Genomic DNA, 43,994 nt, shown 5'->3' on the forward strand with positions numbered 1-43,994 from the left:
CTTCAAGGTGGCTACGCACGTACTCGGCATCCACTGTCACGCTTTGACCGGCGCGCTCGCTGGCTTCGTACGAGACGTCTTCCATCAAACGCTCCATCAGTGTATGCAGACGACGAGCACCGATGTTTTCGGTTTTCTCGTTCACGCGCCAAGCGGCAGAAGCGAGCTCATCGATACCACTTTCTTCAAACGCTAGATCAATCTCTTCGGTTTTCAGCAAGGCTGTATATTGCTGGGTGAGCGAGGCGTTTGGTTCAGTGAGGATACGCTTAAAGTCATGGGTTGATAGGGCTTCAAGCTCAACACGGATTGGCAGACGGCCTTGCAGCTCTGGGATCAGATCAGACGGACGTGACACTTGGAATGCGCCTGAGGCGATAAACAAGATATGATCAGTTTTGATCATGCCGTGTTTGGTCGAGACCGTACTGCCTTCCACTAACGGCAATAGATCACGTTGCACCCCTTCGCGCGATACGTCACCGCCGCTGGTGTTACCGGATTTACAAATCTTATCGATTTCATCAATAAAGACGATGCCATTGTTTTCCACCGCATGAATGGCTTGCTCTTTGATGTCATCATGATTGACCAGCTTGGCTGCTTCCTCTTCGGTCAACACCTTCATCGCGTCTTTGATTTTCATCTTGCGCTTTTTGGTGGTGTTGCCTGCCAAGTTTTGGAACATGCCTTGTAGCTGGTTGGTCATTTCTTCCATGCCGGGAGGCGACATAATCTCAACGCCCATTTGTGGAGCGGCAACGTCGACTTCTACTTCTTTATCGTCGAGTTTGCCTTCACGCAGCTTTTTGCGGAAGTTTTGACGGGTTGAAGAGTCTTCCTGACTGGCTTCATTTTGCCCCCAAGCGTCACGGGCTGGTGGCAGTAAGATATCGAGGATGCGCTCTTCCGCTTGCTCTTCAGCACGGAATTTCACTTTCTCCATCGCTTGCTGTTGGGTCATGTTCATCGCCACATCCGCGAGATCGCGAATAATGGTTTCCACCTCTTTACCCACATAACCGACTTCGGTGAACTTGGTCGCTTCGACTTTTATGAAAGGCGCATTGGCAAGGCGCGCCAGACGGCGAGCAATCTCGGTTTTACCCACACCCGTCGGGCCAATCATAAGGATGTTTTTCGGCGTGACTTCCGCACGCAGATCTTCTGGCAGCTGCATACGGCGCCAGCGGTTACGCAGTGCGATCGCCACCGCACGTTTGGCTTTATCTTGGCCGATAATATGGCGGTCAAGCTCATGCACAATTTCGCGTGGAGTCATTTCAGACATGACAAATCCTGTTATTTACTCTCGAGTTCTTCGATGGTGTGATGCTGGTTGGTGAACACACAAATATCACCAGCGATCGCGAGGGCTTTTTCGGCAATTTCTCGGGCGCCCAGCTCTGTATTTTCGAGCATGGCGACAGCGGCGGCTTGCGCAAAGTTGCCACCCGAGCCAATCGCAATGAGATCACGCTCAGGCTCGACCACATCGCCGTTACCAGTGATGATCAGTGACGCGGTTTCATCCGCCACCGCCAACAAGGCTTCGAGCCGGCGTAGGGCGCGATCGGTACGCCATTCTTTGGCGAGTTCAACCGCCGCTTTGGTGAGATGGCCTTGATGCAATTCGAGTTTGCGTTCAAAGCGCTCAAATAGGGTGAAGGCATCCGCCGTACCGCCAGCAAAACCAGCTAATACTTGGCCGTTATATAAACGGCGAACTTTGCGTGCATTGCCTTTCATGACAGTGTTACCAAGGGAGACTTGGCCATCGCCAGCAATGACCACTTTACCTTCGCGGCGAACGGAGACGATTGTAGTCACGGGAACCTCTTTGTTTGTTTCTGGTGCACCAGATGGGTGATTACCTTAAGAGTTTGGGCCGCGGACGAGGGTTTTCAAGGGGAGTGGTAATATTTCCTCGCGCTGTCTTGCCACCGATGCCTTACCGGTCCGACTAAAAAACGGACCGGTAGAGCAGGACAAACGGATTATTCCCAATACCAGATGGCGCAGGGTTCGATACCCGCACGACGTAGCATGTTGCGATCTCGCTCAGCCTGGCGTTTACGTGGGTAAGGGCCGAGCACCACACGGTACCAAGCGCCTTTTTCGCCTTGGCTGACTTTGATTTGGCTTTCAAGACCTTGAAAAGCAATCATCGCTTTACGCTCACTGGCTTGTTCGCGGCTGCGGTACGCGCCACATTGCATCAGGTAAGGACGGGTTGATTGAGGAATTTCTTTCGCTTCAACCTCCACCTTTTTGCTTTCCAGCTCTTCGATGTAGCTCCATTTTTCTTTGGGCTTTTCAGGCAAGGTGCTTTTCGGCTGCGGCTTCGCCGGCGCAGTGGGTTGCTGAGGTTGCGCTGGCGCCGGCGTATCGGTTTGGCTCAAAAGGTATAAGCCATAGCCAAACGCGCCCAAGAGCGCGATCGCAAGCAGTGCCCATTTTAGCGGGAAACCTTTACGAGCCGGTGGTTGGCGACGGGAGTTTTTTTTGCGTGGCGCTTTGCCACGTTTGACGTAATCACGAGTTGCCACAGCAAATAATCAAATCAAGAAGCCAGTAAAGCGCTCATGTTACTGGCTTCAACCCGTGCTGACTAGTCTTACTATCGAGACGGGGGCGCGACACTCTCACGGATCACCAATTTGGCATCCAGTAAGCGAGAGCCAGCGTTCACATCTCGTCCGCGTAAGATACTGAGTAACATCAGCATTGCTTGACGACCAATGTCATAGCGAGGCTGTGATACCGTGGTAAGCGGTGGATCACAGTACTCAGCGAATTGAATGTCATCAAAGCCGACAATAGAAATATCTTGCGGCACACGCATGCCCAAGCGTTTTGCCTGCTGCATGGCACCCACTGCCATCACATCACAATGACAGAATACGGCGGTAGGGGGTTCAGGCAGGGATAACAGGCTTGTCATGGCGCGAGCACCAGACGCAAAACTGAAATCCCCAGTCACACTGTAGGCGGGGTTAACCGTGATCCCAGCCCGGCGCAGTGCTTGCTGGTAGCCTTGGGTGCGGAACTGTGTCAGTGCCGTATGGGTTGCGCCAGTAATGTTGGCAATACGGGTATGCCCCACTTGGGTAAGGTAGTTGACTGCCTCGAACGCCGCGGTGAGGTTATCGATATGCACGGTGGGCAACTCAAGCTCTGGCGCATATTCACAGGCCATCACCAAAGGGGGAAGATTCTTTTGCTCTGGCTTGCTGACATCAAATGGGACATCCGTGCCCAAGAGCAGCATGCCGTCGGCTTGCTTGGTAAAGACTAAATTCACAAAGGAGTTTTCACGGTTTTGCTGCTGGGCGCTGTCGCCAAGCAAGACCAAGTAGCCGTGTTCCATCGCCGCTTCTTCGATACCGCGAATGATCTCACTAAAGTAGGGATCGCAGATATCCGGAATGATCGCGACAATGGTCTTAGACTCATTGCGGCGAAGATTGCGCGCGAGTGAATTGGGGGAGTAGCCAGCTTCAACCACGGCCTGTTCGACCTTCTTACGCGTGGATGCAGACACCTTTTCAGGGTTCATCAGTGCGCGCGAGACCGTGGCAGTAGATACACCGGCAATGTGGGCAACGTCCTTCATTGTCGCCATAATGACAGTCCTCTTGTTGTCTGGGTTAGTCAGATCAGTAAGTTATTCACTCCTCTGACCTGTCTAGGATGCGTCAATTTGCGAAGGTATTCTACCTAGGCTTGGCCCATATAAATACGAACAAGCTAACACTTATTGCAAAGAAACCGTGATCTACGTCGCTTTAATGCAAGGGAATGTTAAGAAAGGTCTTGCGGCTCAACATCTAATGACCATCTAACTTTGCGCGACAAGGGCAATTGTTGGATGACGGGCAAGGCAACGGTGAGCCATTGTTGCATCACTTTTCGTGACGGTGCCTGGATCAGCAGTTGCCAGCGATAACGCCCTGCGCGTCGCGCCATCGGCGCAGGCATCGGCCCCATAATGTGTACCTCATCATGTTGAATGGGTGAGGCGGCCAAGGTTTGTCGGACTTGCTGTAAAAATTGCTGCACGCTGTTGTCCTCATGCCCTTCGGCACGAAACAGGCTTAAGAAGGTATAAGGAGGCAGCCACGCTTGGCGACGTTCTGCCAATGCAGAGTCAGCAAACGCCTGATAACCCTTGTGGATCAGCGCTTGAATGAGATTGTGCTCAGGGTGGTGGGTTTGCAAAATCACCGTACCGGGTTTACTGGCGCGGCCAGCTCGCCCGGCAACTTGTACCATCAACTGCGCGAGACGCTCTGGGGCGCGGAAGTCATTACTGAACAAGGCGCCATCCACATCGACAAGCGCCACTAAGGTGACATTGGGAAAGTGATGACCTTTCGCAAGCATTTGGGTACCGAGTAGGATTTGATACTCACCTTTTTCGATGCCGGCGAGATAGCTCTCTAGGCTGCCTTTGCGTCGGGTATTGTCGCGATCGATACGGACCGTATTGTAGTCGGGAAACAGTTCGCCCAGCTGGGCTTCGAGTTGCTCGGTCCCCACGCCCACACTGATCAGCTGTGTCGAACCACAATCCCCACATTGGGGCGGCACGCGTTTTTGATGCCCGCAATGGTGGCAGCGTAACTCTTGATGCTGTTGGTGGAGGGTGTAGTAGGCATCACAGCGTTGACAACTGGCGAGCCAGCCACATTCGTGACACATCATTGCAGGCGCATAACCACGGCGGTTTAAAAACAACATCACCTGATTTCCCCGCTGAAGGTGCTGACGCATTTCGGCAATTAAGGGTGCCGATAAGCCCGCCTCAAGATGGTGGCCTTTGATGTCGAGCACCCCTTGGCGGGCGGTGACTGCATTGCCCGGACGTTGGGTCAAGCGTAAGTATTGGTATTTTCCCGTTTGTGCATTGTGCAGCGTTTCCAGCGACGGTGTCGCCGAACCGAGCACCACAGGTATCTTTTCCTCATGACCGCGCATTACCGCCAGATCGCGTGCATGGTAGCGAAAGCTGTCTTGCTGCTTATATGAGGGGTCGTGCTCTTCATCAATAATGATGATGCCAAGGTTCGCCATCGGGGTGAAAAGTGCTGAGCGAGTTCCAATCACAATTGCAGCGTGATTGTCGCGAGCCGCCAGCCACGCGTTCAGTCGCTCGGTATCATTAAGTCCCGAATGCATCACGGTAACTGGGACGTTAAAGCGACGTTCGAATCGGCGGATGGTTTGCGGGGTGAGACCAATTTCTGGCACCAAAATTAACGCCTGCTCGCCGCGGGATAATACCGGCTCTAAGACGTTTAAATACACTTCGGTTTTGCCTGAGCCAGTAATACCTTCTAAAAGTACACAGGCAAAGCCATCGCTGGCGTTGATGGTAGCAACGGCCATGGCTTGCTCATGATTCAGTGATGGCTTGTCTTCACTGATGGCAAAGTGCCGTGCCCAAGCTTTGCTTTCAAGCGGTGGGGTATAAGGCGCGATCCAACCCTTATCGACCAAGGCGTTAATCACAGCGGGGGTAATGTCTTGCTCCACGAGGTCGGCATGTGGGGCCGGGCCGTGGGTGAGCAGGGTTAACACACGCGCTTGCTTTGGCGCGCGGGTAAGCCCGGTTACCGGTTGATTCTGTCCGGCTTCGGTCAGTTGCCACCATTTTTGCTGCTTAAGCGCTGCGGGTCGACCTTTACGCAGCAGCGTTGGCATCACTGCGCCCATCGCATCGCCAAGTGGATGATGATAAAAGCGGCTTGCCCATTGCAAAAGGTGATAAACGGCGGGAGTCCAAAGTGGCGCGTCATCCAATACTTCAGTGATTGTCTTGACTTGATGGGCGGCAACACTGGGGCTGGTGGTGATGGCAGTAACAATACCGACCTTGTGCTGGCGACCAAAAGGCACCTTCACACGGGCTCCCACCACAGGGACGTGTTCGGTAATCCGGTAATCAAATGTTTTCGCCAGCGGGACCGGTAAGGCCACTTGTGCAAACTGTTCCATCACAACATCTTATCGGCTAACAAGATGCTCAGTGTAACGGCTTGACTCAGGGAGGCAAAGCCTTGTCGTGGGATACAAGTAAAAGGGAGATTGCACAAAAAAGTTGCGAAATCGAGGTCGCTTGATTAGAATTGCGCGCCTTAGAAAATGTTTGTTAACGACGTGTGGTGCCCGGCTTAGGATCGGGAGAGCGACACGGCCTTTAATATGAGGTTATCCCTATGAAAGCTGGTATCCATCCAGAGTACAAAGCTGTCAATGCTAAGTGTTCTTGCGGCAACGAATTCGCGTTCAACACCACTCTTGGTAAAGACATCAACCTAGACGTGTGTGACAAATGTCACCCATTCTACACTGGTAAGCAACGTATCGTTGACACCGGTGGCCGTGTTGACCGCTTTAAGAAGCGTTTCGGTGCCCTTAGCAGCAAAAAATAAGCCGCTAACAGCCGAATGCGAAAAAGGGGTGCGAAAGCGCCCCTTTTTTGATCCCGTCGTCACCTTTTTAACGTCGAGAGGTCGGAGGTTAACGTTCGGGACCGTTTTGGACTGGTGGACCTTTAGCCACTGCGTTAACATCTTCTATCTTGCTTGAATCTACCTTGTGGTTTGAGTATAGCGTTGCTGATATCAGCAGCCTTCCCAGCTGATATTGGTGCATCCCTTCACGATAATAACTAGGAACACTACATGTCGGACGATAAACGCCAGCAAGCGCTGGATTATCATGCATACCCTACTCCCGGAAAAATCTCTGTTGAATTGAGCAAGCCTGCTGACTCGGCGGCGGATCTGGCGTTGGCATACAGCCCAGGCGTTGCAGAGCCGGTCCGTGAAATCGCTCAGAACCCAGACGCTGTGTATCAATACACCGCAAAGGGCAACATGGTTGCGGTGATCTCAAACGGTACCGCCATTTTGGGATTGGGTAACTTAGGGCCAATGGCCTCAAAGCCCGTCATGGAAGGTAAAGCTTTATTGTTCAAGCGTTTTGCTGGCTTGGACTCGATCGACATTGAAGTCAAACACCGTACTATCGATGAATTCGTGGATACCGTCGCGAACATCGCGGATACCTTTGGCGGTATCAACCTAGAAGACATCAAAGCGCCGGATTGCTTTGAAATTGAAAAGCAGCTGATTGAACGTTGTGAAGTGCCTGTTTTTCACGATGATCAGCACGGTACCGCGATTGTTACCGCAGCGGGTATGCTGAATGCTCTTGAGCTGCAAGGCAAAGATATTGGTGAAGCCACCATTGTGTGCCTCGGTGCTGGTGCCGCGGCCGTTGCCTGTATGGAGCTATTGATCAAATGCGGCGCGCAACGCGAAAAAATCTACATGCTGGATCGAAAAGGCGTGATCCACACCCGTCGCGACGACATCAATAAGTACAAGCAATTGTTTGCTAACAATACCGACAAACGTACCCTCGAAGATGTGATTGAGGGCGCTGATTTGTTTGTGGGTGTGTCAGGGCCAGACTTACTCTCGCCAGAGGCATTAAAACTGATGGCCGATAAGCCGGTTGTTTTTGCCTGCTCGAACCCAGATCCTGAAATTAATCCAGAGGTCGCGCATCAAGTCCGTGATGATTTGATCATGGGGACAGGGCGCTCGGATTATCCAAACCAAGTCAACAACGTACTCTGCTTCCCGTTTATTTTCCGTGGCGCGTTGGATGTGCGTGCCAGTGAAATTAATGATGCAATGAAACTGGCGGCCGTCGAGGCGATCCGTGGTTTGGCGAAAGAGCCTGTCCCACAGTCGGTATTGGACGCGGCAGGTGTTGATGCGCTGCATTTTGGCCCAGACTACATTATTCCTAAGCCAATGGATGCACGCTTATTGCCACGCGTGGCTCGCGCGGTGGCACTTGCAGCGGTTGAAACTGGCGTCGCCCGTATCGAGATGCCAGACAACTATATGCTCGACAAGGCATAATGCGTGAGCGTTAGGAAAAACGTGCTCTCATAAAACCTGAAAAGGTTGTGCCGAGCACCTATGATGACAGAAAACCCGCCAATCGGCGGGTTTTTTTAGTATTCGCTATCGTCGAACTCGATACCTAATTCTTTCATGATCTGACGCGCTTCAGCAGGAATGCTGTCAGGCTTGTCTTTGCGAATATCGTCATCGGTTGGCAATGGCTGGCCGGTATAAGCATGCAAAAATGCTTCACACAGCAGCTCACTGTTGGTCGCGTGACGCAGGTTATTAACCTGACGGCGTGTCCGCTCGTCAGTGAGAATTTTTAAAACTTTAAGTGGGATAGAAACGGTGATTTTTTTCACCTGCTCCTTTTTCTTACCATGCTCGGCATACGGATTAATGTAATCGCCGTTCCACTGCGCCATGTCTCACCTATCTTGATTATTGAATACCCAGAATGATGCTGCGGAGATTCTAGCTATATTAACCGCCACATGCAAAGCTGTATAGACGTCTAGAAGTGTTGACGTCTCAAAAAGTGCAGGGTAAGGTGAGGATAACAACGCTGGCTCGCGCACCACATCGCAAGGATGAACCATGACCCGAAAAAAAACTGACACCATCGCTGTAAGAACTGGCATTGGCACCGACACGCAACATCATGCGGTGGTCCCCCCTTTATATCTCTCGACCAATTATCGCTTTCCTGCGTTTGGGGATGTGCCCACCTATGACTATGCACGCGGAGGGAATCCGACCCGCGCGCAGTTAGAGCAAGCATTGACTGATCTAGAAGGGGGCGCAGGTGCGGTGGTAACCAACTGTGGGATGGCCGCGATTAATTTGGTGTTATCGCTATTGAATGCGGGTGACAAAATTGTGGCCCCACATGACTGTTATGGTGGCACGTACCGGTTGCTTGAGTCCCGAGCCAAGCAGGGAATTTGGCAGGTTAAATTTGTCGTCCAATCCGATCCAGACGCCTTGGCGAGTGCCTTGGCAGAATCACCGACGTTGGTGCTGGTGGAAACCCCATCGAACCCCCTGCTGCGCGTGGTCGATATTGCCGATATTTGCCAACAAGCGCATCAAGTTGGTGCTTGGGTGGTGGTTGACAACACTTTTTTATCTCCCGCCTTACAGCAACCACTTGCGCTAGGGGCCGACATGGTGGTGCATTCGACCACCAAATTTATTAATGGGCATTCTGATATTGTCGGTGGCGCGGTCATTGCAGCAACCAGTGAACTTGCCGAAACCTTAGCGTGGTGGGGCAACTGTATAGGAGCCACGGGCAACGCGTTTGACAGTTATATGACATTGCGAGGGTTGCGTACCTTAGGCGCACGGGTTAAACAACACCAGCAAAACACGCAAGCGGTACTCGCCTATTTGCAAACGGTTCCTGCTGTGCGCCAACTCTATTATCCGGGACTCACGACCCATCCGGGTCACGAAATTGCTGCCCGTCAGCAATCAGGCTTTGGTAGTATGCTGAGCTTGGAATTGGATACCGACAGTGACGGGGTGGCGCGTTTTATCGCAGGCCTTTCGCTATTTGCTTTAGCAGAGTCGTTAGGCGGTGTAGAAAGCTTGGTCACACACCCAGGCTCCATGACACATCGGGCGATGAGTGATGCGGCGCAAGCGGAAGCGGGTATCGCACCGACCTTGCTGCGCTTTTCAATCGGATTGGAAGATGCGGATGATCTCATCGCTGATTTGGCCCACGCTTTTGCGGCATTGGCCGCGTAACCTGAACAACGTTACGGCGCTGTTCCTTGCTTTACCCTGATATTTGGTTAGACAAAGAGAGACCTTGTCATGCATGCGCAATCGACGGAGACGTCCCCTGAAGCACAACGACAACTTCATAAATTTGGCGGCAGCAGCTTAGCGTCGCCCGCCTGCTATCGTCGGGTTGTCGATGTATTGACCGCCCACGCGGGCCGCCAAGATTTGATTGTGGTCTCCGCGGCAGGCAAAACCACCAACCAATTAATTGCTTATCTGGCTCAGCTCAACAAAGACGGTCGCCTCGCCCATGAAACGCTACAGACCTTGCGTGGCTTTCAGCAAGATTTAATTGAAAATCTTATTGATGGGGAAGACAAGCAGCGCCTTGTCGATGCCTTGTATGCTGACATCGCCACGATTGCGACCTTGGGTGAGGGCTCGCTGACTGACGCAGATAAGGCGCGTATTCAAGGGTTTGGCGAGGTATGGTCGGCCCGCTTACTGGCGAGCTTGCTCAGCCAGCACCAGCAACCCGCTGTGATGTTGGACTCACGTCTGTGTCTACGTGCAGAGCGAGCAGCGCAGCCAGAAGTTGATCGGGGAGCGTCTTGGCCATTGCTGAACAACCAGTTATCCCAATATGCCCACACCCAAGTGGTGATCACGGGCTTTATGGCACAAAACCAAGCGGGAGAAACCGTGCTGCTTGGCCGCAATGGCTCCGACTACTCGGCAACCATTTTAGGTGCCTTGGCCGGGGTGAGTCGGGTGACGATTTGGAGTGACGTGGCTGGGGTGTACAGTGCCGACCCGCGTCATGTCGATAATGCCTGTTTGTTACCTTTGATTCGATTGGATGAGGCGGCTGAGCTGGCACGTCTTGCTGCCCCTGTGCTCCATAGCCGCACCTTACAGCCGGTGGCGCAAAGTGCCACCGATCTTACCTTACGCTGTACGCATGCACCTGACAGTGGCTCAACCCGTATCGAACGTGTGCTCGCCTCTGGGCGTGGCGCAAAGATTATTACGGCGCTAGATGATGTCTGTCTGTTGCAGTTTGATGTCGCACGCGGCCTCGACTTTCAGGCGTTTAAGCAGGAGCTAAGCCGCACCCTGACTCAGCTCAAGCTGCAACCTCTGGCTGTCGATTACCGTGATGACCAGCATCGCATTCAATTGGCATTCAGTGCAGAAGTGATCGATACCGTGATGGCACAGATTCAGGATGCGGGTCTGTCTGCGGAATTGCGTTTGCGTGAGGGCTTTAGCATGGTGGCGGCAGTGGGGGCCGGTGTCGTCAATAACCCCGTCCATTGCCACGGCTTTTACCAACAGCTGAAAGCACACCCTGTCGAGTTTATGAGTGAGTCGGCGTCTGGGCTTAGCTTGGTTGCGATTTTGCGTCAAATGCAGACCCAAGCCTTGGTGGCGGGGATGCACGATGCGCTGTTTCAGGCTCAGCGCCGCATCGGTTTGGTGTTGGTGGGAAAAGGTAACATTGGTACCCGCTGGCTCAGCCTCTTTGCCGAGCAAAAAACAGCGTTGGAGAAGCGCCATGGTAAAGGGGTCTCATTGATCTCTGTGGTGGATAGTCGCAACCAATGGTTGGATTTTGCCGGTATCGATCCTAGCCGTGTATTAGACGGATTCGATGACAAAAGCGAGCCGTATTTTGATGACGAATGGCTTACCCGCCTGCTCAATCATCCCTATGACGATGTGATTGTGCTGGACGTCACTGCCAGTGCATCACTCGCATACTTGTATCCGCGCCTTGCCGAACATGGCTTTCATTTGATCTCGGCGAATAAAGAAGCGGGGGCGGCACCGGCAGAGCAATATCATGCTATTCAGCAGGCCTTTGCCAAAACTGGACGGCATTGGCTCTACAACGCGACCGTCGGGGCGGGATTACCCATTAACTACGCGGTACAAGATTTACAGGAAAGTGGCGATCAGATCCTAGCCTTATCTGGCATTTTCTCCGGCACACTCTCGTGGCTATTTTTACAATTTAGCGGCGAGGTTCCGTTTAGTGTGTTGCTTGAGCAGGCTTGGCAGCAAGGGTTAACCGAGCCTGATCCGCGTGAAGATCTCTCCGGCGCGGATGTGGTGCGCAAGCTGGTGATATTAGCGCGTGAGGCCGGTATGGCGTTAGAGCCGGAACAAGTGAAAGTGGAGTCGTTAGTGCCAGAGGCGCTGCAAGCGCTTTCTTTGGACGGTTTTTTAGATAATGCCAGCCAAATGGATGAGGTGCTGCATGAACGCTTAATGAAAGCACAACGCGACCGCTCGGTGCTACGTTATGTGGCACGTTTAGACGGCCAAGGTAAAGCGCAAGTCAGCTTAGAACCCCTGCCGATTGAGCACCCGCTGGCGCATCTACTGCCGTGTGACAATGTCTTTGCGATTGAGAGCCAATGGTATCGCGAAAATCCATTAGTCATTCGTGGTCCCGGCGCGGGGCGTGATGTCACCGCAGGCGCGATTCAATCCGATCTTAACCGTTTGATTGGACGTCTCCACTAGCTAGCGCATTTGTATTCCACGTTGACTAGGCTGCTCAATGATACGTTGAGCAGCCTTTTTTCTGCCACGCATCGACGGCTTTTCCACCATACTGATCCCGACGGCCTGATTCATAACGTTATGAGTTTTTTTCATTAATGTATCGTTGACATTCTCGCCGGATAACGCCAATCTTTAGACATATGGACGTCTAAACGTATAAACCAAAACGCACATCATCGCACACACCATATTGGTTGCAGGGAGAGGGTATGAGCTACACGCACGCTGGCCACATTGATGCACTGAATCAGAACATTGCTGACCTAAATGGCGACATTAACGTCTCATTTGAGTTTTTTCCGCCGAGTACCCCAACCATGGAGGAGACACTTTGGAACTCCGTGCATCGCTTAAAAGCGCTCAAACCTAAATTTATGTCAGTGACCTACGGCGCCAATTCAGGCGAGCGCGATCGCACCCACGACATTGTGAAAAGTATTCATGAACAAACGGGTATCGCCGCGGCGCCACATTTGACCTGCATTGACGCCAGTGAAGACGAGCTGCGTCATATTGCCCGCGACTATTGGCAAAACGGCATTCGCGACATTGTGGCGCTACGCGGGGATTTACCCTCGCCAGAGAAAAAGCCCGATATGTATGCGGTTGATTTGGTGCGCTTGCTCAAAGAAGAGCATGATTTTGATATTTCGGTCGCCGCTTATCCCGAAGTGCACCCAGAAGCGAAAAGCGCCCAAGCGGATTTAATTAACCTCAAGCGCAAAGTGGACGCGGGAGCCAGCCGGGCGATTACCCAGTTTTTCTTCGATGTCGAAAGCTATTTGCGCTTTCGTGATCGTTGTGTGGCGACGGGCATTGATGTCGAAATTGTGCCGGGTATTTTGCCGGTCTCCAACTTTAAGCAGGCGTCGCGCTTTGCCAAGATGACCAATGTGCGCGTGCCGCAATGGATGCACAAACAATATCAAGGTCTAGAGGATGATCCTGTTACGCGTCAGATGGTTGGGGCCTCGATTGCGATCGACATGGTGCGTGTCCTCAGTCGGGAAGGGGTGAAAGATTTCCATTTCTACACCTTGAATCGTGCCGAGCTCACCTATGCCTTATGTCATACCTTGGGCGTGCGTCCGCTTGCCGCTGTCTCATAAAAAAACGCCCACAATGGGGCGTTTTGAGGTTGCGTGTTGTGTGGTGTGCAATTTATGCCGAGCAAGGTTCGTGAGGCGCTAGCATAGTCAATTCGTCGCGTACCTCCTGTGCCCAAGCCAGCCAAGCGCGGCGTTGATGAATGGTACGACGCAAGGCTAAACGCAGCAGGCGCTGCTGATTGGTAAGCGGGCTGGCTTGACCAAATTCGCGTTGCTCAATCATGGCGTAATGGTTGAGGAGTTGCTGCGATTCGGCAATTAACTGATTAACATGACCTAGCATGGGGGATGGGTCGAGCACCTCACAGCTCAACAGACGTGCGACATACTCATCCCGTTCGGGGGCAAGTTTTGGCTCACTGAGTAGCCAAGTTTGCAACATGTCAGTGCCGATTGGCGTAATGGCATAGACCTTGCGATCGGGCTTACCCATCTGTGGCTCCAAGCGGCAGCTCACCGCCCCTTTTTCTGCGAGCTTGGTAAGCTCGCGATACACTTGCTGATGGCTGGCTTTCCATACATAGCTAATGCTAGTGGAAAACGCCTTGGTAATATCGTAACCCGTGGCCTCGCAGTTGCTTAGCACCGTCAGTATTACATGGGGTAGTGACATCTCTTCTATCCACAATTAGTCGTACAACAATAGGTCGCCCGGAATGCGATAACCTTCTTTGGGTTATTTCGCCAAACTCAAGGCCTGCTCAAGGTCGGCAATGATGTCATCAATATGCTCAATGCCGACACAAAGACGGATCATTTCTGGTGTGACGCCGGCCGCGGCCTGCTCCTGCTCGTTTAACTGACGATGAGTGGTCGAAGCAGGATGACACGCGAGCGACTTGGCATCGCCAATGTTCACCAGACGTTTAAATAAATTCAGTGCATCGTAAAAGCGCACACCCTCATCAAAGCCACCTTTCAAGCCAAACGACAACAGTGACGCGGGCAATCCACCACGGATCAGCGTTTGGGCGCGCGAATAATGCGGATGCGTTTCAAGGCCGGCATAGTTCACCCACGCCACGGCAGGGTGATTGGCTAGGTAATCGGCCACGGCTTTGGCGTTCTCGCAATGGCGCTCCATACGCAGGCTCAAGGTTTCTAACCCTTGCATCAACATAAAAGCGTTCATCGGCGAGAGTGCCGCGCCACTGTTACGTAGCGGCACCGTACGTGCGCGGGCAATAAATGCGGCTGGGCCAAATGTCTCACTATAAACCACGCCGTGATAGGCAGGCTCCGGTTGTGAGAATTGCGGGAATCGGGCTTGATGTGCTACCCAGTCAAAGGTGCCGCCATCGACAATCATACCGCCAAGGGTGGTGCCATGACCGCCAATGTACTTGGTGAGTGAGTGCACCACGATATCGGCCCCATGCTCAATCGGTTTACACAAAACCGGTGTGGCCACGGTATTGTCGACCACCAACGGAACCCCATGCGCATGGGCAACCTTGGCTAAGCCTTCAATGTCGGCGATATTGCCGGCCGGGTTGCCAATCGACTCGCAATAGACCGCTTTGGTGTTGTCATCAATCAGCGCCTCAATCGCACTGGCGTCGTCACTCGCGGCAAAACGCACCTCGATGCCTTGCTCGGGGAGCATGTGGGCAAACAAGGTATAGGTGCCACCGTAAAGCTGTGGTGTGGCGACGATGTTATCACCGGCTTTGGCGAGGGTTTGAATCGCATAGGTGATGGCCGCCGCACCGGCACTGACACACAGTCCCGCAATACCGCCTTCTAATGCCGCCACCCGTTGCTCCAACACGTCGTTGGTCGGGTTCATTATCCGTGAGTAGATATTGCCCGGCACATCAAGATTAAACAGGTCAGCACCATGTTGCGCATTGTCAAACTCGTAAGCGACGGTTTGATAGATGGGCGTTGCCACCGATTTGGTGGTGGGGTCGGTCTGGTAGCCGTGATGAATCGAGAGGGTTTCGTCTTTCATGGCAATTCCTTTGCGTTGTTGGGTCGCGTCAGTGCGGCCTTCAATAGTAATAATATTATCAATGCAACAGCAAGCATTAGCTGTGGCTTTGCATAAAAAAGTCTATGGTCAGTCTTTCCTCTGCGTCGTCTTTGTGCAAAAACAAAAAAGCCGCACCCTAGGGTACGGCTCTACTATCAAGGATTAACCGGTATTGCGCAGCCCCGCGGCAATTCCCGCAATGGAAATCATCAAGGCATCGTCGAGTGACTGATCGCCTTGTTCCGATTGCCGTGTACGGTATAAAAGCTCGGCTTGCAGCATATTGAGCGGCTCGACATAAATATTACGTAAGCGAATCGCTTCAGCGCCCCACGGGTTTTGCTCCATCAGGTTATCGCTATTTTCTACTGCCAGCACAACCTGAATATCTTGGCGTAATTGCTCACGTAAGGATTCACCTAGCGGCCAGAGGCTTTCATCGACCAAGCGCTGATCATAGTACTTGGCAATGTCTAGGTTGGTTTTGGTAAACACCATTTCCAGCATGCCGAGACGGGTAGAGAAAAACGGCCATTCGCGACACATTTCTTCCAGTTGAGCTTTATGGCCTTTTGCAATAGCGTGATCGATAGCCTGTCCCGCCCCCAGCCAAGCCGGCAGCAATAAACGGTTTTGACTCCAGGCGAAAATCCAAGGAATCGCGCGCAAGCTTTCCACACCACCGTTGGGGTTGCGTTTGGACGGGCGTGACCCCAGCGGCAGTTTGCCTAATTCAAGCTCCGGGGTGGTGGAGCGGAAGTAAGGGACAAACTGCTCATGGCCACGCACCACATCACGGTAGGCTTGGCAGGAGATGTCACTTAAGGTATCCATCAGCTGACGCCATTCCTGCTTAGGCTCCGGCGGTGGCAGCAAGTTCGCTTCCAAAATGGCGCTGGTGTACAGGTTTAAGCTGTTGACGGCGACGTCAGGCAGACCCAATTTAAAGCGGATCATCTCGCCTTGTTCGGTCACCCGCAAACCGCCTTTTAAGCTGCGCGGAGGTTGTGAGAGCAAAGCTGCATGCGCGGGTGCACCACCGCGACCTACGGTGCCGCCACGACCGTGGAAAAGGGTGAGATTAACCCCTTGCTCATCACATAAATTGACCAGTGCTTCCATGGCGCGATATTGCGCCCAACCGGCGGCCATCACCCCAGCGTCTTTGGCCGAATCCGAGTAACCGATCATCACCATTTGGAAGTTCTGGGTAAAGCCTCGATACCAATCAATGGCCAGTAGCTCACCAATCACTGCTTCGGCATTGTTCAAATCGTCCAAGGTTTCGAATAGCGGACACACGTCCATGCGGAATGGACAACCGGCCTCTTGCAGCAATAGGTGGACAGCCAGCACGTCGGAAGCGGTGCGAGCCATCGAAATGACATAGGCGCCCAAGGATTCACGCGGCTGCTCGGCAATCACTCGGCAAGTGTCGATCACTTCTTGTACCTCAGGCGAGGGTGACCAATCACGTGGCAACAACGGACGCTTAGACGCCAGCTCGCGAGTCAGGAAGGCTTGCTTGTCTTGCTCGCTCCATTGGGCGTAATCGCCCATCCCCAAATAACGGGTTACTTCTGAGAGCACATCGGCATGGCGGGTACTTTCTTGGCGAATATCGAGCTTGATCAGGTGCACGCCAAAGCATTGCACGCAGCGAAGTAGGTCAAGCAACTTGCCGTCAGCAATAATGCCCATGCCACATTGATGGAGCGATTGGTAACACGCCAGTAAAGGCTGCCACAATTGCTGGGTGTCGGTCAGGATCCCTTGTGAGGAGGCGCGTTCGCCTTTCAGTTTGGCGTCCAAATAGCTCAAAGTGTGGGTTAGCTGACTGCGCAAGGTTTTGAGGATGGCGCGATACGGTTCGTGTGCCTCGCCGGCCATCTCACGCACAGTGTCATCACACTGGGTCATCGACAGCTCACTGATCAAATCTTGCACATCGCGCAAATACAAATCCGCTGCTTTCCAGCGTGATAACAGCATCACTTCGCGGGTAACGTCGCTGGTAACATAGGGGTTACCGTCGCGGTCGCCGCCCATCCACGAGGAAATTTGTACCGGTTTGGCATCAATGGGCAAGTTAATGTCGAGGTGGCTTTCAAGCTGCTGATCAAATTGGCGTAAAAACGCGGGCACTGCTTGCCACAGTGAATTTTCAATCACCGCAAAGCCCCACTTGGCTTCGTCAAGCGGGGTTGGTCGCTCTTGGCGAATCACGTCGGTGTGCCATGCTTGTGCAATCAACTGCTCAAGACGTTTCTCCGTTTTGGCACGCTCTGCCGCCCCCAAATGTTCACTGAGCTCTAACTTCGATAAGCACTTATTAATCTGCACCAGGTTATGAATGGTGGTACGGCGTGCGATTTCGGTTGGGTGAGCGGTCAGGACTAACTCAATTTTTAAATCGGCGATCGCTTGTTGCGCGTCATTGGCATTAATCTCACCTTGGCTGACACGGCGGAGTAAATCGTCGATAGCATCCGGGCTGCACTCCAGCGCGTCGCATTGACGCGAGACGGTGTGATATTGCTCGGCGATATTAGTCAGATTCAAAAATTGGCTAAAGGCGCGGGCGACCGGAAGCAGTTGGTCAGCCGGCAAGTTTTGCAGCACGGTTTTCAGCTTAGCATGATCATCCTGATTGCCAGCGGCAGCCGATTTTGAGAGCTGACGAATTTCCTCAACTTTTTCTAAGAGTGCTGGACCATGGGCATCTTGGATGGTGTTACCCAGCAGACGGCCAAGCATACTGACATTGCTTTTTAAGGCAGAGTACTTTTCGTTCATAGCGTATCCATTCTGTAACAAAGTTACATCCTACTGTGACTGTAAAGAACCAATCTAGCGAATATTGCGCGATCGGGTCAACTTAACCGCAAATTAGCGCGAAAACTGGCCGCCGGATTTGATGCTTATCATAGAGCTACCCCAAAAGCTGAAAAAAAGTTTCAGCTTTCAGGTTTGCCATCCTCCCGAGGGCTTCTCCGCGCCCGCTGTATCGCGACTTTCTCGTGAATGGCAGTAGTGTTATTTGCATGGTTAGATGGAATTATTGCTCTAATATGAATGAATAGACATTAAAAGTGATTTTTTACGCTTTTTGGGGTTGACGGCCAAACGGGAATGCGATAAAAAATAACCATTCACTATTTATGAATAAAAATATTTTTTGAGAGTTGACCATGATGCCACTCGCAGACAAACACAACGCCCTTTCTGCTCGACGACGCTAGCCTGCTTTGCGTGGCTATCGGCTACGCCCTCGATACTCTGCTGCCCCGCAGCACGCCTTAAACACCTATAAAGAGAGACACCCATGACACTTAACACCATTATTGTCGGTGCCAGTGGCTACACAGGAGCCGAGCTTGTCGCCCTTGTCCATCGCCATCCGCAATTGCACTTGGCTGGTTTATATGTCTCGGCAGGCAGTGAAGACGCTAATCGTCCTGTGAGCGCGTTGCACGGTCAACTGCGTGGCGTGGTGGATATGCCACTGATGCCGCTGTCCTCGCCACAGGATGTCGCTAAGCAAGCTGATGTGGTGTTTTTAGCCACTGCGCACGCGGTCAGTCATGAATTGGCGCCGATTTTCCTTGCCCAGGGTTGCGTGGTGTTTGATTTATCGGGGGCGTATCGGGTCAATCAAGCCGATTTTTATCCTACCAATTACGGCTTTTCGCATCAGTCACCGACATGGCTTGAGCAAGCCGTGTATGGCTTGGCGGAGTGGCAACAGGAAGCATTATCGGCAGCGCAGCTGGTCGCCGTGCCGGGATGTTACCCCACCGCCAGTCAGTTAGCGCTCAAACCCGTGCTGGATGCAGGCTTGTTGGATAAACAAATGTGGCCGGTGATCAATGCCACCAGCGGCGTGACGGGCGCGGGGCGCAAAGCGAGCCTGACCAACAGTTTTTGCGAAGTGAGCTTGCATGCCTACGGGGTGTTTTCTCATCGTCATCAGCCAGAGATTGCCGCACACCTTGATACGCCGGTGATTTTCACCCCGCACCTTGGCAGCTACAAACGCGGCATTCTTGCCACCATTACCGCCAAATTAGCGCTAGGTGTTAGTGAGGCGGAGGTGAGGCAGGCACTGACCCAGGCTTACCAAGATGCGCCGCTGGTACGGGTGCTCCCAGCCGGCGAGGTGGCCAAGCTACAAGCGGTGCAATACACCGGCTTTTGCGACATAGGCTATCAGGCCGCGCATGGGCATCTGATCCTCACCAGTGCGATTGATAACTTACTGAAAGGCGCGGCCAGCCAAGCCGTGCAGTGTTTAAACCTTAAGTTTGGCTTTGCCGAAACCACAGCGATTGTCTAGGAGAAACGGATGGAAACGCCATTAGTGATTAAATTAGGCGGCGCGGCACTGAGCTGCAGCGAGACCCTCGCCAAGGTTTTCGGCGCGATGAACACTTATCGCAGTGAGGCTGAGCGTCCACTAGTGCTGGTGCACGGTGGCGGCTACTTGGTTGATGATCTGCTGAAAAAACTCGCCCTCACCAGTGTGAAAAAACAAGGCTTACGGGTCACACCAGTCGACCAGATTGACTATGTCACCGGTGCCTTAGCCGGGACGGCGAATAAGCTGCTACTCGCCGAAGCGCGTAAGGCGAAGATTAAAAGCTGTGGTTTGAGCTTGGCCGATGGCGGCTTGTGTCAGGTCAGCCAGCTGGACCCTGAGCTAGGTGCAGTGGGGGAAGCCAGCGCCGGTGATCCTAGCCTGTTGCAGGCGGTATTGGCCGCGGATTGTGTCCCCATTATTAGCTCGATTGGCATCAGTGACCAAGGTGAGCTGATGAACGTCAATGCCGACCAAGCGGCGGTAGCGGTGGCAACCACTCTCGGGGCGGAGCTGGTGTTGCTGTCGGATGTCAGCGGCGTATTAGACGGCAAAGGGCACTTGCTGCCTTGCCTCACCGAGTTAGATGCGCAGCACTTGATGGAAAAAGGCGTGATCACCGATGGCATGGTGGTCAAGGTCAACGCGGCGTTTGCCGCCGCCCGCGAACTGGGTAAACCGGTGGAGATTGCCACCTGGCGTTACCCAGAAAAACTCACTCAATTATTCGATGGCCAGCAAATCGGCACTCGGTTTAGCGCCAGTTAATAAGACGTATAACGACGCGACGAAACCGTCGAACCGTCACATCAGGATTTAAGGAGAGCAAGATGAGCAAGGTAAATAAAGTTGTACTGGCCTATTCGGGTGGATTGGATACCTCGGCCATCATTCCATGGCTAAAAGAGAACTATGACTGTGAGGTCGTGGCCTTTGTTGCCGACGTCGGTCAAGGCGAACAAGAGCTCGAAGGCATTGAGCAAAAAGCGCTCGCCTCTGGGGCATCACAGTGTTTTATCGCCGATCTGAAACACGAAATGGTGGCGGAGTATATTTACCCCAGCCTGAAAACCGGTGCGGTGTATGAGGGCAAATACCTTCTAGGTACCTCGATGGCGCGTCCGATCATTGCCAAAGCGCAGGTCGAGTGCGCCCTTGAGGTTGGAGCGGATGCACTTTGCCACGGCTGTACCGGCAAGGGGAACGATCAGGTTCGTTTTGAGAGCACCTTCTCTGCGCTGGCGCCGCAACTGAAAGTGATTGCGCCGTGGCGGGAGTGGGATCTCACCAGTCGTGAGGCCTTGCTCGATTACTTGGCCGCCCGTGATATTCCCTGCACGGCGAGCCTTGAGAAAATTTATTCACGTGATGCCAATGCTTGGCACGTCTCAACCGAAGGCGGTGTACTGGAAGATACTTGGACTGCGGCTAACCAAGATTGCTGGGTATGGACAGTGGCGCCGGAAGAGGCACCCAATACGCCCGAGTTTGTTACCTTAGGGGTGCAAAGCGGGGAAGTGGTCTCAGTCGATGGTGAGTCCATGTCGCCTTATGACGTGCTGACGCTGCTGAACGACAAAGGTGCCGCCCACGGGGTAGGACGGATTGATATTGTTGAGAACCGTTTGGTGGGAATGAAATCCCGCGGCTGCTATGAAACCCCGGGGGGCACCATCATTATGGAAGCGCTACGTGGTGTTGAGCAATTGGTGCTGGATAAAGAGAGTTATCAGTTCCGTGAGGAGCTCGGTTTAAAAGCGTCTCACCTGATTTATGATGGGCGTTGGTTTACCCCGCTTTGCCAGTCTATTCTTGCCGCGGCCAATTCTCTTGCCGCGCCGGTAACGGGCGAGGTGGTGATCAAACTCTATAAAGGCCAAGCGACAGTGGTCCAAAAGCGTTCAACCAATAGTTTGTACTCGGAAGACTTTGCCACCTTTGGTGATGACGATGTCTACGATCACAGCCATGCCGAAGGCTTTATCCGTTTGTATTCGCTGTCGAGCCGGATTCGGACGCTGAACAAACAAAAACAATCCTAATTAAAAAAGCATCGTGAGCAGTAAGGAGAGACAGCATGGCATTATGGGGCGGACGCTTTAGTCAAGCAGCAGACAAACGGTTTCAAGCGTTTAATGATTCACTGCGCTTTGACTATCGCCTAGCAGAGCAAGACATTGTGGGCTCCATTGCTTGGTCCAAAGCCTTGCGTTCAGTGGGCGTGCTGAGTGATGACGAGCAACAGCAATTGGAGCTCGCGCTCAATGAGCTCAAGTTGTCGGTGATGGAAAACCCGAAGCAAATCTTAAGCTCAGAGGCCGAGGATATTCACAGCTGGGTTGAGCAGCAACTGATCGATAAAGTCGGGGATTTGGGCAAAAAGCTTCACACCGGACGCTCACGCAACGATCAGGTTGCCACGGATCTCAAACTCTGGTGTCGCCAGCAAGGCCAGCAAATCTTACTGTCTCTCGACAAGCTTCAGCAGCAGCTGGTGGATGTGGCCAGTCAGCACCATGATACCGTGCTGCCCGGCTACACCCACTTGCAGCGTGCTCAGCCAGTGACCTTTGCCCATTGGTGTTTGGCTTATCTGGAGATGTTTGAGCGCGACACCACCCGCTTACAAGATGCGCTTAATCGTCTGGATACCTGCCCGTTAGGATCCGGCGCGCTAGCAGGCACCGCGTACCCGATTGACCGCGATGCCTTGGCACAACAACTGGGCTTTGAGCGGGCCACCCGTAATAGCCTTGACTCAGTCTCGGACCGTGATCATGTGATGGAAATGCTGTCTGCGGCGTCAATTTCGATGTTGCATTTATCACGGATGGCTGAAGATATGATCTTCTATAACTCGGGCGAGTCTGGGTTTATCGAGCTAGCCGATACGGTGACATCAGGCTCCTCGCTGATGCCACAAAAGAAAAATCCCGATGCGCTAGAGCTTATCCGCGGCAAAACCGGCCGCGTCTATGGCACCTTGTCGGCGATGATGATGACGGTCAAAGCCTTGCCACTGGCTTATAACAAGGATATGCAAGAAGACAAGGAAGGGCTCTTCGATGCGATGGATACGTGGCACGATTGCTTAGATATGGCCGCGTTGTGTTTTGAAGGTATCACCATTCACAAAGACAAAACCTTGCAGGCGGCGCAGCAAGGTCATGCCAATGCCACCGAGTTGGCCGATTATTTGGTGAGCAAAGGGATCCCGTTCCGTGAAGCGCACCATATTGTGGGCGTGGCGGTGGTGTCTGCCATCGAGCAAGGTTGTGCATTGGAAGCACTGCCGCTTGCCACCTTGCAGCAATTCTCACCGGTCATTGAAGACGATGTGTATGCCATGCTCACGATTGAATCCTGCTTGGCTCAACGTCGTGCACTCGGTGGGGTCGCGCCCGAGCAGGTTAGCTTTGCTATTCAAGAAGCACAAAAGCGTTTGGATAAGCGCTTTACCCCCAAAGTCACGGTGCGCTCGGCAAGGCTCACCGACCTCGATACCATCGAAGGCATGGTGGTGTATTGGGCGAAGTTGGGGGAGAACTTACCTCGAGACCGCCATGAATTGGTGCGCAATATTGGCCTGTTTGCGGTCTCCGAGCATCAAGGGGATTTGACTGGCTGCGGCTCGCTGTATATTTACGACTCAGGGCTGGCAGAAATTCGCTCTTTAGGGGTCGAAGCAGGCTGGCAGCGCCAAGGTCACGGTACCGCATTGATGATGCACTTGATTAAAAAAGCCAAGCAAATGGCGATCGAGCAAGTCTTTGTCCTCACCCGGGTGCCCGAGTTTTTCACCCAATTAGGCTTTACCCCAGTGTCGAAATCGCAACTGCCTGAGAAAGTGATGAAAGATTGTGAAATCTGTCCGCGCTTTCACGCTTGTGACGAAGTGGCTCTGACCTATAACATTGCTGGGCCGGCGACAATCTCAACCTTCTCTGCATTGGAGTAGGGTGACACTGTCTATCGCGTGACGGCGTCCGTGTCGTTATTGCGTCTCCCTAAGGCTGCGAGTGGATTAAGCCGCAGCCTTTTCACCTGCCTCTGTCATAAAAACTTCATCAAATTGAGTGGCTTACAAACTGTTACATTGTACGGTTTGTCACAGAAGCGTCACGCGCAATGACCATCATGCCCGCGTTTTCTCGTTAATGATGGAGATTTTGTGGTGAAAACAACCGTGACGGCCGCAGTGGCCTCAGCCTTATTAGCGGCAACTGCACAGGCGGCAGTGCCTCAACAAAACGATGTATGGTACCAAGACGCACAAGCCGCCTTGGCGGCCGCTAAAGCGAACCCACCAATTACGGGCAAAGCCAAAAACGTGATCCTCTTTGTCGGTGATGGCATGAGTGTGGGGACAATCACAGCGGCGCGGATTTATCAGGGCCAGCAGCAAGGACAAACCGGTGAGGAAAACCGCCTTGGCATGGAAAGCCTGCCGCATGTTGCACTAGCAAAAACCTATAACACTGACATGCAAACGCCAGACTCGGCTGGGACCGCGACGGCGATGGTCACCGGGGTGAAAACCAAAGCCGGGGTTATTAGTGTTGACGATAATGTCCAGCGTGGTTTTTGCAGTACCGCCAAGGGTAACGAAGCGAAAACTTTATTTGAAATGGCGGGCGAGAAGGGCAAGGCGCTGGGCTTGATCTCAACCGCTCGTTTAACCCATGCCACCCCAGCTACCACCTACGCCCACAGTGCGGATCGCAATTGGGAAAACGATAGCAAGTTACCCAACATTGCTAAAAACCAAGGCTGTACCGATATCGCTAGCCAATTTGTCGACTTTGATGCTGGTGAGGGATTTCAGGTGGCTTTCGGTGGCGGACGGCGTGAATTTATTCCTGCCGATAGCGTCGATCCTGAGGGCAAAAAGGGCAAGCGTAAAGATGGACGCAACCTGATTGAGGCATGGCAAACCCGTCACCCTGATGGTCAATACATTTTCGATAAATCCGGTTTTGATGCCATCGATCCGGCGACCACCTCACGCGTGTTTGGTTTGTTTGAAAGCAGCCACATGAAATACGAAGCGGATCGCCGTGAAAGCCAAGATGAGCCATCATTGGCGGACATGACCAGCAAGGCGATCGATATGCTTAGCCGCAACAAAGACGGCTATGTGATGATGGTGGAAGCTGGACGTATCGACCATGCTCACCATGCGGGCAACGCTGCGCGAGCGTTAGAAGATACGTTGGCTTTCGATGATGCCATTAAAGTGGCCTTAGCGAAAACCAACCCAGAAGATACCCTGATCATTGTCACCGCCGACCATGCCCACACTATGGTGATGAACGGCTATGCGGAGCGGGGCAATCCGATTCTCGGTTTGTCACGTCAAAAAGGGCGCTTGAATCAGGATGATTTTGGTAAAACCTATACCACCATCACCTATGGCAACGGCCCGGGTGCGGTCAAAGGTGAGCGTGAAAATTTACAAGAAGGGCAGGTGCGTGAGCTGGATTACAAACAGCAATCCTTGATTAAGCTCGGTTCGGAAACCCACTCCGGTGAAGATGTGGCCATCATGGCTCGTGGGCCGATGGCGTGGTTATTCCAAGGTGCCGTGGAGCAAAACTACATTTTCCACGTGATCAACGAAGCCACGGATCTGGCCGATTAATCGTCTGGTATGTCTGACGACCCGCGCTCTGGCGCGGGTTTTTTATTGCGCCGAAACGGGTAAATCACCACATGCAGCGTGAGTAGCACACTGGCACTACCGGCGGCGAATAACAAGGCAATCGACTCCACTTGCCGTGGCGTGTCGGCATAGCCCCACCACCAAAGTGGCCAAAGTAGCGCGCACATGGCGGCCAGTTGTTTCATACAACGGGTACAGCGTCCCAGTTTTTGTTGCCAAATCGCGGACTGACAGTATTTGCAAGCCATGCGGTGTCTCTTGGTCGGTAGTAGCGATAACTTATTGTGGCGCAGTGGGCCGCCGGATACAAAAAAGCCCTCCAATCAGGAGGGCAAAAAGGTAAGCAAGTGCTTGGGGAAGCAACAGGCAGTGCCTGTAAAGCGCCGAAAATCGGCGAAAAGGGCAGTGGATTAGCAGCCCGGGCCACAGTCCATACAGTGTTTGATCATTTCAGGGCCGAGTTTGAGCTTGGCATTTACATCCCGCAGCGCGGTACGTACCCCTTCTTCAATCACTGGGTGATAGAAGGGCATATCCAACATTTGCGAAATGGTCATTTGATTTTGATGTGCCCATGCCAACAAGTGGGCCAAGTGCTCAGCATTCGGACCAATCATTTCAGCGCCAAGAAAGCGGCCAGTGCCTTGTTCGGCATACACGTGTAACAAACCTTTGTTTCGCAGCATCACCCGTGAGCGGCCTTGGTTTTCAAACGACACCACGCCGGTTTCAAAGCAGCCGCAGGGACCGAGACGGTCGGTAATTGCTTTGTAGCTTTCGCCCACCATCGCAATTTGCGGGTCGGAGAAGACCGCAGAGAGTTTGCTGCGGCGCAATCCGGCACGGATATCTTTACCGCGGCCTGCGTTGTCACCGGCAATGCGCGCTTGGTCAGCCGCTTCGTGCAGCAACGGAATTTGGTTACTGGCATCACCGGCAATAAAAATGTGCGGTGCCGTGGTTTGCAGGGTGTAACTATCGGCAACCGGCACCCCGCGGGCATCCACTTTGATGCTGGTCGCGTCAAGGTTTAGCTTGTCGACATTGGGGCGACGACCGGTGGCGGCAACCACATAGTCGACCCAGCGCAGTTGGCTCTCGCCCTCTTTATCACGATAACGGATTTGCACCTTATCGCCTTCACGCACCATCTCTTCCACCTTGGCATCGGCGTCGAGATAAAACTCCTCACTGAAGGTTTTATCCGCATATGCCATGATCTCTGGGTCGGTCAGCGGGCCCACTTGGCCGCCGACGCCAAACATAATCATCTCGACCCCGAGGCGGTGCAGCGCTTGTCCTAGCTCTAGGCCAATTACACCCGGGCCAAATACCGCAACCGAGTCAGGTAGATCGTCCCATTCGAAAATATCATCATTGACCACTAAACGATCGCCAAGGTGATCCCAAGCGGACGGCCAGCTTGGACGAGAGCCTGTCGCGATCACGATGCGATCAGCATGGATGGTGGTGTGATCATCAACCATTAAGGTGTGATCATCTACAAAGCGCGCATAGCCGTCGATTTTGTCTTGAGCGGGAATGTCATCGACACTTTCCAGTACAAAGCCGACAAAACGGTCACGCTCGCGTTTCACCCGATCCATCACCTCACGGCCATTAATTTCCGTGGTGCCGCCGGGATACACACCGAAGCCGGGCGCTTTGTCGATATGATGCGCCGCTTCAGCCGCCGCAATTAACAGTTTGGAAGGCATGCAGCCAACCCGCGCGCACGTGGTGCCATAGGGGCCGCCTTCAATCATCACCACGTTATCCGTATGCGCTTTGGCTGCGCGATAAGCACCGAGTCCGGCGGTTCCGCCACCAATCACAGCCACATCAACCGTTAATGTTTTCATTGCTTTCTCCTGGGAAAATAACGGGCGGCAAGGGAGCCGCCCAAACAGCGGATTACTGATTCAGATAGGTGTCGAGCTCTTCACTGCCACCGATATGACGGCCACCGATAAATACTTGTGGCACGGTGGCGCGACCGCTCACTGCACGCAAAGAAACCGTGGTGGCGTCTTTGCCAAGAATAATTTCCTCAAACTGAAGGCCTGCGTCGATCAGGGCTTGTTTGGCCTTGGCACAGAATGGACAGCCTGGTTTGCTAAACACGGTGATCGAATCTTGCAGTTTGTGCTCAGGAGCGATGAAGCCCAGCATGGTGTCGGCATCAGACACTTTGAACGGGTCGCCCGGCTCGTTGGGTTCGATAAACATTTTCTCGACCATGCCGTTTTTCACCAGCATGCTGTAACGCCATGAGCGTTTGCCAAAGCCAAGATCGTTTTTGTCGACCAGCATTCCCATACCATCAGTGAACTCGCCGTTGCCGTCAGGCAGGACATGAATGTTGTCAGCGTCTTGGTCGGCTTTCCAGGCGTTCATCACAAAGGTGTCGTTGACGGACACACAGACAATGTCATCAACGCCGTACTGTTGGAACACCGGATATAGCTCGTTATAGCGCGGCAGGTGCGAGGATGAGCAGGTCGGTGTAAACGCACCCGGCAGGCTGAATACAATCACGGTTTTATTGGCAAAAATGTCATCGGTGGTAACGTCTTTCCATTGGTCGCCTTCGCGAGTACGGAAGGTAACTTGTGGTACTGGTTGGCCTTCTTTTGATGCAAACATGGTTTCCCCTTTTGATTTGGTCGTTAACTGTCAACGGCATGTGTCTGACTCGCCGTGTCTTGATGGATGTAGTATCGCGAAAGAAGATTGATAGCTCTAATCGCTTGATGCTATGGTTTTGATAGTTTTCTCCTATAGAAAAGACAGCAATGAATATTCGTGATTTGGAATACTTGGTGGCGCTGGCCGAACACCGCCACTTTCGCAAAGCGGCCGAAGCGTGTTTTGTTAGCCAACCCACCTTGAGCGGACAGATTCGTAAGCTGGAAGATGAGCTGGGCGTGAGTTTGTTAGAACGCACCAGTCGTCGTGTGTTGTTCACCGATGCGGGTATGAGGTTAGTACAGCAGGCACGTAACGTGTTGCGAGAAGTCACAATTTTGACCGAATTGGCCAGTGAACAAGGGGAAAGTATGACGGGTCCCCTACATATTGGCCTGATCCCGACCGTCGGCCCTTATCTGTTGCCGAAGATCATTCCCATGTTGCGCGACCGTTTTCCAGAATTGGAGCTGTTTATTCACGAGGGTCAGACCCAGCAGTTGGTACAGCAATTGGAAGAAGGCAAACTCGATTGCATCATTTTGGCTTCTGTGGAAGAAACCCAGCATTTGAAAGAACTGCCATTGTATGAAGAGCCAATGCTATTGGCGGTCAGTGAGGCGCATAAGCTTGCGGGATGTGCTGAGGTGGCGTTAGATGTCCTGCAAGGAGAGACCTTGTTAATGCTGGGCGATGGTCATTGCTTACGTGACCAAGCGATGGGATTTTGTTTTAAAGTGGGCGCGCGCGAGGATCAGCGTTTTCGTGCCACCAGTTTAGAAACACTCCGCAATATGGTCGCGGCGGGCAGTGGTATCACCTTACTCCCTCGCTTATCCGTCCCTGCACAGCGACGCGATGGCGTGGCCTATATTCCCACCACGTCGCCAACACCGACACGGCAGATCACCTTAGATTATCGGCCCGGTTCACCATTACGAGGGCGCTATGAACAATTGGCTGAAGTGATCCGTGAGCATATGGTCGCGGTCATGGACACGCCGTTAAGTGCTGAACCTACCGCATTAAACGCAGGATAAAAAGAACCCCCAATACTGGATATCCAACATTGGGGGTCAGTTCAATCGTTACGGATACTGTCGTTTAAAACAATGATTCGGTCTCCGTTTCATAGATGGTGCCGCTAGGCTGGGATGAGACGTATTCGGTTGGCTCTGTCCCTTTAATAAAGTACTCGAACATCGAGGTGTGGTCGGTTTTACGGGTGAGCAAACCGGTTTCACGATCAATGCGTACCTTCACGATACCCGGTGGCACCACCTTACTTTGTTCTGGCACATCCGCGAGGGCTTTTTGCATAAAGTCTATCCATGCGGGCCCAGCGGTTTTGGCGCCAGACTCGGCCCCACGAATTGGTTGCTGCTCGTCATTCAAGTTGCTGTTGCGGGTTGTGCGCCCTAATTCACGTGAGTGGTCATCAAAGCCCACCCATACCGTGGTGACGATACCCGGGCCATAACCTGTGTACCAAGTGTCTTTAGAGTCGTTGGTGGTCCCGGTTTTACCGCCGATATCCCGTCTTTTCAGCGCTTGCGCGCGCCAGCCGGTGCCATTCCAACCGGTGCCATAGCGCCAGTCGCCGCCGCCCCAAATATTGCTCTGCATCATTTCGCGCACCAAGAACGCATTGTGCTTGTCAATAACTTGTCTGGCGGGCCGTGGCGATTCTTCGCTGTTATCGGTCAGCAAATTCTGCTCGTTGAAGGGGTCTGCTTTCTCCATCGGCTTTTCGCAGTCATCGCAAATCACCGATGGGTTAGCACGGTAAATTTCCTCACCGAAGGGCGTTTCTACCCGATCGATGATGAAAGGCTCCATAAAGTAACCACCATTGGCAAACACGCTAAACCCTTGTGCCATTTCAACCGGCGTTAAGCTGCCTGCGCCGAGTGCAATGGCTTCGGCGCGAGGGAGATCATCACGTTTAAAGCCAAAGCGAGTCAGATAATCTAAGGTATCGTCCAAGCCAACACGACGGAGGACACGCACAGCCATCACGTTTTTCGATTGTGCCAGTCCAATGCGAGCACGCAGTGGCCCTTCATAACGTGGCGGCGAGTTTTTCGGACGCCATGCCACGCCTTGACTGCGATCCCAGCGGTTGATGGGCGCGTCATTAATCAAGGTGGCAAGGGTCATGCCTTCATGGATGGCCGCCGAATAGATAAAGGGTTTGATGCTTGAACCCACTTGGCGCACCGATTGGGTAGCGCGATTAAATTTGCTATGCACAAAGTTAAAGCCACCCACCAAGGCTTTGATCGCCCCTGTGGTGGGGGACATGGATACTAAGGCGGTATTGGCGTTAGGCACTTGCGCCAAGTGCCATTGATCGTCAACGCGACGAATCCACACCTGCTCACCGCTTTGTAAAATATCACTGGCGTGTTTGGGCGCGGGGCCTTGACGATTATCGGTAATGTAAGGGCGCGCCCAGTCCATCCCCGCCCAACCAAGTGTAATTTCTTGGCCATTAGGACCAATCACTAAGGCGGATTGGTCACTCACTTCGGTCACGATGGCAGGCTCTAGTTGGCCATAGCTAGGCTGCTTGGCAAGATAATCGACAATACGCTGGTGTTGCCAACGGTCGCTTGCGGCTTGCCATAAGGTGGCGACTGGACCGCGGAAGCCGTGGCGACGATCGTAAGCAAGGATGTTATCCATCGCCGCATCATTGGCCGCGCGTTGCATATCGGAGTCCACACTGGTGTATATGCGAATGCCCGATGTGTAAGCATCGTCGCCAAAGTGTTCTACCGCCCATGCACGCGCCATTTCTGCGACATAAGGCGCATCGAGCTCAATTTCAGCACCGTGATAACGCGCGACAATCGGCTCATTTTTCGCTTGGCTATACTCGGCCTGCGAAATGTAGCCTTCTTTGAGCATGCGAGCCAGCACCACGTTACGGCGCTCAGTAGCACGAGACAGGGAGTACAACGGGTTCATGGTGGATGGCGCTTTAGGGAGGCCGACAATCACCGCCATTTCACTTAAGGTCAGCTCGTCTAGTGTCTTACCAAAGTACACTTGTGCCGCGGCACCAACGCCATAGGCGCGGTAGCCGAGAAAAACCTTGTTAAAGTACAGCTCAAGGATTTCGTCTTTATTCAACAATTGCTCGATATGCACGGCGATAAAAATCTCTTTTATCTTGCGCATGATCCGCTTTTCGTTGGAAAGGAAGAAATTTCGCGCTAACTGTTGGGTGATAGTACTGGCCCCTTGCTTCGCACTGCCTGACATGGCTACTACCACGGCGGCGCGAACGATACCAATCGGGTCGATCCCCGGGTGTTGATAGAAGCGACTGTCTTCAGTGGCGATCAGCGCATCAATCATTTGCGGAGGGATGTCTTCCAGTTTAACGGGAATGCGTCGCTTCTCACCAAATTGGGAGATCAGCTTGCCGTCAGCACTGTAAACCTGCATTGGGGTTTGTAGCTCGACATCTTTCAGTGTCGCCACATCGGGGAGGTCGGGTTTTACGTACAGGTAAAAACCGAAAATTGTAGTGACTCCCAGCACTGTGCAAACCAGTGCAAAGATAAGCAGACGCTTTATGAACTTCACCTGAGATTTCCCGTTCTGTTGCAATTGAGCCGTTCAATAACCATACGTCAGTAGTATAAAGGCACCAGCAATAAAAATAACCCGCCGTGAAGGGCAGTTTTCTAAATGCTGACCTCACGCTGACGTTGGGAGCCTAACACGAAATGGTTCGAAATTCGGCAGTTTTAGGTATCGATATTGGCCGAGATACCATTCACGCCATTGCGGTTCGTGCACATCGACAAGGCATTCAGGTCGCAGGGCATCATGAGGTGCACTATCGCGCGACTGACGATCTTTTGACCCCGATGACCGAGATAAAAAAACGATTACTCGCGTGTTTACCTTGGTATCAGCGCTTGCGCGTTCCTGTGGTGGTAGGCGTGGATGAAGATGCGGTGATCACCAAGCAAATTACGGCACCGCTTATTGACGATGAGATTGAGCAAGAAGCCTTGATTGGCCAAAAGCTGAGTGCTGCCCTCAACATGGATACCGCTACCTTGTATTACGACTTTGAGGTCATGAGCGGTATTTCCGTTCAGCCGGGACAAGCCTGTTATCAAGTCGTGGCGTGTCGGCGTCATGCTCTCACTCCAGCCCTAGACGCGCTCAAGCGGGTCGGTTTATCGCCCTCGGTGGCGGACATTAACAGCCAAGCGTTAGTCGGGGTCTATCAAGCGATTCGGCCTGTTGCGCAGGCTAATCACTGGCCGCTGTGGCTGCATTATCACGGTGGCTTGATCACCGCGATTCGTCTTTATCCGGATGGTCAGGTTTACCAGCATCGCAGCCGTTTGGGGGAAGGAGAGCGCTACGAACACCGCGAAGAGCACGCGAACACCTTAGTACAGCAGCATGTTGATCAGGCTTGCCATCGTGCGCGTGAGCACAATCGACTCTTGCCCCTGAGCACCGTTTGGATAAGCGGCGTCTGGCCTACCACACTCGCGTCTGAGCATCTGGCCATCACACGCTTAAATCCAGTGGCGATGTTGGATCAAACTGCCTCCACCATCAGTGACGAGGCCAGTATTGCGTTGGGATTAGCGCTGCGTGGAGGGTATTCATGCGTATAAATCTACTCCCTTGGCGAGAAAAAGCGCGTCGCGTTCAGCGTCACACCTTTATGGTTCACACTGGTTTGGTGGTGCTGGGCGTGGTACTGGTGGTTAGTGCCGTGAACGCGGTCCAGCAGCACTGGCTGACTGAGCAACAGGCACGTAATCAACGCTTAACCGCCGGGGTGAACGATTTTCGTGCCACCTTACAGGCTTTCAAGCGCGAAGATAAAAAGCGTGCTGCGCTGCAATCGCGCTTACAACTGGTCAACGCATTACAACAACAGCGCAATAATGTCACCGCATTACTGAATTTCATTCCAACCGTGATGCCTGAAGGGGCGTATTTGAGTCGTTTGGCGCAGCAACACGGACGTGTCACGGTCGAAGGCTGGGTGACATCTAATGCGGAGATGGCAAGCTTGTTGGCAGCGTTAGAGCAAAGTGCATTAGCCACCGAGGTTGATATTGACACTGTGATCACCGAATCCGGATCGCAACGCGCCAACAAACGCTTCACGTTAAGCTTTCGCTTGACCGACTACGTCACACCGCAGCTACCGAAGCCCAAAGGAGTGCAGTCATGATCGCACCCTCTGAGTGGGATTGGCAAAAACTCCCCAGTGCGCCACTCGCCACCCGCGCTATCGTTTGGGCGGTGGTCGCGTTCGCGCTACTCGTTCTCGCAGCTTTGCTGATTTGGCTACCCAACCAAGAGGCGCTGAAGGCAGCGACACAGCGCGAAGCACAACTTAAAGCCGAGTATCGATTGTTGGCCAATCGTGTGGCGGCTCTGCCCGATGTGGAGGCACAAATGCGCGCGTTAAATCAGCAATATGCCACTTTGCTTGCCCAATTGCCGGAAGAAGAAGAGCTTTCGGGATTACTCGCTGGGGTCAATGAAGTTGGGATCCGTCATCAGTTGCGCTTCAAAACACTGAAGTGGCAGTCAAGAAAGCATGGCAGCTGGCTCGATGCTATTCCGATGACGGTTGTGCTGAGCGGTGATTATGCCTCTATCGGTGCATTCAGCGCGGATATTGCTGCCATGACGCGCTTGGTGTCGCTGCAAGATTTTGTCTTAACCCGTACTGAAACCGATGACATTCATGCGCCCTTGCTGCTGTCTGTGTCTGCGACCACATATCGTTATACCGGTGAACGCATTGCCACCGACAAGGAGGCCGTACAGTGAAGCGTCTTTTGGTGTTGTTATTTGGGTTGAGTTTGGTCGGCTGTGATAGATACCACAGTGATATCGAACGCTTTATGCAACAAACCCAAGCCAGTGCGCAAGTCACGGCGACCCGCATTCCCCCTCCGCCGAGTTACCAATCGATAGCCTTTGTCGCTGATCAGCGGGATCCCTTTGTGCTGCCAGCCATCAATACAGGTGGACAGGCTTCAACGGGTGACTGTTGGCAGCCCAATTTACAACGGCCTTTAGAGCCGCTTGAGCAATTTCCACTGGCAAGCCTTGCCATGAAAGGCAGCTTAACCAAAGGCGCACAGCAACAAGCCTTAATTGCACGTCCTGATGGCACCATCACTCAAGTCAGTGAAGGTGCGCATTTAGGCGAAAACCGTGGCCGTGTAGTGGACGTGAATGCACACCAGATCGCCATTGAAGAAGCCCTGCCGGATGGCTTGGGATGTTGGCAGCTTCGCACTGTTACCTTGTCGATGGAATCAACTTTGCCGTAGTTAGGATACCAATATGATGATACGCCCTTACCTTTCCCGCACGTTCTCGCAAAGCGTTCGCCCAGTCTGGCTCATACTGCTGGTACTGATGTTCAGCCTGGGTTCAGTGCAGGTTGCCGCAAAGAGTATGTTGACTGATATCGCAGTGAAGCGTCTAGATAATGGTGATGCTCAGGTCTCGCTGACGTTTTCTGATGCCGCGGTAACGGCTGACTTTCGTCAACCCATCCCTCAGCAAGTCACGCTACGCTTGCCAAATGTACAGCTAAAACAGGCATTACTTGCGGTTCTCGATACTCGCAGCCGTCAGACCCCAGTGACTGAGATTGAGACCTTTCAGGCCCCTGAGAGTGCTCGCATTGTACTGCGTGCTGAGCAGGCCGTGGATTTTGATTATCAGCAGCAAGGAAAGGTGTTGACCATCCGCGTCTCTGCGGCAAAAAAAGCGCCTTCTGCGACGGCCTTAGCGCAAAAAGGGGCGGCGATCTCGATTAACTTCCAAGACATTCCGGTCCGTACCGTGTTGCAGCTGATTGCTGAACAGAATGATTTTAACCTTGTGACCTCGGACTCGGTACAAGGCAATATCACCATGCGCATTGATGGTGTGCCTTGGCAAGATGTATTGGATGTGATTTTGCGTGTGAAGGGGCTGGATAAGCGCCAACGGGGACAAGTGATGCTCGTTGCTCCGAGCGCTGAGCTGATGGCACAAGAAAAGCAAGCACTCGAAATGCGTCAGCAGGCCGATGCCTTACTGCCTCTGACCTCAGAAGTACTCACGGTGAACTATGCCAAAGCCAGTGATATCGCCGCCCTGATCAAAGGCCAAGGCGAAGGGGTCAGCTTACTGTCTCCTCGCGGGGCGGTGTCGCTGGATGAGCGTACCAATGCGTTGATCATTAAAGATAATCAAAAGAACTTAGCCCGTATTCGCACCTTGGTTCGCCACTTGGATGTGCCGGTGAAGCAAGTTGAAATTGAAGCGCGGATTGTCACGGTTGAAGAGGGGTCTGTCGATGAGCTGGGAGTGCGCTGGGGGATTTTAAATCGCAACGGTTCAACCAGTATCGGCTCTTCGATAGAAAGCAACCTGATGTGGGACCGTAACATGTACAATTCCGATGACGAGGCATTAACCGGATCGGGCAATGATTCTCTGCCGGTGGACAATTTTTTGAATGTGAACTTGGCCGCCTCCAACCCTGCTGCGTCAAGTCTGGCACTACAAGTGGCTAAATTGGGCAGTGATTTATTGCTGGATCTCGAGTTATCGGCGCTGGAAAGTGAAAACAAAGCAGAAATTGTATCGAGCCCGCGCTTAATCACCACCAATAAAAAAGCGGCATATATCGAGCAGGGGACCGAATTACCTTATCTTGAAGCCTCTTCCAGCGGTGCTGTGGCGGTGTCGTTTAAAAAAGCAGTACTTAGCCTTACCGTGACGCCCCAAATTACCCCAGAGAATGAGTTAGTGCTGGATTTGAAAGTCACCCAAGATATGCCAGAGAAGTCGGTGGTGGCAGGTAAAGGGGAGGCCATGTCGATCAGTACCAAGCGCATTAATACGCAGGTATTGGCGCGGAATGGTGAAACGGTGGTGCTGGGAGGGATCTTCCAACACACCATGATTAACAAAGAAACCAAGGTGCCATTACTCGGGGATATTCCGCTGTTTGGAAATCTGTTCAAACACCGTCTGAAAGATCATGCAAAACGCGAGCTTCTGATCTTTGTGACCCCTAAAATCGTCACAGGGTAGGTTAGGTGTTGCCAAAGGGGTCACTGTCCTGAGATAATTTTTAGTCTGATCACGAATTATCTGTGAGGAATTGGCGCCTCGGGCTTTTCTACATCAAGCCTGCGGGCGGTGTTGTTTTATTTAACCGCGCGTAAAATTGCTTAAAATGGCTGAAAAACGAAATATCTTTTTGGTAGGCCCTATGGGGGCTGGTAAAAGCACAATTGGTCGTCATCTCGCTCAACAACTTCACATGGAATTTTATGATTCTGACTCAGTGATTGAAGATCGAACTGGGGCAGACATTGCATGGGTGTTCGACGTTGAGGGAGAAGAAGGTTTTCGTCAACGTGAAGAGAACGTGATTAACGACCTGACTGAGAAGCAAGGTATCGTGCTAGCGACCGGCGGCGGCTCTATCATGAGTAAAGAAAGCCGTAACCGTCTCTCTGCTCGTGGTGTAGTGGTGTACTTAGAAACCACTATCGAGAAGCAGCTGGCGCGTACACAACGCGATAAAAAACGTCCTTTGCTTCAAACCGATCAACCCCGTGAAGTGTTGGAATCACTCGCGCAAGAGCGCAACCCACTTTATGAAGAAATTGCTGATTATGTGGTGCGTACTGATGATCAAAGCGCCAAAGTGGTCGCGAATCAAATCATCGAGTTGTTAGAGCAGCACTAATCCCAGACACAGGACCCGACCATGGAACGGATAGATGTTCAGTTAGGGGCGCGTAGCTACCCTATCTCTATCGGCGAAGGGCTGCTGGCAGATGCCAGCTTGTTTGAAAACGTACGTTCGCGTCGGGTTGCTGTGATAAGCAACGAGACAGTGATGCCATTATATGGCGAGAAGCTGGTCTCGACGCTTAAGCAGGTAGGGGCACAAGATGTCGCCTGCCTTAGCTTACCCGACGGTGAAGCGTACAAATCGCTAGAAACCTTCAACACTATCAACACCTTCCTACTTGAAAACAACTACAATCGCGATGTGGTGCTGGTGGCACTGGGTGGCGGTGTGATTGGTGATATCGTTGGCTTTGCCAGCGCTTGTTATCAACGCGGGGTAGATTTTATTCAAGTTCCTACCACCTTATTAGCGCAGGTTGACTCGTCGGTTGGCGGGAAAACGGCCATCAATCATCCCTTGGGTAAAAATATGATTGGTGCGTTTTACCAACCCAAAGCGGTGGTGATTGACACTCAAGTACTCAGCACCCTCCCAGATCGAGAGTTTGCGGCGGGAATGGCTGAGGTAATCAAATACGGCATTATCGCCGACGCGCCTTTCTTTGACTGGCTCGATAGCGAAATGGCGGCGTTGACCGCTTTGTCACCCGACGCGTTAAGTTATGCGATTCGGCGCTGCTGTCAAATCAAGGCTGATGTGGTCGCGCAAGATGAAACCGAAGCCGGTGTACGTGCTCTGCTTAATCTGGGCCACACCTTTGGTCATGCGATTGAAGCGGAGATGGGCTATGGCAACTGGTTACATGGTGAAGCGGTTGCAACGGGCACCGTGCTTGCTGCCCACACGGCACAGCGTCATGGTTTGCTGGACGAACAAAGTGTGTCCCGCATCACTGCCTTGCTCGAAAAAGCGCAGCTTCCCGTGCACGTCCCTGCCCAGATGAACTACGATGCTTTTATTAAGCACATGATGCGTGATAAAAAAGTGCTTTCAGGACAGTTGCGTTTGGTACTGCCAACAGCGATCGGCCAAGCGCAAGTGGTTGCAGATGTTCCACATCAGCTTTTAGCCGATGTGATTGATGCCGGTTAACCATTGAATGCATGACAAACACCTTTGATACCTTGGCCTTGGAGCTGGAAAGCCAAACCCAGCTCTTATCACGCCTGCAGTTTCTTACCCGCTTTAGTTCTAACCTTATCCAGGTCACCGGCCCGACTGGCGCGGGTAAAACCTGGCTCAGTGAGCGCTATATGGAGCAATGGGCCGACGCGTCGGTCCACTCCTTATTGGTGTGTCACACGGCACAAAATGATGCACAACGCCGTGCTATTTTGCTTCGTCAAATTGTCAAAGATGGCGTATTTAATGAGGCCGACCCGCTAGTCGATAGCCTGACGATGATGCTCGGCGACAGTGGGTGCGATGCATTAATTGTCATTGATGATGCCCACCGTCTTAGCCCGAATTTATTGTCTGAACTTTGGGCACTGGTTTTACAGGCACAAAACCAAGATCATTGGCGCATCAATGTGGTGCTTTTTGCGTTGCCCGGAAAGTTGAACAAGTGGCTTCGTCAGGTGTCATATGGCCAAGGCCAAAAGCCGTTAGAGTTAGAAGTCTCGCCCTTAAATGAGGGGGAGGAAGAAATGTTTATCGATGTGTTGGCGGTGACCCGACGCATTGATGCGACCAAGAAAAAACAATGGCTGGCCAAGTTGGCCAATCAAACCCTCTATCCGGGCATGATCATGGGCAAGGACAATCAGGAGACAGGCACAGTGAGTGACGAGAAGAAAAAGCCCTCGCGTAATAAACCCTTTACCATGCTGGTATTGGCCGTGGTGCTCATGGTCGTGGGTGCTGGTGTGATTTGGTGGTACTTCCCGAGCCAAAGTGATGATCAGTCCTCGGGCATGGTATTGCCAGAAGGGTTAAAGAATCTTGATGACTTACTCCGCGAACAGCAGGGCGAGCCAGAGAGCGCCGTGACTGTTGGCCAAAGCACCGAGAAAGGCATGGACCAAAACCCAGCCAGTACTTCAAACCGCACCAGCCAGTCAGGCTCGGTGACTGAAGATACAGTCTCATTGCCAGAAGAGGTTAATGGCGAAGGCTTGACGGTTGGCCGCGGAGATGAAGGCAAACGCGTTGTCGTGCCTGATGACGTGGTCGATGCCATGATTGAAGAACAGGATGCGGGTGGTGATGGTACTGAGGCCGTTGACGAACCCTTGATCCCTGAGCTGGCACAAACACCGCCCACACCGGCGGCACCAGACAGCCGTCCAGAGCCTGCTGCTCCTCGCCAAACAGCGCAACCGGAAGCTGCATCTCAGCCAGCGTCCGCGAACCAGACCTTGCCGTTAGATGCCCAAGCTCTACTGGCGGTGCCTGCACAGCGCTATGCGTTACAGCTGGCCGCCTTACAATCCCGCCAAGATGCGGTTGATCTGATTGCGAACTATCAACTGGAGGGGCGTGTTCAGGTTTATCAAACTCGCCGTAATGGTGGCACTTGGTACATGGTATTGCTGGGCGATTATGAGAGTGTCACCGCGGCGCGTCGCGCAGAACTCACTCTGGCCGACAATGTCCGTGCGCTGCAGCCATTCGTGAAATCATTTAGCCAAATTCACCGTGAAATCAATCGTGCAAATGGGCAGTAAAATCCGCTGATTGATGAAACAAAATAAGGTACAATCCGCCCCCTTTCATATCGCGGAGAATGACAAGGGGCAATGAAAAAGCATCGCGCGTTTCTAAAGTGGGCTGGCGGGAAGTATTCGCTGGTCGATGACATTCGCCGTCATCTTCCCGAAGGGGACACGCTGATCGAGCCTTTTGTCGGCGCAGGGTCGGTGTTTTTAAACACCGACTACGACCGCTATATCTTGGCTGATATTAATCCCGACTTGATTAATCTCTATAACATTATCAAACAAACCCCAGCACGGTTTGTCGATGATGCACGCGCCTTTTTCTGTCAAGACTACAATCAAAAAGCGCAATATTTGCAAGTGCGGGAAGACTTTAATGCCACGCAAGATCCGTATCTTCGCTCGCTCTATTTCTTGTACATGAATCGTCACGGCTTCAATGGCCTGTGCCGTTACAACAAAAAAGGTGGATTTAATGTTCCCTTTGGGTCTTACAAGAAACCGTACTTCCCTGAAAAAGAGCTGTTCTTTTTTGCCGAAAAAGCACAACGGGCAGAGTTTGTGTGTGAAGGGTATGCGGAAAGTTTTGCCCGCGCGAAGCTGGGCGACGTGGTGTATTGCGATCCTCCTTATGCGCCTTTAACCGCGACAGCGAATTTTACCACTTATGCCACCAACGGCTTTACGCTGGATGATCAAGCGTTATTGGCCGAGCATGCAGAGCAGGCAGCGATGGCGGGTGGGATCCCGGTTCTTATTTCAAACCACGACACCCCTTATACCCGCCGTTTATATCGTGGTGCGACCTTCAACGTGGTACGAGTCAAACGTACCATTAGCCGTAATGGGAATGGGCGTAATAAAGTGGATGAGCTGTTGGCACTCTTTGCGCCTCAACCCTAACAGGAAAGTGGCATTAGGTAATCATGCCGACAATGGCAAGCAAAGTCGCGACAAATACACCGATCATCACCACGCCTATCACGATGTACGCAGCAGGTGAGTCTTGAGCAAAATCGCGTTGACGGTTTTGCTCGGACTGCACACCAAAAAGCGCGGCAATCACACTTTTGATGACGTCCCAAACGCCTAATTTTGTTGTCATGATGCCTCCTTTTTTGTCGCTCTTATCCAACCCTAGTTGGTGGTATGTATTTTGTCAGCTGTTCAGGTAGAAAAGCGGGATCGAATAAGACAGCGCGAGCGAGATCGGGTAGAATTGCGGCGACTTTTTGGCAAGTGAGGCGACAACTATGACGGATTTTTTGATCGCGCCATCGATTTTATCAGCAGATTTTGCGCGCTTGGGCGAGGATGTAGAAAAGGTACTCGCCGCGGGTGCAGATGTGATCCACTTTGATGTAATGGATAACCATTACGTGCCTAATCTCACCTTTGGCGCGCCGATTTGTCAGGCGCTGCGCGATTACGGCATTACCGCCCCGATTGACGTGCACCTCATGGTTAAGCCGGTTGACCGCATTATTCCCGACTTCGCCAAAGCTGGCGCCGATATGATAACCTTCCATGCTGAAGCCAGTGACCATATCGATCGCACCTTACAATTGATTAAAGATCACGGCATGAAAGCCGGGCTGGTATTTAATCCCGCCACACCACTGCATTATCTTGATTACGTGATGGACAAACTCGACATGATTTTGTTGATGTCCGTGAATCCCGGTTTTGGTGGCCAATCGTTTATTCCAAGCACCTTGGATAAACTGCGCGACGTGCGCGCACGTATTGATGCCAGCGGTCGAGACATCCGACTGGAAATTGATGGCGGTGTGAAAGCTGACAATATCGCCGAGATTGCCCAAGCAGGGGCAGATATGTTTGTTGCCGGTTCTGCGATTTTTGGGCAACCCGACTATAAAGCGGCCATTGATGAGATGCGCACCGCGCTTGCAAATGTAAATAGGTAAGTAGTATGAGCCTTCGTTATATTGCCTTCGACCTCGATGGTACCTTGGTCGACAGCGTACCGGACTTAACTCAAGCGTTACAGATGATGCTGGCTGACTTGGACATGCCCACCGTGACGGTGGAACAAGTTACAGGTTGGATTGGTAACGGTGCCGATATTATGATCCGTCGTGCGCTGTCGCGTCGTCATGATTTTGCCACTGACTTGGATGCCGATTTGGTCGCCCGTGCCCGTGAGCGTTTTAACTTCCACTACGACAATAACGGCCATGAAAAAACCGTGCTGTATCCGGGCGTGAAAGACACCTTGGCCGCGCTGCATCAGCAAGGTTATCAACTGGGTGTCGTGACAAACAAACCCGTGGCATTTGTGCCCGCCATCCTAGAAGATTTAGGATTAGCCACCTTGTTTACCGATGTGTTGGGAGGCGATAGCCTACCGACCAATAAGCCAAACCCAGAAGGGTTGCACCATTTGCGAGACAAGCATGGCTTAACCAATGCACAAATGTTGATGGTCGGTGATTCAAAAAATGACATTTTGGCAGCCCAGAATGCAGGCATCGCTTCTGTCGGGTTAACCTATGGCTACAACTACGGTGAACCGATTAGCGATAGCCGTCCTGACTATGTGCTGGATTCATTCAGTGAGCTACAAGCCGTGGTCGCCAGCCACCAAGCATAACGATTATATAGCAACATAACTACCGCCCGGTTGGGCAACGCGTAAAGGAACCTAATCATCATGAGTCAATCTTCAAAACCCATTGTACTGAGTGGTGTGCAGCCCTCGGGTGAACTAAGTATCGGTAACTATCTAGGCGCGCTGCGTCAGTGGGAACAGATGCAAGATGATTATGACTGCCAATACTGTGTGGTGGATTTGCATGCGATTACCGTTCATCAAGATGCGGATGCGTTACGCGAAGCAACCTTGGATGCGTTGGCGTTGTGCTTGGCGGTGGGCGTGAGCCCTGAGAAAAGTAACTTGTTTGTACAATCGCACGTGCCAGAGCATGCGCAATTGGGCTGGGTATTGAACTGTTACACCCAAATGGGTGAGCTGAACCGCATGACCCAGTTTAAAGACAAATCGCAGCGTCATGCTGAGAATATCAACGCCGGTCTATTTGGGTATCCAGTGCTGATGGCGGCAGATATTTTGCTGTATCAAACCAATCAAGTGCCTGTAGGTAATGATCAGAAGCAGCACCTAGAGCTTGCCCGTGATATTGCCACGCGCTTTAACAATCGTTACGGTGATGTCTTTACCATGCCTGAGCCTTACATTCCTGATGTGAATGCACGGGTGATGAGCCTGCAAGATCCAACCAAGAAAATGTCGAAGTCGGATGATAACCGTAATAACGTGATTGGTTTGCTCGAAGATCCCAAAGCCATTGTCAAGAAAATCAAACGTGCGGTTACCGACTCGGAAGAGCCACCGCGTGTCCATTTTGATATCGAGCAAAAGCCAGGTGTCTCTAACTTGCTTGGTTTGCTGTCCGGGGCGACCGGTGAGTCAATTGCCGCACTAGAAAAAGCCTACGAAGGCAAAATGTATGGCCATCTGAAAAAAGATACTGCTGAAGCGGTGGTGGCGATGCTCGAACCTCTCCAAGCGCGTTATCATGAGTACCGCGCTGATCGCGCGCTGCTCGACAGTGTGATGCAAAAAGGTGCTGAGCACGCATCGGCACGCGCACAGCAAACCTTGCGTAAAGTGTATGACGCAGTGGGTTTTGTTCCACGCGTGTAGCACACGAATATGACGGTATAAAAAAGCAGCGGCATAGACCGCTGCTTTTTTGATCAGACCGGAACCCAACTCTCACTTCTTATAAGTCCATCAATAGTAACTGTTTCTGATGCGAGCCAAATCACGCCATTCTGTGTATCCATCGTTAATAATGCGCGCGAAATTCGAGTAATCACTCAAACTACGTGAAGGAACAGGTATGAAAAAGCCACTGATGTGGTCGCCGCTAGCATTGATGATGGCGGGACTCGCCATGCCCGCGGCCGCCAAAGCCCCCCTCGAGCAAACCTACCAGTGCGGCATGACGCCCACCACGCCCATTTATGCGATCCAAGGTGACGGTGAGCGCAGCCCATTGGTCCCAGCAGGCAAATACAGCTCCGATAAAACCTATGCGGTACAAGGTGTCGTCACTGCGGTGACCCAAGGCCTTTATAAAGGGGTTTGGATTCAAGACCCTCAAGGGGATGGCAATCGCGCCACGTCCGATGGCTTGTTTGTGTACTTGCGGGACGCTGACGCTCTCAATTTGCAGCCCGGTGACACCTTATGTGCCAGTGGTAAGGTCAAAGAGTATTATGGTCATACGCAATTGGGTGTGACCGATAATCAAGTCGCTAAGGGCCCGTATTATGGTCCGTTGGCTCCGACTGCCATTCGTGTGGATCACGGTGAGTCGTTAAAGGATGCACTTGAGCGTTACGAAGGCATGTATGTGACCATGGACGCGGACAGTGAACTGGTGATCACCCGTAATTTTGGCTTTGACTACGACGCGTTTCGCAACAATATGGTGTTAACGCACCGCACCCCTTTATTTAAACCCACGCAACTTTATCC

Annotated in this window: 37 protein-coding genes and 1 pseudogene; 24 read left to right on the top strand and 14 right to left on the bottom strand. The window is 52.5% G+C overall.

The genetic code is table 11. The annotated features are described in order from the left end of the window. From hslU to priA, 5 genes are all read right to left on the bottom strand, one after another. On the bottom strand, positions 1 to 1,291 hold a 1,291-nt coding region (gene hslU, locus BZJ17_RS12545; RefSeq protein ID WP_077640950.1), incomplete at its 3' end, for an HslU--HslV peptidase ATPase subunit. A gap of 11 nt (positions 1,292 to 1,302) precedes the next feature. Then, positions 1,303 to 1,830, bottom strand: coding sequence for an ATP-dependent protease subunit HslV (hslV, locus tag BZJ17_RS12550; protein ID WP_069590834.1), 528 nt, complete (start codon positions 1,828 to 1,830; stop codon positions 1,303 to 1,305). A gap of 167 nt (positions 1,831 to 1,997) precedes the next feature. Continuing rightward, on the bottom strand, positions 1,998 to 2,549 hold the full coding sequence (locus BZJ17_RS12555; protein WP_077640951.1) for an SPOR domain-containing protein: 552 nt from the start codon (positions 2,547 to 2,549) through the stop codon (positions 1,998 to 2,000). 71 nt (positions 2,550 to 2,620) lie between these two features. Beyond that, positions 2,621 to 3,658: a DNA-binding transcriptional regulator CytR gene (gene cytR, locus BZJ17_RS12560; RefSeq protein WP_256388328.1), complete on the bottom strand. Its 1,038-nt coding sequence runs from the start codon at positions 3,656 to 3,658 to the stop codon at positions 2,621 to 2,623. Between the two features lie 146 nt (positions 3,659 to 3,804). Beyond that, positions 3,805 to 6,003, bottom strand: a complete 2,199-nt coding sequence (gene priA, locus BZJ17_RS12565; RefSeq protein WP_077640952.1) for a primosomal protein N' — start codon at positions 6,001 to 6,003, stop codon at positions 3,805 to 3,807. 218 nt (positions 6,004 to 6,221) lie between these two features. On the opposite strand from priA, the gene rpmE reads away from it, so the two are divergent. Both rpmE and BZJ17_RS12575 read left to right on the top strand, forming a co-directional pair. Further along, positions 6,222 to 6,437: a 50S ribosomal protein L31 gene (gene rpmE / locus BZJ17_RS12570; protein WP_077640953.1), complete on the top strand. Its 216-nt coding sequence runs from the start codon at positions 6,222 to 6,224 to the stop codon at positions 6,435 to 6,437. Positions 6,438 to 6,689: 252 nt separating this feature from the next. After that, complete coding sequence (locus tag BZJ17_RS12575; RefSeq protein ID WP_077640954.1) at positions 6,690 to 7,943, top strand: malic enzyme-like NAD(P)-binding protein; 1,254 nt, start codon at positions 6,690 to 6,692, stop codon at positions 7,941 to 7,943. A gap of 95 nt (positions 7,944 to 8,038) precedes the next feature. Here BZJ17_RS12575 and metJ read toward each other — a convergent pair whose 3' ends face one another. Then, positions 8,039 to 8,356: a met regulon transcriptional regulator MetJ gene (gene metJ, locus BZJ17_RS12580; RefSeq protein WP_069589843.1), complete on the bottom strand. Its 318-nt coding sequence runs from the start codon at positions 8,354 to 8,356 to the stop codon at positions 8,039 to 8,041. 172 nt (positions 8,357 to 8,528) lie between these two features. Here metJ and metB point away from each other — a divergent pair, with 172 nt between their 5' ends. The 3 genes from metB (at position 8,529) to metF (ending at position 13,348) form a co-directional block, all read left to right on the top strand. After that, on the top strand, positions 8,529 to 9,686 hold the full coding sequence (gene metB / locus BZJ17_RS12585) for a cystathionine gamma-synthase (RefSeq protein WP_077640955.1): 1,158 nt from the start codon (positions 8,529 to 8,531) through the stop codon (positions 9,684 to 9,686). 69 nt (positions 9,687 to 9,755) lie between these two features. Continuing rightward, positions 9,756 to 12,197 (top strand): bifunctional aspartate kinase/homoserine dehydrogenase II, encoded by a 2,442-nt coding sequence (locus tag BZJ17_RS12590; RefSeq protein WP_077640956.1) that lies wholly within the window; start codon positions 9,756 to 9,758, stop codon positions 12,195 to 12,197. A gap of 251 nt (positions 12,198 to 12,448) precedes the next feature. After that, complete coding sequence (gene metF, locus BZJ17_RS12595) at positions 12,449 to 13,348, top strand: methylenetetrahydrofolate reductase (RefSeq protein ID WP_069589847.1); 900 nt, start codon at positions 12,449 to 12,451, stop codon at positions 13,346 to 13,348. Positions 13,349 to 13,400: 52 nt separating this feature from the next. Here the strand turns inward: metF and BZJ17_RS12600 are convergent, their stop codons facing one another. The 3 genes from BZJ17_RS12600 to ppc form a co-directional block, all read right to left on the bottom strand. Next, complete coding sequence (locus tag BZJ17_RS12600) at positions 13,401 to 13,961, bottom strand: PadR family transcriptional regulator (RefSeq protein ID WP_077640957.1); 561 nt, start codon at positions 13,959 to 13,961, stop codon at positions 13,401 to 13,403. A 63-nt stretch (positions 13,962 to 14,024) separates the two neighbouring features. Continuing rightward, a complete protein-coding gene (locus tag BZJ17_RS12605) occupies positions 14,025 to 15,302 on the bottom strand; it encodes an O-acetylhomoserine aminocarboxypropyltransferase/cysteine synthase (protein ID WP_077640958.1) in 1,278 nt (425 codons plus the stop codon). Between the two features lie 183 nt (positions 15,303 to 15,485). After that, entirely contained in the window at positions 15,486 to 18,119 is a 2,634-nt protein-coding gene (gene ppc / locus BZJ17_RS12610) for a phosphoenolpyruvate carboxylase (protein ID WP_077640959.1), read from the bottom strand. A gap of 529 nt (positions 18,120 to 18,648) precedes the next feature. On the opposite strand from ppc, the gene argC reads away from it, so the two are divergent. From argC to BZJ17_RS12635, 5 genes are all read left to right on the top strand, one after another. Beyond that, positions 18,649 to 19,659 carry an N-acetyl-gamma-glutamyl-phosphate reductase gene (gene argC / locus BZJ17_RS12615; RefSeq protein WP_077640960.1) on the top strand — a complete coding sequence of 337 codons (1,011 nt, stop codon included), beginning with the start codon at positions 18,649 to 18,651 and terminating at the stop codon, positions 19,657 to 19,659. 9 nt (positions 19,660 to 19,668) lie between these two features. Then, positions 19,669 to 20,448, top strand: coding sequence for an acetylglutamate kinase (gene argB / locus BZJ17_RS12620; RefSeq protein WP_077640961.1), 780 nt, complete (start codon positions 19,669 to 19,671; stop codon positions 20,446 to 20,448). Positions 20,449 to 20,510: 62 nt separating this feature from the next. Then, positions 20,511 to 21,722, top strand: a complete 1,212-nt coding sequence (locus tag BZJ17_RS12625; protein WP_069589858.1) for an argininosuccinate synthase — start codon at positions 20,511 to 20,513, stop codon at positions 21,720 to 21,722. Between the two features lie 35 nt (positions 21,723 to 21,757). Further along, a complete protein-coding gene (gene argH / locus BZJ17_RS12630) occupies positions 21,758 to 23,638 on the top strand; it encodes an argininosuccinate lyase (protein ID WP_077640962.1) in 1,881 nt (626 codons plus the stop codon). Between the two features lie 213 nt (positions 23,639 to 23,851). Next, positions 23,852 to 25,321: an alkaline phosphatase gene (locus tag BZJ17_RS12635; protein WP_077640963.1), complete on the top strand. Its 1,470-nt coding sequence runs from the start codon at positions 23,852 to 23,854 to the stop codon at positions 25,319 to 25,321. Here BZJ17_RS12635 and BZJ17_RS12640 read toward each other — a convergent pair. The 3 genes from BZJ17_RS12640 to BZJ17_RS12650 all read right to left on the bottom strand — a co-directional run bounded on the left by BZJ17_RS12640 (position 25,318) and on the right by BZJ17_RS12650 (position 27,988). Next, positions 25,318 to 25,590 (bottom strand): DUF3624 domain-containing protein, encoded by a 273-nt coding sequence (locus BZJ17_RS12640; protein ID WP_077640964.1) that lies wholly within the window; start codon positions 25,588 to 25,590, stop codon positions 25,318 to 25,320. The genes BZJ17_RS12635 and BZJ17_RS12640 overlap by 4 nt on opposite strands. 162 nt (positions 25,591 to 25,752) lie before the next feature. Next, entirely contained in the window at positions 25,753 to 27,204 is a 1,452-nt protein-coding gene (locus tag BZJ17_RS12645) for a dihydrolipoyl dehydrogenase (RefSeq protein WP_077640965.1), read from the bottom strand. 52 nt (positions 27,205 to 27,256) lie between these two features. Continuing rightward, positions 27,257 to 27,988, bottom strand: coding sequence for a glutathione peroxidase (locus tag BZJ17_RS12650; RefSeq protein WP_069589865.1), 732 nt, complete (start codon positions 27,986 to 27,988; stop codon positions 27,257 to 27,259). A 149-nt stretch (positions 27,989 to 28,137) separates the two neighbouring features. On the opposite strand from BZJ17_RS12650, the gene oxyR reads away from it, so the two are divergent. Then, positions 28,138 to 29,070 carry a DNA-binding transcriptional regulator OxyR gene (oxyR, locus tag BZJ17_RS12655; RefSeq protein WP_069589866.1) on the top strand — a complete coding sequence of 311 codons (933 nt, stop codon included), beginning with the start codon at positions 28,138 to 28,140 and terminating at the stop codon, positions 29,068 to 29,070. A gap of 64 nt (positions 29,071 to 29,134) precedes the next feature. Here oxyR and BZJ17_RS12660 read toward each other — a convergent pair whose 3' ends face one another. Then, complete coding sequence (locus BZJ17_RS12660; RefSeq protein WP_077640966.1) at positions 29,135 to 31,627, bottom strand: PBP1A family penicillin-binding protein; 2,493 nt, start codon at positions 31,625 to 31,627, stop codon at positions 29,135 to 29,137. Between the two features lie 143 nt (positions 31,628 to 31,770). On the opposite strand from BZJ17_RS12660, the gene pilM reads away from it, so the two are divergent. From pilM to dam, 9 genes are all read left to right on the top strand, one after another. Continuing rightward, positions 31,771 to 32,685 carry a pilus assembly protein PilM gene (gene pilM / locus BZJ17_RS12665; protein WP_077640967.1) on the top strand — a complete coding sequence of 305 codons (915 nt, stop codon included), beginning with the start codon at positions 31,771 to 31,773 and terminating at the stop codon, positions 32,683 to 32,685. Then, the gene (locus BZJ17_RS12670; RefSeq protein WP_077640968.1) at positions 32,676 to 33,254 is read left to right on the top strand and encodes a PilN domain-containing protein; all 579 of its coding nucleotides are present in this window, start codon (positions 32,676 to 32,678) and stop codon (positions 33,252 to 33,254) included. The genes pilM and BZJ17_RS12670 overlap by 10 nt, the downstream gene beginning before the upstream one ends. Further along, the gene (pilO, locus tag BZJ17_RS12675) at positions 33,251 to 33,862 is read left to right on the top strand and encodes a type 4a pilus biogenesis protein PilO (protein ID WP_077640969.1); all 612 of its coding nucleotides are present in this window, start codon (positions 33,251 to 33,253) and stop codon (positions 33,860 to 33,862) included. The genes BZJ17_RS12670 and pilO overlap by 4 nt, the downstream gene beginning before the upstream one ends. Then, positions 33,859 to 34,371, top strand: coding sequence for a pilus assembly protein PilP (locus BZJ17_RS12680; protein ID WP_069589873.1), 513 nt, complete (start codon positions 33,859 to 33,861; stop codon positions 34,369 to 34,371). The genes pilO and BZJ17_RS12680 overlap by 4 nt, the downstream gene beginning before the upstream one ends. 13 nt (positions 34,372 to 34,384) lie before the next feature. Next, positions 34,385 to 36,133 (top strand): type IV pilus secretin PilQ, encoded by a 1,749-nt coding sequence (pilQ, locus tag BZJ17_RS12685; protein WP_241836804.1) that lies wholly within the window; start codon positions 34,385 to 34,387, stop codon positions 36,131 to 36,133. Positions 36,134 to 36,278: 145 nt separating this feature from the next. Further along, a complete protein-coding gene (gene aroK, locus BZJ17_RS12690) occupies positions 36,279 to 36,797 on the top strand; it encodes a shikimate kinase AroK (protein WP_069589875.1) in 519 nt (172 codons plus the stop codon). Between the two features lie 21 nt (positions 36,798 to 36,818). Continuing rightward, a complete protein-coding gene (gene aroB / locus BZJ17_RS12695) occupies positions 36,819 to 37,898 on the top strand; it encodes a 3-dehydroquinate synthase (RefSeq protein ID WP_077640970.1) in 1,080 nt (359 codons plus the stop codon). Between the two features lie 11 nt (positions 37,899 to 37,909). After that, positions 37,910 to 39,475: an AAA family ATPase gene (locus BZJ17_RS12700; RefSeq protein WP_077640971.1), complete on the top strand. Its 1,566-nt coding sequence runs from the start codon at positions 37,910 to 37,912 to the stop codon at positions 39,473 to 39,475. A gap of 72 nt (positions 39,476 to 39,547) precedes the next feature. Next, positions 39,548 to 40,369: an adenine-specific DNA-methyltransferase gene (gene dam, locus BZJ17_RS12705; protein WP_069589882.1), complete on the top strand. Its 822-nt coding sequence runs from the start codon at positions 39,548 to 39,550 to the stop codon at positions 40,367 to 40,369. Between the two features lie 13 nt (positions 40,370 to 40,382). Here dam and BZJ17_RS12710 read toward each other — a convergent pair whose 3' ends face one another. After that, the gene (locus BZJ17_RS12710; protein WP_069589884.1) at positions 40,383 to 40,571 is read right to left on the bottom strand and encodes a DUF2970 domain-containing protein; all 189 of its coding nucleotides are present in this window, start codon (positions 40,569 to 40,571) and stop codon (positions 40,383 to 40,385) included. Between the two features lie 148 nt (positions 40,572 to 40,719). Between BZJ17_RS12710 and rpe the strand changes: the two genes are divergently transcribed. The 4 genes and pseudogenes from rpe to BZJ17_RS17300 all read left to right on the top strand — a co-directional run. Beyond that, positions 40,720 to 41,394 carry a ribulose-phosphate 3-epimerase gene (rpe, locus tag BZJ17_RS12715; RefSeq protein ID WP_077640972.1) on the top strand — a complete coding sequence of 225 codons (675 nt, stop codon included), beginning with the start codon at positions 40,720 to 40,722 and terminating at the stop codon, positions 41,392 to 41,394. A gap of 5 nt (positions 41,395 to 41,399) precedes the next feature. Next, entirely contained in the window at positions 41,400 to 42,080 is a 681-nt protein-coding gene (locus tag BZJ17_RS12720; protein WP_077640973.1) for a phosphoglycolate phosphatase, read from the top strand. 60 nt (positions 42,081 to 42,140) lie between these two features. Continuing rightward, a complete protein-coding gene (gene trpS, locus BZJ17_RS12725; protein WP_096630638.1) occupies positions 42,141 to 43,154 on the top strand; it encodes a tryptophan--tRNA ligase in 1,014 nt (337 codons plus the stop codon). A gap of 199 nt (positions 43,155 to 43,353) precedes the next feature. Then, a pseudogene (locus tag BZJ17_RS17300) lies at positions 43,354 to 43,994 on the top strand (endonuclease); the annotation flags it as partial.

Origin of the sequence: Salinivibrio sp. IB574 (genome assembly GCF_001996205.1) — a bacterium.
Lineage (GTDB): Bacteria > Pseudomonadota > Gammaproteobacteria > Enterobacterales > Vibrionaceae > Salinivibrio > Salinivibrio proteolyticus.

What these genes read in the sequence shown, in the direction of transcription:
- argH (WP_077640962.1), top strand. Translation starts at nt 21,758, where the DNA reads ATGGCATTATGGGGCGGACGCTTTAGTCAAGCAGCAGACAAACGGTTT.
- BZJ17_RS12720 (WP_077640973.1), top strand. Translation starts at nt 41,400, where the DNA reads ATGAGCCTTCGTTATATTGCCTTCGACCTCGATGGTACCTTGGTCGAC.
- aroK (WP_069589875.1), top strand. Translation starts at nt 36,279, where the DNA reads ATGGCTGAAAAACGAAATATCTTTTTGGTAGGCCCTATGGGGGCTGGT.
- ppc (WP_077640959.1), bottom strand. Translation starts at nt 18,119, where the DNA reads ATGAACGAAAAGTACTCTGCCTTAAAAAGCAATGTCAGTATGCTTGGC.
- metF (WP_069589847.1), top strand. Translation starts at nt 12,449, where the DNA reads ATGAGCTACACGCACGCTGGCCACATTGATGCACTGAATCAGAACATT.
- argC (WP_077640960.1), top strand. Translation starts at nt 18,649, where the DNA reads ATGACACTTAACACCATTATTGTCGGTGCCAGTGGCTACACAGGAGCC.
- pilO (WP_077640969.1), top strand. Translation starts at nt 33,251, where the DNA reads ATGATCGCACCCTCTGAGTGGGATTGGCAAAAACTCCCCAGTGCGCCA.
- BZJ17_RS12710 (WP_069589884.1), bottom strand. Translation starts at nt 40,571, where the DNA reads ATGACAACAAAATTAGGCGTTTGGGACGTCATCAAAAGTGTGATTGCC.
- rpmE (WP_077640953.1), top strand. Translation starts at nt 6,222, where the DNA reads ATGAAAGCTGGTATCCATCCAGAGTACAAAGCTGTCAATGCTAAGTGT.
- BZJ17_RS12670 (WP_077640968.1), top strand. Translation starts at nt 32,676, where the DNA reads ATGCGTATAAATCTACTCCCTTGGCGAGAAAAAGCGCGTCGCGTTCAG.
- BZJ17_RS12605 (WP_077640958.1), bottom strand. Translation starts at nt 15,302, where the DNA reads ATGAAAGACGAAACCCTCTCGATTCATCACGGCTACCAGACCGACCCC.
- BZJ17_RS12590 (WP_077640956.1), top strand. Translation starts at nt 9,756, where the DNA reads ATGCATGCGCAATCGACGGAGACGTCCCCTGAAGCACAACGACAACTT.
- pilM (WP_077640967.1), top strand. Translation starts at nt 31,771, where the DNA reads ATGGTTCGAAATTCGGCAGTTTTAGGTATCGATATTGGCCGAGATACC.
- BZJ17_RS12650 (WP_069589865.1), bottom strand. Translation starts at nt 27,988, where the DNA reads ATGTTTGCATCAAAAGAAGGCCAACCAGTACCACAAGTTACCTTCCGT.
- BZJ17_RS12640 (WP_077640964.1), bottom strand. Translation starts at nt 25,590, where the DNA reads ATGGCTTGCAAATACTGTCAGTCCGCGATTTGGCAACAAAAACTGGGA.
- metB (WP_077640955.1), top strand. Translation starts at nt 8,529, where the DNA reads ATGACCCGAAAAAAAACTGACACCATCGCTGTAAGAACTGGCATTGGC.
- BZJ17_RS12645 (WP_077640965.1), bottom strand. Translation starts at nt 27,204, where the DNA reads ATGAAAACATTAACGGTTGATGTGGCTGTGATTGGTGGCGGAACCGCC.
- BZJ17_RS12625 (WP_069589858.1), top strand. Translation starts at nt 20,511, where the DNA reads ATGAGCAAGGTAAATAAAGTTGTACTGGCCTATTCGGGTGGATTGGAT.
- BZJ17_RS12575 (WP_077640954.1), top strand. Translation starts at nt 6,690, where the DNA reads ATGTCGGACGATAAACGCCAGCAAGCGCTGGATTATCATGCATACCCT.
- BZJ17_RS12700 (WP_077640971.1), top strand. Translation starts at nt 37,910, where the DNA reads ATGACAAACACCTTTGATACCTTGGCCTTGGAGCTGGAAAGCCAAACC.
- dam (WP_069589882.1), top strand. Translation starts at nt 39,548, where the DNA reads ATGAAAAAGCATCGCGCGTTTCTAAAGTGGGCTGGCGGGAAGTATTCG.
- argB (WP_077640961.1), top strand. Translation starts at nt 19,669, where the DNA reads ATGGAAACGCCATTAGTGATTAAATTAGGCGGCGCGGCACTGAGCTGC.
- oxyR (WP_069589866.1), top strand. Translation starts at nt 28,138, where the DNA reads ATGAATATTCGTGATTTGGAATACTTGGTGGCGCTGGCCGAACACCGC.
- BZJ17_RS12600 (WP_077640957.1), bottom strand. Translation starts at nt 13,961, where the DNA reads ATGTCACTACCCCATGTAATACTGACGGTGCTAAGCAACTGCGAGGCC.
- pilQ (WP_241836804.1), top strand. Translation starts at nt 34,385, where the DNA reads ATGATGATACGCCCTTACCTTTCCCGCACGTTCTCGCAAAGCGTTCGC.
- aroB (WP_077640970.1), top strand. Translation starts at nt 36,819, where the DNA reads ATGGAACGGATAGATGTTCAGTTAGGGGCGCGTAGCTACCCTATCTCT.
- metJ (WP_069589843.1), bottom strand. Translation starts at nt 8,356, where the DNA reads ATGGCGCAGTGGAACGGCGATTACATTAATCCGTATGCCGAGCATGGT.
- rpe (WP_077640972.1), top strand. Translation starts at nt 40,720, where the DNA reads ATGACGGATTTTTTGATCGCGCCATCGATTTTATCAGCAGATTTTGCG.
- trpS (WP_096630638.1), top strand. Translation starts at nt 42,141, where the DNA reads ATGAGTCAATCTTCAAAACCCATTGTACTGAGTGGTGTGCAGCCCTCG.